The following is a 54,877-nucleotide window of genomic DNA, read 5'->3' on the forward strand; positions in this document are numbered from 1 at the left end:
GAGTAGGTTGTGATCTCAGATTACAAACCGGCCAAAATAATTGTCGCGAACCGGCCAGATTAATTGTCGTCAGATAAGTGCTGGAAGCCTTCGGCCCTAGTCGGAGCGTAGGACTCGCGTATGGCATTCTGAGCTACGGCTGTCGCGGCCTAATGCACCATCGGTGGGTATCTATCAAGGCCTGGTTGACCGATAAGGTGCCGCACCGGGCAAGCGCCGGCGGTGTTAGTCGAGCCGCTCATGATTTCAGCTGCTATTGGGGCGTTCTATGTGCGCCTGAGGCAGTATCTGATTACCGCAGCCTTATATGTTATTGGTGTTTCGGCTACGTCTGCAGGTACAGTGTTTGAACCTGTCGACGCTCCTGCTCGGCCGTTGTTGGCCCACCTGGTCGTTAGGCTGGTACGACAAGACTTAAAGCGTTTTAGAACAGGGCGCGGCTCCCGGTTCATCTATCATCAGTACGCCTACACCAATCTGACAGCGCGTGCTGTACTGCCCCTGGCTCATCTATCTGGTACCCAACGCCTCGATTGAAAGGCGCCGTTGCTATTGCGACAGTCATGTGCTCTGCCGCCAGGGACGGTGGTATACATCGCCGCTGGCTTCAAAAAAAACGCCGCAGAATGAGGCCGGTTATTTTTATAAATCAATGTGATGCAATCCATTTCACTCCTTAGTCAGGGTGAGATGCACCTTTTGGGACATTCTTTAATACCCAGTAGATAAAGTCCTGCTTCTTTCTCAGGTCCATCTTCTTCATCATGGACTGCTTGTGAGCATTTATGGTCTTCACGCTGAGGTGCATTTTCTTGGCCGTTTCGCTCTGGCTTGCCCCGGTGCGCAGGTATGACAGTACTTCTTTTTCTCGGCGCGTCAGGTGGCCCCCCAAACAAGCACTGCACTTCACTCGCTTGCTTGCCAAGGGTTGTTGCATCGTCTTCTCCAGCAATTGGGCGATGGCAGTGTTTGGCGCCTGGCGATACAAGGTACCGTATTCCAGGCCACACCGCGGAAGATTATTGTGGCTATGGTGCCACCGCTCTCTGACGGTAAAAAACCGGGTGCCGTGATGGACGGCCAACGGCATCATATGACAATAGCAGGCTCTTTTCGTCAGCGGTGTCGATATGAAGGCCAAGTCTATTTGCGAATACTCAACCCCGGCATGGATGAATAGAGTTGAGATCCCCTGTTGAGAGAAATAACTTTCAAGCAGAGATTTCATCCCCTTGGTAAAAAAAGCGTCGTTGTCTTGAATAAAAATACTCACCGTCCTGTTCATATTTTTTCCTCTTTATTCTATTGATTCTTGCGGTCATTTTCATTTTTATAACGACGGTGTTTTCGTAGTAAAAATAGCGACCACCCATGGCCATAGGCTCCCCTCAGAATGCTCAATCAGAAATGCTCCATGAGAGCAAATTTGCTTCGTGAGAGTGCCCTTCATTACTGATTCCCCAGCACTTCGCAACGCCGAGTTAATTTCCACAAGATGCTCACCGGTAGCGCTGGGAGCGCACATTCCCGTAACGCATCTTCACCGCCTACCTTTAATTGAGAGGACAGGCCACCAGCCAGGCGTAGCCTAGCTTCGTTGTTGTTTGATATTGCATAAAATGCCTGGGCGCAAATTGCTCTGATCGCACACTCAGTGTGTTCTTTCCGTATCTTTAATTAATAGTACTCAATATAAACAACACTAGAACCAGAAAATTGGCCGGTTTTGGCATTTTTAGGGACGTTAATGGTGCTGGTTATCTCAGTTTTATTTGTTCCTGCCAGCATGCTTACAAATCCATTTACAGCAGCCGGCACCGCCAATTTCGACCGAAGGCCATTGCTTAAAAGAACAACATCTTGACCAAATGAGATCCGTATTTTCATAGGGGCGGTGCAAATTAAGCTCATATCGTAACTCGCAGTCGAGTCTCCCATCCCCAATGTCAATATGCCATGTTCTAAACTGACCGAAGGACTTGATATATTGCAGAACTGTTCAGCCGGGGGGACAAAAACACAGCTTCCTACTGGCATGATAACGCTATCCCATGGGCTTATCGGCTGAGGGCCGTTCATATATCCAATGCACTCTCTGGTATCTTGTTCTCCGATATGCCACATTATGTTCACGCCTTGCGCTCCTGAATTGTAGGCCCGAACAGCCGCCTGACCGATAGTTTCACCCGTAATAACTTTCACATGGCCAACCTGGGCAGTGACTTGCGCTTGTGCTGCTGCCCCGCGGTAATTTATATGTTTGTGAGTGAGGCCGGTCCATGAGCCTGGTGGTGCTGGCATATCTGCTAGTGCACCAATATCGACCAGCTGCTGCTTGAATCTATACTCGGATGTATTGAAGTTAATGCGAGTTGTCGTAACGTCAGTGATTATTGGATATAGCCCAGCAAAGGCCGGTCTGACCATCTCAAAAAAAGCCAACAGAAGTAAAACAGAGAAACACCGCCCGAACATAAAGATATTTAACCTCTAATTAATAAAATAAAGACTTAGTCATAACTAAATTCAAAAGATGCGAGGGCAATGAAGGCTCCCGGTTGAATTTCTTTTCTTTCGATTGCAGAGGGCTCCCCCTTTATATAGGCCTTAAACGAAATTGCATTGTCTCCATCCACCAATCCAATTTTCTTCCCCTTAGTGTTAATGGGCAGAGCTTCTCCTGACAGTGTTTCTAATCCGATGGCAATGCCCTTTGCCTGGCTACCTGCGGACAAAGCCAGAAGCTCAGGAAGCTGCTGGTTTGGCAAGCCACTAAAGCTAATTTTTACTCCGTTACTAATCGTTGAGTCACACATTTCAAAATTCAATGTAAAAACATCCCCATCAGTACGTTGGTTCTGATATATGTTCTTGTTTACCACATTCCCAAAGTCCAGCTCTATATTCTCATCTCCGGGCTTTAAGGTGCATGCATGATTCATTATCGTTCCTGAAATAGTCACTGGTGTAATTGCCTTGGCTTGGCTAACAAATGCCGCAAGACATACGGCTAATAGCCATAACATTTGAATAGTTGCGCCGCGTAAAATAGTCGAATATCGCATCCCGCCCCCTCTAGGCAACAGTCATAATTAAAGTTTCTAGTATTAAATTTCCTTGCCGAGGTCCACTCAGAATATGCTCTTGCTCGGCTATTGCGGGTCATACTATATCGACGTAAACCACGGTACTTCCTCTGAAGTCACCAGGAACAACGGCACCAGCGCTGCCGAGTGTTGATTGAATAGTGAACGTCTCTTCTCTCCCTTCCCTGAAGCTCTGCGTCAAACCCGAACTCAGCTCTTTGGCATTGATCGTCAGATCTGCATAGAGACTTTGGTCGCCTCTCAGGTAAAGACGGCCGTTGGTGAGACCCTTGACATATATCTTCGCCGTAACATCTCGGTTGCACCAGACGATGTAGGGGGAGGACTTTGTCTTGCCGTCTAGTTCTTCGCTATTAATAGGGCCATAGTTCAAGCTAACTGCACCAGAACGGGGCTCGCACCAAACCGGTTTGTCCTTCGGACCCTCGCCGCTGAATCCGCAAAGATCCGCATATTTCTGCGATACGCCGCCACTACGGTAGACCAGACATACTGCAACAAGCTCCGGTAACGTGTTGCTGGTGGTTTGCATCAACAACCGCTCTATGGGCAATATGCCGCGAATTCCCTTGCCAACCTCGCCGAGGCTTGACGCGCTCGACAGCCATGGGGGATTGGAAACGAAATAGGAGGCAGATCCTATGGGGCCGCCTACGGCACCGGTGATTGGGTTGAACGAATGGAGTTGCATGCCAAGGTCGCAGCTCTTTCGATAACATGGATTCGACGTTGGATCATCACCGAACCAGTCGAATAAAAACCCATGAGCACGGTAGTAGATGCCGTCATAGGTAATAGTTCTCTGTATATCTACCTGATAGGCCGCCCAACTTGAGTTCATGTAGAACATCGCCAACAGGAGGCCGGTTTTCTTGTATATGCTCATCTTGGTTATCCATCAGTCGCTAATCATTCGTGGCGCAGGTTGCACGTTCACGGAACACTACTCGTACTGCAGGGAAAAGGTAGCGATGGCATAAAAGGTGCCGAGCAGAATGTTCCTGTTGGCTATCGCATCCGGTTCGGCCTGAATATAGGCCTGCAATGCAACCGTATTGTCGCCATTTATCAGCGCCTCTCGTGGGCTCCACGCATTGAGCCCAAGCGTTTGCCCCGCTGAAGTTTCGAATCCGACTGCTATCCCCTTCGCCAGACTGCCATCAGTCAACGCCAACAAACCTGGCAAGGCCAGACTCTCCACCCCGCCAAAACTAATTTTCACCGTTTTCCCCAGGCTGGTATCGCAGTCAGCCAAACGCAACGAGAATGCCTTGCTGTTCGTGCGCTGATGTTGGTAAAGGTACTTGTCTACCACGCTGCCGAAATCCAGCTCGATGCTCTCATCCCCCGCTTCCAGGGAACAAGGCTCTGCCACCAACGCCCCATGCAGTTTGAAGTTCTCGGCCGCTCCGACCCAGGAAGATGCCACCAGCAACGTCATGAGCAGACCGCCCAGTGAAATCATGTTCTGGCCCACGGTGTTTCTCCTATTGATAATCTGCCAGTAACGTTGCCAGAACCTCGAAGGCCCCTGCGCTCAGTTCAACCCCCGGTTTCTTTACCGGTACCGCCTGCAGTAGCGGCGGGTTAGCGGCGTCAATGGCAATACGCTTGTTCAGTGTGAACGGCTGTCCTGCCTGCAATAATCGGATCCCCAGGTCTGACTTGTTCGTTTTTAATGCCGCCTCATCAAACGCCGAGGGGATTCCGGTCACAGTCAATCCCAGGACGAGCCCGCCGGTGCCGGGCTCGCAGGTGATCTGATAGTCGACCGTTTGCAAATAGTTTTTTCCATCCACCTTTTTCACACCGACACGCTGCCCGAAGTCCACATCCACCATCTGGTTGTTATTAATGGTGCATGGTGGAGGGGCTATCAGCGTGCCGGAAAAATGCATGTTCTCGGCTGCGCCGGCGGTTGAAATCGCACCGCTGACAAGAAGAGATATCATTAATAGAGAACGTGGTACGACCATGTTTATCCCCTGCGGCATTTGCATTTAAGGAAAACTCAAGACCATTGTGGCGCCGGCGTTGAATTCGCCCGCGCTCAGCAGTCCCCCCAATCGCTTGACCGGCAGCGCCACCAATTGAGGCGAGTTCGGATAGTCGAATTGATATACGGTGCTGTTGACGGCCATCAGGCTGTCGCCGATACGCAGCGCTACTCCCAAGTCATTTTGTTCGGTCTTCAGTATCTTGTTATTGAAGGGAGCCGTATTCCCCTCGACCTTCATCCTGACTTTACTGGCATTTTTGCACTGCAGTGTGTACACCACCGATTTCAAGTAGCTACTTCCGTATACATCGGTGTCGACGCGGGTGGTGATGACGTCGTTTCCGAATTCCACATTGATTGTTTGGTTGTCATTGATCACACAGGAGGCGGGATTGATGACCGAACCCGAAACGGTGATCGTGGTATTGGCCTGAGCAGCCGCGCTGAGCGCCAGTATCGTCAGTGCGGACGCCGACAGGAAGATCCCCCGCAAGCCGGCCTTACTCGCATAAGCTATCCAGCGCATGTATTCTTCCTTATCAGTCATAGCTCAACCGAAAATCGACCGTAGCGGTGTAGGCGCCGGGATTGAGCATCGCCGCAGTCCGCTCCGGTCTTACCGTGTAGATCAGACTGTTTTGACCGGGCGTCAGCAGCAAGGGCTGCCCGCGGCTACCGAGACGAATATCCTGACCAGCGTCATCCAGCAGGCGCAGGGCCAGACCTGAGGCCCCTCGGACCTGTACTAACTGGGGATTCTCAACATCCGCCGGCGCGCTGAAGCTCACCGTGACCGCGGGCTGATTCGCTGCCCAACTCAGGGCGCCGGTACGACTATCTCGCCCACCAACCGGGCTACGCAGGCAATCCTGCAGCCGTAGCTCGAACCCGACCGCCACACCCTGATCGCCCGTTTGCTGCAGGCGACCGGTGCCAGTTTCACCCAACGATATATCCTGTCTGACGCTGCCCATCTCCAGCCGGCAGGCGCTTTCTGTCAGCGCGCCACGCACATGCAGCACGCCACTGGCGCTATCGGAGTATTGGCCATCCAACGACTGTCCACGGGCCTCTGGCAACAACCACAGCGCGGCCGCAATACTGACCGGCATCATCAACGCCAATGTCGCTAGCGCCAGGTAGTACTGCCAATCAAGTCTGCCCAGTTTGTTGTTCGTGTCTCGCATGCTCTTGTCTCCGTGCGTCCATTGCAGTAGGCCGGCTACGACTTGCTCTTCTCCGGCGCGACCTGGCAGGCGTTGCCGCTGCAGTTAAACGTCAGTTGCGGTCGGCCGCCGTAGTCATTGATGTAGGTCAACACAGGATTGCTGCCGAGCGCGGATGCGTTCACATTCAATGATGCATTGCCTTTGGGCGGCACCATCAACGGCTCAAACCCTTTCAGTCCTACCCCCCCTTTTCTGCTGCCCGCATCCACCAGGGTGACGTAATACGGCGTCGGGTTGTTCACCTGGTATTTATCGCCCTGCTTGCTCAGAGTCAGTTGCTCCTGCCATGGAGTGGCCATCTGCGCCTGGGTCGGCATAACCGCCGCTGGGCGATAGAACAGTTTGATGCGCGTCTGCAGCGCGATTTGCAGGGTGTTCGGCTTATCGCTCTTCGGTGGTATCTCGCGCAGGTTGAAGTAATACAGCGTCTCCCTGTCCTGGGGCAGCTGTTTGGCTGCGGGTAGTGCCTGGATCTTCACCTGGCTCGGCTTGCCCGGTTCCACCCGCTGCACCGGCGGCAGCACAACCAGTGGGCTTTGGATCTTGTTGCCTTGTTCGTCTTCCAGCCAACCCTGTGCCAGGTACGGCAACTGTTTGTTCTGGTTACTGATGTTCAGACTGACCGAATTCTGCCCACCGTCGAACACCACGCGGGTGCGGTCCAGCGCAATTGCGGCCTGCACCTGCGGTGCCAGCAGGGCGCCCAGCAACGGGGCGAAGGTCAGGGTGTACGTATTCATTGCGTGCTTCATATTCATCAAACTCACTCTTACTGATACTGATTCAAATGGCGTTTTCGCTTTCCCGCAGCGTGCGGCATGGCAGCAGCAGGTTGCTCAACTCGTCTTGCGGCAATGTTCTCGGCAGGCTGATGGCGCACTGCGCCGCGCCGTTCCAGTGCACCGTCATGCTCTCACCCGGCTGGATACCGCTCAGGTAGACACTGCCACCGTCGTTCACTATTCCGGTGTCCTGCTTTTTAGCGTTCATTACCGTGGCGCCGAACGGCGGTGTGCTGCCGTCCGCCAGCCTGATGACCGCCATCGCTTTCTCACCGGCGATGACATCGAATTTGCGGTAACCGATGGCGCCTTCCGTCAGGGTCGCCTGTACCACCGACTTGGTGGCTTCGGCGTTGCTCCGCAACTTATTCACATCGATGCTGGCGCTGCTGCGGTAGTAGCTGCTGATGTCACTCACCACCGCCTTGCCGAAGTAGTTGGTCTCCACGGTGCTGCCGTAGCCACGTACCGGCACCCCCGCCACACCGCCGGTGTCCAGTAACAGGCGGGTACTACCCGGCATGCCGATGCGATGTAGTGCGCCGCCTTCCGGCGTTACCGTTGCCCCCCCCTGGGCGGTAAATCCCAGCGAGCTATAGCTGCCTTCCTGGTAGCTGCCGTTAGCGCTGACTTGGGCCATATCCCCCTCATGGGTAAAATAGCCGTTCATATTGGCGCCCTGGCGTGCACTGCCTACGCTCAGCTGGTAGTTGTTGTGTTCGTCAAGCCGGTCGTAATAGCCGACCCGGTGACTGTTATCACGCCGGTTCGCCGTCGCGCTGTAGCTGACGTTGGCGCCGTTGCCCCACGGCATCGACAGCGAGAGCGACATTCCGTCGTCGTTCGCACCGTAGTACTTGTTGCGATATCCTGTCAGCGACAGACTCAGATTCCTGAACTGTGCGATATCGAAGTAACGTGACAGCGTCAGGCTGTAGCGATCGTTCACCGGCCGGTCCCAATAAGTCTGGTGGTCGTAGTTCAGATACAGGCTCAGGCCGATGTCCCGGAACTGCTGATTGAACGTTACGGTGTACATCTCCTTGTTGTTACCGACCCGATAGTCCTGCCGGCGGGCGTCCAGGTACTCGCTCATGCTCATAAAGTCCCGTTCCGAGAAGCGATAGCCAGCGAATGTCACCTGGCTGTCGTAGTCGTCGAAGCGTTTCGAGTAACTCAGGCGGTACGAACCGCCGCTCAGCGTGCCATCCCTCTGGGGCAGGCGGGCCCGCGATTGGGTCGCGTCGAACGACAGCGCCCCCAGCATCATCAGGTCACGGCCTATACCCAGGGACGCTGCGTTATAGTCGCCGCCGAGTAGTGCCCCACCGTACAGCGACCAGCCGTTACTCACCCCCCAGGAAAACTCGCCGGAGCCGAACATAGGACCGTTACTGTGGTGCTGCCAGTCCGATGGTTTGCCGGTCGCCAGCTTGTAGCGCAGCGAGCCGGGGCGCGTCAGGTAAGGAATGCTGGCGGTGTTCATCTTGAACTCCTGCACGCTGCCGTCCTGCTCTTCTACCCGCACATCCAGTTCGCCAGATACCGCTTCGCTGATGTCCTGGATGCGAAATGGCCCCATCGCCACCTGGGTTTCATAGATAACCCGGCCTTGCTGGCTGATAACAACTCTGGCGTTGGTCTTGGCAATCCCGACTACCTCAGGCGCATAGCCGTGCAGGTTGGGCGGCAGCATGTTGTCGTCCGAGACCAGACTGGCGCCGGTGAAGCGGAAACTGTCGAAAATGCCCGAGTTGAGGTAGTCCTCGCCCAACGTCAGCCGCGAACGCAACGCCGGCAACGCGCGATAGGCGTAGTAGCGGCTCCAGTCCAGACGTTGCTCTGTTCCTTGTCCGGACCCGGTCTGATGGTTGAGTTGCCCCTGCCAGTCTGCTCTCAGTCGCCAGGCACCCAGGTTGGCACCGCCGGTGCCGTTGCCGCTCAGGCTGTAGCGCCGAGAGCCGTCACGCTGCTGGCGCTGAGCCTGACCGTTAATGTTGTAGTCGAACAGCAATCCGGGAATACCTTCATCCCAACGTGATGGCGGATCCCAGTTCTCCGCGGTGTATTCCAGATACGCCTGCGGGATGCTCAGATACAGCGCGGAGGTCGCCAGATCGCCACGCATTTCCATGCCCTTTAGGCTGCCGGGATCCAGACACTCGCCATCGCGCCACCACGTTAGTTGCCCCATCAAACCCGACTTCAGCCCCAGTTGTTCCACCAGCGGTAAAGTCAAACAGGCTTGGCTGCCGTTGGTATCGCCGTCGGGCGGATAGAAATTGACACTCTGCTCCGGCAACTCGTTCTTATTCAAATGGATCGCCATGGTATAGGCGCCCGGCATGATGTAACCGCTGCGGGTGAACTGGCTCAGGTCGATATTTTTCCGGTCGTTCACATCCAGCACGTCGGTATTGAACTGGATGCCATCTTCGGCATAAGCCAACGGCATCGCGTAACCACAGGCCGAATAGATACACGCCGTCAATAATTGGATGCGGAACCGCTTCCCTGCAAGTGATAACGCCATAGCCATCAACCTTGTTTGTTATCTAGTTATTCCCTTCCGCGTCAGTAATAATTCAATTTAAAACGCACAGCAGAAGAATAGGCTCCCGCTTGTAGTGGCCTATTGTTGCTCACCACCCGCAGGCTATAGTTCAATTGCATCGCACTCGCTAAAATATCTCCGTAAGGTAATGGGGCCCCTGGTGTGGCGATATTTCCCTTGTGATCGTAGATTTGCAGTGCAATTCCTCTGGCTTCGCCCTGGACTCTGAAGAGTTGCCCATCCGCGTCGCCATCAAAAATCATTTGAAAGTTCTTTAGTCCCGTCTGTGAATTATCAGTTTTGGTAATTACGCAATTAATCAATTCGATCGAAAAAGGTCTTGCGGATCCTTCGCCGCCGCGAATAATCTCTGCGGTAGGCACAATATCGATATCAATAATTTGTTCACGGCTCTGCGTAGCGATAGCGCAAGCGGCGTCAAAAATGGCTCCCTGCATATTGACTCTTCCCCGTATTTGGGGATCTATGGCTGCATTGGCCGCTGTGCCTAGTAATGAACTCGCCAACATGCAGAAGATCATCAATTTTCCGGAAAGATGACGCATCTAACACTCTCCGTCCGTGGGCTTTCCCGCCGTTGAAAAAAGCATGCAGAAAGCTCTGCATGCTGTACCAGGGAACTACCGGTCAGACTTACTGGTAGGCCAGGGTGAAGTCTGCGACGGACTGGAACTCACCCGGAGTGATGACGGCACCGGATGCCTTGCTGCCCTGCAGGTAGGCGGAGAAGTTCAGGGTGTTGTTACCGTTACCCAACGTCTGCGCGCTGGAGGCTTTGCCCAGTTCGATCAGCTTGTTGGAACCGTCGGTCAAGGCAATGCCAGCGCCTTTGGCAGTACCGGTCATGCCTAGCAGCTTGTCGTCGTCCACGGATGCTGCACCAGTGAAGGCGATAGTCACTGCGTTGTTTTTGCCCGGAGCGGTTGTGGTCAGATCACAGTTCTCCAGCTGGATCTGGAAGGTTTTTGGCGAAGATTGGCCGCCATCTTTGAGTGCCACGTTGGAAACCTGACCCAGGTTAACGGTCTGGTCCACGGTATCTGGAGTGATGGAGCAAGGAGCGTCAATGATTGCGCCTTTGAAAGTCACGGTGCCATGGCCCTGATCTTTAGGTGCGGCCTGCGCCATCATTGACGTTGCGCCGAAAGCCAGAACTGCTGCAATCATGATTTTGTTCAGTTTCATATTATTCCCTTATTTTCCTTATAAGAAAGGACGCGTTTTAAAATGGATTTCAGTTTGGCGATAAATAGGCGTAGTGCATCCCGAAAAAGAAGAGCTTCTCTTTTACGTTTTGCCCGATGACATATTTACCCACCACTGCTTGGTCACTACCTAGTTTGCCAACAGAGCGACATTTCTTCTGCCCTGCCAGTGATTCTAATGTATCCAAGAAAAATCACCTCCGAAACGTTAAGCGATAAAGTTACAAAATTACAAAGTAAAAACAAAGTTAATTGGAAAAAATTAGATTTTTATTCTGAAAATTAAATCACGATCCGAACACCAGCCCCTCACCTAAGCTGAACATTAGATTTAATTAAGCCTTATTTAATAATTATTGGGATTCATCTGATTGAATACTTGGCTGATGGATTGAAAAGACACTTTTCAAAATGCAAAATGAGAATCTGACAGGTAAGTTGGATGGAATAAGAGATGAAATTCATAATAAATGAGGCCATTGTCTACAATGAATTGGAGGGCACCCTTGAATTGCTAGGGGCTGATGACAGCAAGACTTTGCTGAAGAATCAGAATCGTAGGATGCTCTCCATTTTCGTTAGAAATAATGGTGTTGTTATTAACCGGGAGAAGCTGCTCAACGATGTTTGGGAGGTGTATGGGCTTAAGGCATCAAACAATAATCTCAATACCTACGCGTCAAGTTTGAGGCGATCCTTCGCCGACCTTGGAGAAGATGAGATTTTTATCACCTACCCGAAGCAGGGATTTAAATTCGCGGCAAATAGTATTGTGGAAGAGAGTATCGCGGGGGGCGACGCGGTGGACAGCGATAGTGTGTCTTTCATTCCCGAACCAACTCGGAGTGAAATAGAAACCCCTCCCGGCCATTCATCGAAATGGAAAGGGAAGCGTTTCATTCTCTACGCCCTGATGGCTTTCATTCTGTGTGCCATTCTGTTCGTCGAGGTGATCCATTTGCTGGAAAGAACGGATAAAAAACCGCTGACGACGGTCAATATCGCAAGAAAGGGCGAGTATAAAAACTGCGATATATATATCATCAAGAACGAAAGCGCAGACCTTGGGGAGATTAAGAATGCCATTTCCAGCGCAGGCTTCGATTGCTCCGTTAACGCCAATATCTACTATTATGGAAGAATTGAGGAGCAGAGAATGATGTTGGCGTACTGTCCGTTGGACGTGCTCTCGCCATGCAGGCATACGGGGCCGGAGCAACGCACGCTCATGCAGGCCGGAATAAAGTAATACCGTAAGGGGGGAGTGGTAAGAGGAGCAGCATTGCTCCTCTCAATCCCGTGTCAGCGCGTGGTGCAGATGAAAATGGGGGAGTAGTTGTCGGTAAACGCATAGGTATTCTCGTCGATCCGACTGATTTTCATATGCAGGTACTGACCTTCCTGCGGGAACACCTTATCCAGCTTCGTTTTTGAAACCGAATCCCTCACCCTATCGATACTCTTCTCCACTGTCATCGGATAGTGCGTGCCCTTATAGGCATATCGCATGATCAACTCCTTCGAGACGGTATAGGAGACATCCCCGTCTTCAATCTTTCCACTCAGGAGAACTTTCATGGCTCCCAGAGCAGAGGGCGTTGTGTTGACCAGAATGACCCCATGCGTCGGCCTTGCGTCGAGCGTGATGAAGGTCTTGATCACCGTAGCACAGGACGGTGGTGTACGTTCCTGACGGACCTGGATGAAGAACAAAAGGATGGCTGTCCCCAATACGCCAACGACACCCAAATAGGCTCTCAAAGGGATCGACCTATAGCTTTTCATTTTCATAGTAGTTCTCGCAGCGATAGATCTTTGTCGAGTCCGGAGTAAGCGGACAGTAGGCGATAAAGCTTGTCTGGGCCTTGTTATTGTTGCCCCTACTCAACAAGCCGACATCGTAGTAAAAAAGCTTCGCCGGCGTTTGGCAGCCCAAGTCAAACTGTTCGGCCTTGGCTTTCACTTTCTCCAGTTCCAGTTGGCTATGAGAAAGACGATGATGCGAGGACATGATGAACACCTGACATTTGCCGATATCGCCCAATGCATACGAGTCATCGGGCAAGAAGGCCACACTACCCCTGTAACTCAACAGCAATAACACCAGCCAGCCCGAGAGGGCTAGAACCAGGAGCGCTAATACTGCTTTGAGTGGGCCATGCACGCTGCGCGAAGGAGACACCGGTGGGGTTGAAAGCAAGCTCTGTCCATTGATGACGGCCTGATCATCGATGGTATTAATTTCCTTTGCATTCAGCGAGAAGCCTTGTTTGGGCAAGGTGATAAATATGTCGTCTTCGCCAAACGAAGCCAATATCTTTCGCAGTACGGACATAGAGTTGTTCAGATTGTTGTCCGAAGCAACTTGCCCATGCTCTCCCCAGACCTTTTCTAGAAGGTACTCTCTTGAGAGTATCTGGTGGTTATTTTTGACGAATAGAAGGAGCAGGCGGTTGAGTGTCGCCGTCAGGATGATAGGTTCTGCAGAACCGTCCTGCGTATCTATTCTCGAACTGTCTTCATGGTATCTGATTGTTTTATTTATTATGAACTTCATTAGTCCATTCTCTCGCCTGGTGATCAGAATCATATAAGAATTTTCTTACCATTCTAATACCCAAGCGTAGGTATGGGAATATTCCTAGAGAGTTATTATAGGAAAAAACTCGGAGTAAATGCCTTCGCCATATCTTCTTTGCAGTAGAGCCTCAAACTTCTCGCATCCTCGTCCCAGCAACGTTGATAGCACTGGCACAACCAAAATTCCCGTATCAGAAGATTTTGAATATAAAACGATCTGCATACTGCGGTCCCGCATTATCTGTCGCACCGTAAATCTCTTCGAATGAGCCTTTAGTAGTTCTCATTAACGGAGCCGCATACATGTCTCTCCCCCGCCAGCGTCTTTAAATCATTACGCCTTGCCTTGTAGCCATTGACGATATGGTGTTCCAAATTGAGTAGTCGATGCAGGTACACCAACGCGATGAGCTTGAGCGTTAGGCAGTTGTCCGCTACGCGTCAACCGACAGCTGCGATTACACTGACTACGTCCGGCTGTGGGAGGATAAAATAATTTCTGAGTGTGTGACTGCGACCGGCATGGGTGGCACGCGTACCCGTCAGATTTTTAGCTAAAAATACTCTGCCAACTAAAATCAATAAGCACTCCTGCACATTCACGAATGTCTCTCCTCCTCGACATATTTCAAAGAAAGGAGAAGGAGCACCTTGAGCAGATATCGCTTTAATTTCACTTGAGACTAATAAGATGGTGGGTAAATGACGCTAAAGAAACCGCTGGCCACCTTGAAAAATGCAATCGGCATAGCAGAGGTTAGATCCGAAGTTCTTTTGGCCACCGCTGGTAGTTGGGATGGCACAACCTATCCTGAATACCCCAGGAGTGCGCCGATGATCAGCGTATTGCGTATCAGCATGCCGCCGAAACCACTCCGCCTCGCTCATAGATCCGCGCAGCAATCGAGGCGAGCGCCGCATTGTCGGAGAAGTCCCACATAGTCGCATGACCGCCGGCATAGAAGATCGCGGCGTATTCTTCTGGATCGACCTGCGACAGGCGTTTAGTTGTTTCGGCCGCACTCCGAAGTTCCGGAGTGCGACCGAAGGCCGCGTTTACCGGATCATCCAAATTGAGCCCGTCGGCGTGGCACTTGCCGCCTTTGGGGCTGACATAGTCAACGCTATAGCCAGCGTCAGTGAGAAATCTGCGCGGGTGCGTAACTTCGGACAGGTAGAAGCCGCTGGGAACAGCATTTGTGGCTGATTCAGGTCCTTTGCGATCGTGACTGGTTAGGACGAAGAAAACACGTTTTGACATTGTGATGAGTACCCTTGAGTTACATAGGCGCATCGACTACTGCAGCAACTCGATGCTATAGCTGCCTGATGTTCGCTTATCCAGGTCTGATGCAGAACACCTGGCCGTTGCGCAAAGACCAACGCGAGAAATCGATGGTGATCAATGGGACGTTTTGTAGCGACAACGGCTAGGTGTTGCGGGAGTGGTGTATTGCCGGACTGGGAATCTCATTGCGCGAGACTTGGGACGTGCACGACGAATTACGCAACGGTCGATTGCTGCGTGTCCTGCCTGAATGGGAAGGTGTTACGTCGAAGATCAGTCTGGTACGAGCCCGTCGAGAGCCAGCTCCACGCCGGCTGATTGCATTTAGCGATTTCCTTGCTGAACAATGGCAACAGGCCCCATGAGACGAATGACGAAGTTGCCCCAGGGGTTTAGATGCTCGCCTGGTGGCACCGTTGGGTGGCCACGGGGCCAATCGTGAACAAGCAAGCCAGCACTCGGCCCAAACCGAATGCCGAGTACTGTCGCTTAGTAAGTAAGTGGCAGGTCACCGCTGGCCTAGTTCGTCACACAGGATCTTACTGATTTTGCTAAGATTCCCCGAGGTAACTGCTTCAATCGGTGTGCGTCCTTTGAATCCCTCGTGGGGCTCCGAGAGCGCACGATAGACCGCCCATTCGTCCACCTCTGGGGCATGATCCAAGATCGCTTGGGTGAGTTTATGGCCCAGCGGGTCCAACTGCCAATCCGGAATGCGTTGGCCCCGATTTCCAAAACTGAGGGTAAGCAGCCGCTTGGCCTTGATGTCTCGATTGACCTGATCGCGAGATTTGCCTGCCAATTTGGCAAAGGTCACCACCGGCAGGTTGTGGGCAGCTTCGTAGACTTCGAGCTTTTCGGCATATTTTTTCTGAAATGGGGACGGTTCATACTCAGGTTTAGGGGCCTCTTGAACGGGCACGGCCGGCAACCTAATGGCTGTGGTGGCAATGGCTGGGCTGATTGGCGTCTCCGGGGGGGCCAAACGCCGTTGAGACCAACTCTGGCCGTGGTTATGGCCTTGCCGCGTTCGGCATCAATGGCATCGCATCAAACTGAACGGTCAGGTTCAAATGCATGCTGGCCGCCTCGGATAACCCGCGCTCCCAAAGGTCCAGGCGGTCAGCCCAGTCTTGCATCATGCGCCGTCTCTGCTCCACATATTCCGCATGGTTGTACGACGCGCTGACCTTGTCGGGATCGGTGTGCGAGAGCTGGGTATCTACCCAGACCTTGGGATAACCGATTTCATTCAAGGCCGTCGAAATAGTGCCACGAATGCCGTGGCCGGTGAGCAGCCTGACATACCCCATCCGCCGCAGCGCGGTGCTAAGCGTGTTTTCGCTGATGCGCTCCGCCAGTTCACTCCGATGAGACAGCAGGTGTGCTTCTGCGCCGGCTTACGCTGTTCCAGCAGGTAACGCACTATTTCTTGAGCCTGCGCGGAGAGCGGAACGATGTATGGGGGAATACTCGTTGGCTCTATGCGCTCCTTACGCATCTCGAGTTGAAGCTGCTTGACGACTTCCGGTGGGATGATCCAGAGCCCCTGATCCAAATGGAACTGGTCAGGGGTTGCAAGTCGAAGCTCACCTATCCGTCCCCCCGTCAGCAACAGCAAACGAAGCCCAAGCTGGGCCTGCAGCATCCCGCGGTACTGGCGGAGCTTCTGCATGAGTTCCGGCAGTTCCCCCATCCGGAGGAAGGGGTTGTGCTTGACCGGGGGCTTCGGGGCCGCCACGACATCCAGATCCGAGGCGTGACTCTGCTCAAGGTCGGGGGACTTTGATCAACGCATAGCGGAACATCTGGTGCAGCTAGGTGCGACATTTCTCGGCCGTTGTAAATGCGCCACGGCGCTCGATTCCTTCGATTACCTCTAGCTGGTCGGGGCGCTTGATGTCGTAGACGGACTGAGGCCCGAGCTTTGGCAGGAGGTCCTTCCGGAAGATGCGTTGAATCTGTGCCTGCGTGCTCTGACGGCCTTCCTTCAAACTCAGCTTACGGAACTCGAACCAATGCTCGAACACCTTCTGGAAGGTGTGATCCTCCGCCAGAAGGGCCAGTCGCCGCTCTTGGTTTCGATGTCTCTTGGGATTGATGCCCCGCGCAACCAATTCGCGAACATTGTCTCGCCGGTTGAGAGCTTCTTTGAGGGGGATTTCGGGGTAAGTGCCAAGCGAAAGCCGCTTCTGCACGAACGTAGCGGAAATGCCAGCTCTTGTTGCCGGTGGGGGGATACGGCCACCGTCAGTATCGCCGATTGTGTAGGCTTTGCCGGTGGTCTTGGCTTGCCGAACGGTGGTGTCGGAGAGCGCCATGCTCAACTCCTCTGTACCTGAGTTGAGATTCAGGAACAGATAGTCGACATATCACCCGCCGCCAACCAGCAACAATAGGTTCCAGCACACGTCCGTATAAATGGACTAAAAAATGCTGGCTGGTACTGGATTCCGGTGGAACTCACCGGATCGAAAAAAGGGGCCTAAGCCCCTTTTTCTGACCTGCTGAATCACCGGGATTCAACAGGTTAATGTTTGGAGCGGGAAACGAGGCTCGAACTCGCGACCTCAACCTTGGCAAGGTTGCGCTCTACCAACTGAGCTATTCCCGCATTACCAGAACTGACTGATTTCTTTGCTATCTTTCGGCAATTCATCGTTGTCGTCTGATGCGATGCATTCTACTTACCTGACGTGATGAGTCAATAAAATTGTTGGCTCATCACGATCGTTTGCCGATTTTTGCAGCGTATCGATCACGGTTCCAGCAGATCGTTGCGCGCGGCATTCAAATATTGGAACATCGACCAGAAAGTCAGCACCGCCGCGATATACAGCAAACCGATCGCCACATACTCTACGGAGCGGTCCGGCCGCCACAGCAAGCCCACCAGCGACATCATCTGCGCCATGGTTTTCACTTTGCCGATCCAGGACACCGCCACGCTGCTGCGTTTGCCAATTTCCGCCATCCACTCTCGCAGCGACGAAATGATGATTTCACGGGCGATCATAGTGGCCGCCGGCAGCGTGATCCACCAACTGTGGTAGTGCTCCGCCACCAGCACCAGCGCCACCGCCACCATCACTTTGTCCGCAACCGGATCCAAAAACGCCCCGAAGCGCGTCGTTTGTTTCCAGCGGCGTGCCAGGAAGCCGTCAAACCAGTCGGTGACGGCGGCAAACACAAAGATAACGGCGCAAACCATCGGAGCCCAGCTGAACGGCAGATAAAACGCCAGCACAAAGAATGGGATCAGAACTACGCGAAACAGGGTAAGCCAAGTCGGTATATTCAATTGCATAATGCTACGGTAACTATCTGGCTAGAGTGGAAATTAAGAGTATGTTGCTACATTGCCCTCAGTGTTTCAATGCATTGTAGATCTTTTCTGCCAATGCTTGTGAAATACCCGGCACTTTTGCAATTTCCTCCACGCTGGCGTTCAACAAAGGTTGCAGTCCGCCCATATACTTCAACAGCACCTGGCGCCGTTTCGGCCCTACGCCTTCAATCAGCTCCAGTGCGCTGGTATTTCTGACTTTCGCCCTTCTCTGCCGGTGGCCGGTAATCGCATGATTGTGCGAATCATCGCGGATGTGTTGGATCACATGCAGCGCCGGCGAATCCGGCGGCAGCGAAATCCCCTCGCCTTCCGGCACGAAGAACAGCGTTTCTAACCCGGCCTTGCGATCGGCGCCTTTGGCGATGCCAATCAGCAGCGGCTTGTTCTTGTCCCAGGTAACGTTCAGCGATTTGAACACGTCGATCGCCATGCCGAGCTGCCCTTTGCCGCCGTCGATGAAGATGACATCCGGGATCTTTTTCTCTTCCAGCGCCTTACCGTAACGGCGCTTCAGCACCTGCGTCATCGCCGCGTAGTCATCGCCGGGGGTGATGCCGCTGATATTGTAGCGCCGATACTCCGCGCGTACCGGGCCGTTACCGTCGAACACCACGCACGAAGCCACGGTTTGTTCGCCCATGGTGTGGCTGATATCGAAGCACTCCATACGGTTGATTTCCGTCAGGTTCAGCACCTTGGCCAGCTCCGCCAGCCGCTGATGGATCGTCGACTGTTGCGAAAGCTTGGTGGTCAACGCCGTTGCCGCGTTGGTACGCGCCAGCTTCAGATAACGGGCGCGGTCACCGCGCGGTTTGCTTTGAATTTGGATCTTGCGCCCCGCCAACTCGGAGAGCGACTCCGCAAGCAGGTCTTTTTCCGGCAGGCTGAAATCCAACAGGATCTCGCCGGGCAACGTACGCGCCTGGCTGCCTTGCAGGTAGAACTGGCCGACAAAGGTCTGCACCACTTCGCTCATATCCGTGCCGCCCGGCACTTTAGGGAAATAGCTGCGGCTCCCCAGCACCTTGCCCTGACGGATGAACAACACATGCAGGCACGCCATACCGGCGTCGAACGCCACGCCGATCACGTCCAGATCGTCGCTGTCGCCCGACACGAACTGCCGTTCGGTAACGCGGCGCACGGCCTGAATTTGATCGCGAATGCGCGCCGCCTCTTCGAAATTGAGCAGTTTGCTGGCTTCTTCCATGCGCGCAATCAGCTGATGCAGCACCTGCTGATCTTTGCCCGAAAGGAACAGCCGCACGTAGTCCACCTGCTGCTGGTACTCTTCTTCACTCACCAGGCCGGCGACGCAAGGGCCCAGGCAGCGGCCTATCTGATACTGCAGGCACGGGCGCGAGCGATTACGATACACGCTGTTTTCACACTGGCGGATCGGGAACAGCTTCTGCAGCAGTGCCAGCGTTTCACGCACGGCGTAAGAGTTGGGAAAAGGCCCGAAATATTCGCCCTTGGCGTGTTTGGCGCCGCGGTGCACCGCCAAACGGGGATGGGTATCCGCGCTGAGAAAAATCAGCGGATAAGATTTATCGTCGCGCAAAAGAACATTATATCGCGGTTGGTACAATTTAATGTAGTTATGTTCCAACAACAGCGCTTCCGTTTCGGTGTGGGTAACCGTTACGTCTATTTGCGCGATATTTTTAACCAGCGTCTCGGTTTTACGGCTGCTGACCTGCTGCCGAAAATAGCTGGCGATACGTTTTTTCAGATCTTTGGCTTTACCGACGTAGATCACCGTGCCCGTGGCGTCGTACATACGGTAGACGCCGGGCTGGCTGGTGACGGTACTCAGGAAGGCTTTGGCATCAAAACGGTCATTCACTGCTTAACAACGTCTCCGCATTGAACAATCCATGTCGGATGGCCAGGTGAGTCAGTTCGACGTCGCCGCTGATATTCAGTTTGCTGAACATGCGGTAACGGTAACTGTTCACCGTTTTCGGGCTGAGACTCAACTGCTCCGAGATCTCATTCACTTTTTTGCCTTTGGTGATCATCAGCATGATCTGCAACTCGCGTTCAGACAGGCAGCTGAACGGCGTTTCGGCCTGGGGCTCCAGCTGACTCAGGGCCATCTGCTGGGCGATATCAGACGCGATATAGCGCTGCCCCGCATGCACGGAGCGCAAGGCGTTAATCACTTCCTGCGGCGCGGCGCCCTTGCTCAGGTAACCGGCGGCCCCCGCCTGCATCACCTTCGCGGGCAGCGGGTTTTCAGTATGGATAGTCAACATGATGACTTTGACGTCGGGTGCATAACGCACAATCTTGCGCGTGGCTTCCAGCCCGCCAATGCCCGGCATATTCATGTCCATCAGCACGATATCGACAGCGTTGCCACGGCACCATTTTACGGCGTCTTCACCGCACTGGGCCTCACCGACAACTTTTATACCTTTGATATCTTCAAGAATGCGTCGTATCCCTGCGCGCACCAGTTCGTGGTCATCAACAAGAAGAACGCTAATCAAGGAAAAATCTCCAAAAAAAGGGAGTAACGCAATCAGCCTCTGTTTTCGCCAGAGATATTACTTGTTTTTCAGACAAGAATGAACACAGATTAATACATACTTCCGAATAACTTTGCGGAGCAGAGCTGATTTTTCAATTTTAGCCATCTATGCCGCCAATAAATCGTCACGTCGGAAAAGATCGGGCGACGAAAATAATTTCGTTGCGCCGCGTCAGACACAGGATAGCGCGATAATCATGCAGCGAGGGGGAAATCTGTGTAAGCAATCACGACATGAATAATATTAGCACGGCGGTTGGCCGTTTGTAATCATTTGATATTTAAAGACGTAGCAAAAACCACCGCCATCACCGGCCGAACACCCGGCGTGCAGAACTATTATTCCCGGCGAACATCGGCAAAATCGGTGCCAGCCGCCTCAAATAATTATAATAACCCCAATGGTTCAACAATAACGTGCCGGACAAATACTTGTTAACCGCCCCGAAATAACTTACCGATAATGGATGATTCAGGCTGGCGGTGAACGGGCGCTGCCCACCGGCGTGAGCGGAGCAAGCCCGGTGCAGATGATGGACGCATGCTATGCTATACTCCGCGCCCAGTTAAATTCGCCGCCGCGCATGGGGCAACGTTTAGCCCGCGCGCGGTGCGCCAAAGCAGCTTGTATCAGGCTACGGCCTCAAAAAATCAGGAGAGAAAATGAGCAACGTTGATTTCACTACGTCTGCAAACCCGGAGATCTTGGCGACCGAGGTTGCCTGCCTCAAAGCCACGCTGACGCTGATCCTGAAGTCGATCGGCCAGGCCGACGCCGGGAAAGTTATCATCAACATGGAACGTTTTATCGCCCAGATTGAAGATCCCACCCAGGCGGAAATCTTCAAGAACAGCATTCAGCAAATCAAGTACGCTTACCGTCAGTAAGCGTTGCGTCTCAGACCCGCGCTTCATGCGGGTCTGCTTTTCCCCGCGTTACGCCACACCCCATTGATCTTGCACGTGCTTTCGGGCAGTGTGTTGGCTTTCCCCCACACCCGAGACCATTATGGGCATCCTTGTCAAAGCGCTGATCGGCGCACTAGTTGTGGTTCTGATCGGCCTGCTGGCCAAAACGCGCAACTATTATATCGCCGGTTTAGTTCCGCTTTTCCCCACTTTCGCCCTGATTGCGCACTACATTGTCGGCAACGAGCGTTCCATTGCGGCGCTGAAAACGACGCTAATTTTCGGCATGTGGGCAGTGCTGCCCTATCTGGTGTATTTGATTTCTCTGTATTTCCTGATTAACAGCCTGCGCCTGTCGTTGGCCCTGGGGGCGGCTGTGCTGTGCTGGATTGCGGCGGCGTGGCTAGTAATTACCCTATGGGGATGGTGGCAAGGACGTTAACGCCCTTGCCCGGCCGGGGTTACGGTCGCCCCGCCTGCAAAACGAAACCGCGCTGCCGGTCACCGGCGATGCGCAGATAGCGGCTTTCACCGGCGCGCAGCGTCATCGGTATACTGCCTCCGGTATCACGCCAAATGCACAGGTGATTCTCGATCATATCTTGCCCGATACTGACCGAGATATTGCCTGGTGGCACGCGAAACTCTGCTTTTTCTTTCGCCTCCAGCGAAGCGGCAAACTCCCCATTCACATAGACGCCGGTGCGGCAGCTGCCTGCCAGCATTCCGCTGTCGCGAACCACCACCACCGTGGCGTAAGGCGTATCCGGGATATTCTGATAGAGCATCAGACGGCTCGGGGGCGGTAACTGAGCCTGTTGCGGCGGTATGGCTTGAGTCGCACATCCCGTTAACAGTGCAGAGGCAAATAACAACGCTGCGTAATGCTTCATCCTTGGCTCCTGAAGAAAATAATGCTTATCGTAACAAGAGAATAGCTGCCTCCAGTAGCATTCATGTCGCAGAGGCGAAAAAATCGGACAACTTCCCACGCCCCCACCACCCCGCAGGAATAAGAAGATTCTGCATTAAAGCTCTTGAAATAAAGGCGATTCTTGCAAATTTAAAACTTGACCATGCCACGTTGGATATCTGCCGCAAACGCACCGCTGACGTAACTGAAACCATCCGGCGTGACGTAAACCCGTGTATGGCCGGTCTCTGATAACACCGCCACCATATATCCCAGGCTGATCATTTCATGTGAAGGCACATTCATCGGGGTTAGAAATCCACGCCCGCGGCACCACTGATAAAAGCGAGTTCGCCCATATCCCAACACGGTGCCAACATCAGAGAGGTGCTTAAACGTATCATAATCCTCTGATGATGAAGGTAAACCGTCATGACTTTCAGGCGTTTTCTTTATCCCAGACAAAATAAACTCCTTTTTTGACTCTGTCGCTAACGGTTATCCTTCATCTGAGCTGAATTTAAAAAATCCAAATTTAAAATGCAAATGAATTCCCTGTAACTAAAAAGCCTTTCATGGATGAAATCTGAAAATAAAACCACAATAAAAAAACAGAAATAAAAAAATAAGGTATTAATACCGGGAATTAAATCTTAGGTATGGGTAAATATCCTAAATAAAAATGACATTAAAACAGGATAAGAAAATACTTAGCCTGCATATTGTTTTCCTTCTCAAAATGATGCAATGGTGCTCGGTATATTGCGGCAAAAAAGAGAATGGATAAAACCAGCGTCACGTCGCCCCCTCGTCGTAAGATCGCGATCCCTGCCGGCCTCCCTCAATTCGCCACATCCTCTCTCGACGCGGCGCTACCTCAATCACACCTAAACAATAACCATTATCATTTCCAATTGTTCCGTCAGTTTATTACACTTTCTCACCTCGCCAGTTAGGAACATTCCTAGGCGGCGAGCCCCAGGATAGAGAAAGAATTAGGGACACCATGAAGAATTGCCGTTGTTTGATTGTTTTGCCGTTATTGATGTTGACCGCCTGCACACAATGGGAAAGGCCCGGCGCGGTTGAGAGTACCCGGAATGCCGAATATGCCGAATGCCGTAGCCGCGGCTATGATCGCTTCCCCCCGGACGTGGTGCGGGACGTGGAGTTCAGCTACGAAAACAAATACATTCCTTGCGAGAAGAACAAGAAAGACTGCCCATCGGGATACCGCTATGACAAGGAACCGTCGATTAAAACAGTGCAGACCGATCGCAATCAGTCCGCCCGAGACGCCACCATCGAAGCCTGTATGTACGGCAAAGGCTGGCGTGAGAAAACCTACTATTGGCCGCAATGGTGATGCAGCGACGTAGGATTGGACTGAAACGTCACCGCAGCGATGCGCCATCAATTGGCGTCGTCGCTGCAATGCCCTCCCAGAGCAACCAGCGTTTCCGCTCTGACCGGCGTTAAAGGCACACGCGGTGGCGGTAAAGGCCAGCCCAAAAGCTGCCTCGCCGCCGTCGCACAGACTTTGCCCTGGCAAGCCCCCATGCCACAACGGCTGCTCAGCTTGGCCGTGTTCCAATCTGGCTGATGGCTCACCTGTTCCAGCGTGACGTCTTCGCAGCGACACAGTATCGTTTGCGGTTTGGCCAGCGAATTCAAGCGATCATCAAGTGCAAAGGTGCTTGCCACCGCCGTGGCGAAACGTCGCCACTGCCGCCGCTGCGCCGCCAGGCGCTCTGCCTTTTCCCGCTGCCCAGTGGCAGCATAACCGGCGATAGCGCCTTCAGCGAGTGCCAATTCACTGCCGCCGATGCCGCTACACTCCCCGGCAGCAAAAATATGCGCCAGGCTGGTTTGCTGCCAATGATCCACCGCTACGGCGTCGTGTTCTATCCGACACCCCAGCAGCATCGCCAACTCAATATTCGCCACCAGGCCAAAACCGCAGGCCAACCTGTCGCAGGCGATCGTTCTCTCCCGCCCGCCGTTATTGACGTGCACCGAGGTTAAACGTTCCTGCCCCAACGCCGCCAGTACCCGGCTGCCGGCAAGGTAACGACGCGGCATCAGGGAAAACGCCTGACGCAGTTTGGCCGGCCAGCGCCACAGCCCGCCGGCGAACGCCGCCAACCGCCAAAGCGGCGCCTGTTCCGCCACCAGCACTACCTCGCCGCCGGCCTGTTTCACGCTGTTCGCTACCGCCAGCAACAGCGGACCACTGCCAGCGATCGCCACTCGCTCACCACGGATCGCCAGCCCCTGCTTGATTTGCGCCTGTAGACCACCGGCGCCGGTCACCCCCGGCAGCGTCCAACCGGGAAACGGCAACAACAGTTCACGCGCGCCATTGCATAAAATCAGCTTCTGATAGCGAATCACGCCGCAGCCTTCGGCATCTTCATAGGCCAATCGGTTAGCGCCACACTGCGCCACCAGCTTGCAGCCGGACTGCAGCGCAATATTTTCCTTCGTCGCCACCGCCTGCCGATAGCGGTTCGCCGTTTCAGGCAAAGCCACCTGCGGCCCATCACGCCAGATTTGCCCGCCGGGATGCGGATTATCATCAATCATTCGCACCTGGCCACCACTTTCCGCTGCGGCCAGCGCCGCCGCCATGCCGGCCGGCCCGGCACCGACGATCAGCACCTCACAGTCGAAGCTACTCATCATCGCTCCTCTCAATGCGCATACCGGCTTGGCACAGCGTCTGGCACGCCAGACGACGCAGACCATTAATGGTCACCCGGCACTCCTGGCAAACGCCCATGCCGCAAAAGGGGGGGCGCGGTTGGTGAGAAATAGACAACCGACAACGATCGTCGCCACACAGGCTGAGTGCCGCAGCAACGCTAATGCCAACCGGCACCCGGCAGGGATCGCCATCGATGCTCAACGTAAGCGTGTTTTGTCCTTCATTCATACCGGCAGCTCCTCGGCAGCAAACGCCCGTGCCGCCAAATACGGGGTATCGTCAATCTCCGGCGTTTGCCGGCCGATCTGAGCAGTAATCAGCGCGGCGCTGCCGAGGGCAGTCGTGACGCCCAATCCCTCGTGCCCCAACGCCAGCCACAGCCAGGAATGCCGCGGATGCACGCCCAGCAGCGGCAGCCCGTCGACAGAGGCGGCGCGCAGCCCGGTCCAGCAGCGAATGATGTTCATCTGCGCCAGCGCGGGCAAGAAATGCTGCGCACGCGTGAGCATCGCCGCCAGCACTGGCATGTCCAACGCCGAATCGACGGCATCGAACTGGCGGGAAGAACCGATCAGCCATTGCCCGGTGGGCCGTGCCTGCACATTGAATGCCACCGATGTGCCGCCGCTGGCATGCGCGCTGGCACCGTATCCCAACTCCACCAACTGATGCCGCACCCGCGGCGGATAGCGATCGGTGATCGCCAGATGGCCCTTCTTGGCGTGCAGCAAAGTCTGCGGCAATAGGCTATTGGCCCTAAGGCCGCAGGCCAGGACCACCGTCGGCGCAGCCAGGCGCCTGCCGTCCGCCAGCCGCACAGCCCCCTCTTCCAGCGCTGCTGCTTCGCCATGCACCACGTCGATCGCCGCGCCACCGTCGGCCAACAGCCAGCGAGCCGCGAGCGGCGCATACAGAATGCCGTCGCCCGGCACCCGCAGCCCACCGGCCAGGCCGTGCCGCAGCATCGGCTCCATGGCGGCGATCTGCTCCGCCGTCAGCAATTCAGCGCCTACGCCCTGCTCCGCCAGCCGCGCCCGCTTTTGCTCGGCGATGGCCATTTCATCCGCTTTATCCGCCAGCCATAGCGTTCCGCAGCCGCGCCAGGCACACGCTTGCGGCATGCGCCCCGTCACTTCACGCCATAACCGCAGCGAATAAGCGCTCAACGCCAGCTCGGCCGGGTTGTCGTCCATGCACACCAGATGCCCCATGCCGGCGGCCGTAGCGCCGGCGCGGCGATCGTCCACCACCGAGACGCGATACCCTTCCCGCGCCAGCCACCAGGCGCAGGCGGCACCGATGATGCCGGCGCCGATCACGATGACATCGGCTTTCCGCCCGACGCCCATCAGCGTATTCCCCAGACAAAGGGATCGCGTTCGTCGAGCAGCAGTTGGCTATCGGCGCACACATAGGCCTGCCCACGAATAAAGGGGGTAATGCGATCGCCATTCCGGCGATAGTAGGCCTGAAATTCGCTGCCGATCACGCTGGCCTGCCGCCACTGCGTGTCCGGCGGCAGCTTGCCGTCTGCCGCCAGACACGCCAGTTTGGCACTGGTGCCGGTGCCGCATGGGGAGCGATCGTAGGCTTTTCCGGGGCACAGCACGAAGCTGCGGCTGTCGGCCTGCGGATCGTCACCGAACAGTTCGATATGGTCTATCGCTCCGCCGTCTTCACCGCAGATACCCGCCTGCTCCAACGTCTGCCGCACCGCCCAGGTGAACGCGGTCAACGCCTCCAGATTTTGTTTATCGATGGGCAACGGCGACTCGCCGATCAGGAAGAACCAGTTGCCGCCCCAGGCGATGTCACCCGTCACCGGCCCGTAACCCGCCACCTCAAGCCGCACCTGGCGGCGGTAACGATAAGCCGCCACGTTCTCCACCGTGACGCTGCCGTCCTCGTGCAGCGTGGCGTTTACCGGGCCGACCGGGGTCTCTATCAGGTGACGCCCGGCGTGGATGCGCCCCAGGTGCGCCAGCGAAGCGATCAGCCCGATGGTGCCGTGCCCGCACATGCCCAGGTAGCCGCTGTTGTTAAAGAAGATCACGCCGGCGGTGGCCTGTGGCGAACAGGGGCGGCACAGCAACGCCCCCACCAACACGTCGTTACCGCGCGGCTCGAGCATCACCGCACAGCGCCAATCGTCATAATGTTGCGCGAAACGCGCCCGCCGTTCCGCCATGCTGCCCTCGCCAAGATCGGGAAAGCCTTCCATGATCAGGCGGGTCGGCTCTCCGCCGGTATGAGAATCGATCGCCCGCAAAGCAGTGATATGCGCAGAAAGTGCCATCGGCGTCTCCTGGGTTAATGAGATGTTACCAATGGCGTTAGCCTGAACGAATGTGGCCATTACGGCTTGATGCGTTTCGGCGCGGCAAATGAAGAAATCAGCACAGTGACAAAAGTCAGGCCTGACGCGTCACGGGCACGCCCTTAACGAAAACCATAACAATAACTTATTTATCATAACTTTACTTTCATGCTAAACCTCCCCGTGGCGAGAAGCGCCGCAGTTTTCAAGCAACCGCCACGCACCGCGCGGCAAAAGTATGCGGCAATCCGCATATTTGGCAGGCGGCCGGAAATAGCGCTTGATTCGTTAAAGAAAAGTTAATATTGATGCGAAGACATCAACCCGAGCCGCCTGTTTTTCCGGCTAACGACCGAAAAGGGACAGCTATGCGATTCACTTCAGACTATCAGCCTCCGGTTTCTCTCTCTCCGCCTTCGCTCGTGGGGCTGCCGGAGCAAGAGGACGTTTTCGCCGTCGAACATCTGTCGCGCCTGTGCGACGGCCTGGCGCAGCAGCGCCCGAACAACCTGCGCGATCTGCTGAATACGCTGGCGCTGATCGCGCCGCTGCTGAACGCGATCCCTAACGTGGTGTTCTTTATCAAAGACGCCCAGGCCCGCTACCTGCTGGCCAACCTGACGCTGGCCAGGCGCTGCGGTTTCAAAACCGTCACGCCGTTGCTGGGCAAGACCTCCGCCGACGTTTTTCCCGCCCAGCTCGGATCCGGCTACACCGAGCAGGATCTGCGGGTATTGCGCCACGGCGTGCTGATCCAGGATCAGCTGGAAATGCACCTGTACAACGGCCGCGAAACCGGCTGGTGCCTGACGCAAAAGCTGGCGTTGTACGACGCGCAGGGAAAAATCATCGGTATGGCGGGTATTTCTCACGATCTGCAGGAGGCCAGGGCCCATCACCCGGCCTACCAACGGCTGGCGGCTATCGATGTACACATCCGCCGCCACTACGCACGGCCGATCGCGCTTGAGGAGCTGACGGCGCTGACCGGCTTGTCGGTGGCGCAGATCGAACGCTACTGCAAACGTATCTTCCACCTCACCCCGCGCCAGATGATCCACAAAGTACGGTTAGAAAAGGCCACGGAACTGCTGGCCGGCGATCTGCCGATCACCGACATCGCGCTGCTCTGCGGCTACACCGATCACAGCGCCTTCAGCCGTCAATTCAAAGCGATGACCGGCTCTACGCCGCGCGATTTCCGCCTGACGCTTTCCGCTTAATGCGCTGATTTATCTGGTTAACCCCCCTCTTTTCACGGTGCACCGGCGCCCGGTTTTTTCACGCCCGCTATTCGGCGCCATTGTGCCAATTTCGTCGCGGCAATCGGCGAAAAGCGTCAAGCCTCTCCGCGCAATACCGGTCAATCTGTCGGTGAGCCTTACCAAAGATTCACTTTTCATTAACACTTTCGGACGACAGGACAAACACGATGAGCCATAAAGCCATAAGCTGGAGCGGCGTATTCCCGGCGGTGACGACCCAGTTCCGCAACGATTTCTCTCTGGACCTCGATGCCACTCATACGGTGATTAAAAACCTGGTGCGCGACGGCGTCTCCGGCCTGGTGGTGTGCGGCACCGTCGGTGAAAACACCTCGATGACGGTGCAAGAGAAGCTGGCGGTGATCGAAGTGGCAAGAGACGCCGCCGACGGTAAAGTTCCGGTGATCGCCGGCATCGCCGAGTTCACCACCGCCTTCGCGCAGAACATGGCGCGTGAAGCGCAAAAGGCCGGCGTCGACGGGATTATGGTGATGCCGGCGCTGGTCTACTCCGCCAAGCCGCACGAAACTGCCGCGCACTTCCGCAGCGTCGCCGGCGCGACCGATCTGCCGATCATGGTCTACAACAATCCTCCCATTTACAAAAATGACGTCACGCCCGACATCCTGACCTCGCTGGTCGACTGCGAAAATATCGTGTGCTTCAAAGACTCTTCGGGCGACACCCGCCGCTTTATCGATCTGCGCAACGAAGTCGGCGATCGCTTCGTGCTGTTTGCCGGGTTGGACGATGTGGTGCTGGAAAGCCTCGCCGTTGGTGCGCAAGGTTGGATCTCCGGCATGTCCAATGCCTTCCCGCGCGAAGGAGAAACGCTGTTCCGGCTGGCGAAGGAAAAACGCTATGAGGAAGCCTTGGCGCTGTACAGCTGGTTTATGCCACTGCTGCACCTCGATGCCCGCCCCGATCTGGTGCAGTGCATCAAACTCTGCGAACAGCGGGTCGGTCGCGGCAGCGCCGTCACTCGTCCGCCGCGCCTGCCGCTGCAGGGCGAGACACTCACCGAGATCAACGCCGTGATCGATAAAGCGCTGGCCACTCGCCCTGCGCTGCCGAACGTCGGCCTGTAACGCCTTCATCGCCCGGCCATGCCGGGCGTCATGCTTTCTCTACCGGGGGGAACCGATGCCCAACGATCGCTATGCCGCCATCAGCGGCCAACAATTTATCGGCGGCCAGCGCTGCGCCACAGGAGAAGCAACGCTGCTCAGCCTGCGCGCCGACGACGGTGAGCCGACCGGCTACCGCTTCCACCAGGCCACGGCGGCAGAAACCGCCGCCGCCGCAGAAGCTGCCGCCGCAGCCTTTGCACCCTATTCGCAGCTCAGCGCGGAACAACGCGCGAACTTTCTCGACGCCATTGCCGAGGAGTTAGACGCGTTGGATGAGGCTTTCTTCGCCTTCGCCATGCAGGAAACGGCCTTGCCGCCGGCACGGTTGAGCGGCGAACGCGCCAGAACCAGCGGCCAGATGCGGCTGTTCGCTACGCTGCTGCGGCGCGGCGACGTCGAGGGCGTGCGCATCGACTGCGCGCTGCCGCAGCGCTCCCCCCTGCCGCGCCCCGATCTACGTCAATACCGCACGGCGCTCGGCCCGGTAGCGGTATTCGGCGCCAGCAACTTCCCGCTGGCGTTCTCCACCGCGGGTGGCGATACCGCCGCCGCGCTCGCCGCCGGCTGCCCGGTCGTGTTCAAGGCGCACAGCGGCCATATGATCACCGCCGAGCTGACCGCTCAGGCGATCGAGCGCGCCCGGAAACGCACGGGGATGCCTGCCGGCGTCTTCAACATGATCTTCGGCAACCGCGTGGGAGCCGACCTGGTACAACATCCGGCGATTCAGGCCGTGGGATTCACCGGCTCACTGCAAGGCGGTCGAGCGCTCTTCGATCTGGCGACGCAACGCCCTCAACCCATCCCGGTCTTCGCCGAAATGTCGAGCATCAACCCGGTCGTGATCCTGCCACAGGCGCTGGCGCGGCGCGGGCAGCACATCGCGCAGGAACTGGTCTCTTCCTTTACGCTCGGTTGCGGTCAGTTCTGCACCAAGCCCGGCGTGATCGTCGCGCTGCGTGGCGCCGCCTTCGATCGGCTGGTCGAAACGATGAGCGCCTTGGTCAACACCGCCGAGCCGCAACCGATGCTGAATACCGGCACGCTGGAGCACTACCGTCAGGGGCTGGCGGCCCTCGATGCGCACCCGGGTATGCGCCGTCTGGCGGGCCGCAGCGAAACGCCCCCTCATCGGGCGACGGCACAGCTGTATCAAGCGGAGGAGACACTGCTGCTGCAGGCCGATCCGCTGCTGCAACAGGAGGTCTTCGGCCCGGCCAGCATCCTGGTCGCTGTAGATAGCGAAATACAGCTGCACGCAGCGCTGGCAGCATTGCAAGGTCAGTTGGCCGCCACGCTGCTGGCGGATGACGGCGATCTCGATATGGCCGCCGGGCTGACGACACTGTTGGCACGCAAAGCCGGCCGGGTGCTGTTCAACGGGTATCCGACTGGGGTAGAAGTGTGCGACGCCATGGTGCACGGCGGCCCCTATCCGGCGACCAGCGACGCACGCGGCACCTCGGTAGGCACGTTGGCCATCGAACGTTTCCTGCGGCCGGTCTGTTTGCAAAACACGCCAGCGGCGCTGTTGCCGCCACCGTTGCAGGACGCCAACCCGCTCAACCTGCTGCGGCTGGTGAACGGCGTTTTCACCCGAGATCCCCTGGTTTCACCTGCCCAAAATTAGCCCGGCCGCATCTGCCTGCCACTCAATAACAAAAGGGTAATACCATGACAACCCAAGGCAAATTCAAGAAGCAGCTTACGCTCACCGATCTGACGTTCATCGGTCTGGGCGCCATCTTCGGCTCCGGTTGGCTGTTCGCCGCCAGCCATGTCTCCTCCATCGCCGGCCCGGCCGGCATCTATTCCTGGCTGATCGGCGGCCTGGCGGTGCTGCTGCTCGGCATCGTCTACTGCGAACTGGGCGCCGCCCTGCCGCGCGCCGGCGGCATCATTCGCTATCCGGTGTTCTCGCACGGCGAGCTGATGGGTTATCTGCTGGGGTTTATCACGCTGATCGCCTTCTCCAGCCTGATCGCCATCGAAGTCGTCGCCGCCCGGCAATACGCCGCCGCTTGGTTCCCGTTCCTCAGCCAGCCGGGTTCCGGCGACCCTACGCCGATCGGCTGGCTGGTGCAGCTGGCGCTGCTGTGCTTTTTCTTCGCGCTCAACTACTACAGCGTCAAAACCTTCGCCAAATCCAATAACCTGATCAGCGTGCTGAAATTTCTGGTGCCGCTGCTGGTGATCGTGGTGTTGTTCAGCTTTTTCAAACCGGAAAACCTGCACAGCCAGGGCTTTGCTCCCTTCGGTTCCGCCGGGGTTGAGGCCGCCATTTCCGCCGGCGGCATCATCTTCGCCTACCTCGGCCTGACGCCGATCATTTCGGTCGCCAGCGAGGTGCAAAGGCCGCAGCGCACCATTCCCATCGCGCTGATCCTGTCGGTGGTGCTGTCCACCATCATCTATGTGCTGCTGCAGATAGCGTTTCTCGGCAGTATCCCCAGCGAGATGCTGAGCGGCGGCTGGGCCGGTATCAGCCAACAGTTCTCCCTGCCGTTCCGCGATATCGCCATCACGCTGGGCATGGGATGGCTGGCATTTCTGGTGGTCAGCGACGCGATCGTTTCACCGAGCGGCACCGGCAACATCTATATGAACGCCACGCCTCGCGTGATCTACGGTTGGGCGCGCGCCGGCACCTTCTTCAAACTGTTCACCCGGGTAGATGGCGAGTCCGGCATTCCCCGCCCGGCGCTGTGGCTGACCTTCGCTCTCTCGGTATTCTGGACGCTGCCGTTCCCGTCGTGGGAAAAGCTGATCGGCGTGGTGTCCGCCGCGCTGGTGCTGAGCTACGCCATCGCCCCGGTCACCGCCGCCGGGCTGCGGCGCAATGCGCCCGATATGCCGCGTCCGTTCCGGGTGCGCGCTTTCTGCGTGCTCGGCCCGTTGTCGTTTATCATTTCGGCGCTGATCGTCTTCTGGTCCGGCTGGGATACCGTCTCCTGGCTGCTCGGTTTGCAGATCCTGATGTTCTTCATCTACATCCTGTTCAAAAATCAGGTGCCGACCCACGCCGTTAGCCTCCGGCAGCAAATTTGGTCCTCGCTGTGGCTGATCGTCTTCTATGCGCTGGTGATCGCACTCTCCTACCTCAGCAGCTTCGGCGGAATCGGCGCCATTGCCCACCCGTGGGACACCCTTACCATGGCGGTGATTGCGCTGGCGGTTTACTACTGGGGCGCCTATACCTGTTTACCCCAGGCCAATTTTATCGGCGATGAAGAAGAATGAACCCAGGGAGGACATCAAAATGACATCCATGCACGTTCTGTCGCTGGAACAGGCTTATCAACTGGCGTTGCGCGCACTGCGCAGCAACGGTTTCAATCAGGCGCATGCCGAGGCGGTAGCGCAAAATGTCACCCAGGGTGAACGCGACGGCTGCGCTTCGCACGGGTTGTACCGGCTCTTGGGCTGCGTGCGATCGCTGCAGGCAGGCAAGGTTTCTGCCGATGCGATACCCAGGCTGTTCGACCAGGCGCCGGCTATCTTGCGCGCCGATGCCGGCGGCGCGTTTTCTCTGCTGGCCTACCGCACCGCTCTGCCGGCCTTTATCGATAAGGTGCGCACCAACGGTATCGCCGCGTTGGCGATCAACCGCTGCGTGCACTTCTCCGCGCTGTGGGCCGACATCGAACCACTGACCGAGCAGGGGTTGGTGGCCTTGGCCTGCACGCCCAGCCACGCCTGGGTGACGCCGGCCGGCGGTTCGCGCCCGCTGTTCGGCACCAACCCCATCGCCTTCGGCTGGCCGCGCCCGGATCGGCCGCCGTTTTTGTTCGACATGGCCACCAGCGCGACGGCGCGCGGCGAAATCGAATTGCATCGCCGCGCAGGCACCCCGCTGCCTGAAGGCTGGGGCATTGATAAGGCAGGCAATCCGTCCACCGATGCCGCCAGCGTGTTGGAGGGCGCAATGCTGACCTTCGGCGGACATAAGGGCTCGGCGCTGGCGGCGATGGTTGAATTGTTGGCCGGGCCGCTGATCGGCGATATGACCAGCAAGGAATCGCTGGCCTACGACGACGGCACCGGTTCGTCGCCTTACGGCGGTGAGCTGATCATCGCGTTGGATCCTGAACGTTTTCTCGGTGCGGATAAGGCGAAATATTTCGCCAGCGCAGAGGCGATGTTTGCTGATATGCAGGCGCAAGGCGCACGCATCCCCAGCGAACGCCGTTATCGGCAGCGGAGGCAGAGCGAACAAGACGGCGTGGAGATCCCCAGGGCGCTATATGACGAAATCGTGGCGCTGTGCGATTAGCGCCGGATTGATTCCCTCGCGCCGGCAATCCGGCGCGGGGCGAGGTTTACCCTGCCTGAGCCAGGTCGCTGTGCAGGCGCTTGCGCCATACCGGTTTGGTATCCCAGCGGGCGAAGTGTTTCGCCTCTTTACCCGGCTGCACCTGATGCCACATGTCTTCTTGCCACCGGATCGGTTCCTTTCCTCGCAACGTTGGGCGGGTCTGTTTAATCGTCCGTTGCAAAATGCCCGCTTCCTCAGCGGTAATGGGCGGCGCCTGTCTGGCGGCGTCCAGCGCCCGGTTACCCAACGGCTCCATCACCCGGTACAACACGTTGACCTGCTGCTGCGTCGCCTGCTGGTTAGTGCTCATCCCCTTACCCGACCAACCGTCGAAATTTTCACCGGGATCGTCTCCCTGCGCACGATATTCATTACCCGGCCCCTCGACGATATTCCATCCTTGCCAGGTCACCAAAGTGTGTAATCCATCGCGATCCTGCAGGTTTTTATTCTTGATCTGTTTGAGCACCTCGGCGCGGTTTGGCACACCGATCAGGTTCATAAACTCGTCCAGCGCGTCCCAATGCTGCCCCGCGACCAGACCATTCCAGACATTACGCAAACAGTTCCAGGGAATGGTGTGATGCCAGGTCAGCGTGATAAGCGGTTTGGTTGACGCGTGTTGCCAACGGCTCGGTTCACTGCCCCGATCGCCTCTGATGATCCCATCGACTTCTAATGGCATAGCTGCCCCTCTTCTGGCTGAGATGAAGAATATGCGCAAGGCCGGTGGCCCGGTTGGCATAAAAACGTCAGCTAAAATCGTAGCAGCTCAGGCTGAGATGGCAATAAAACGCCAGGCACGCTCTGCAGCCGACCGGCAAACGCAGAACGCGCCCGAAAACGGTGGGCTTAAAACGGATTATCTGACGACCATCACCGAAATATTGGCATGGCGAACGATAGCGGCAGCGTTAGACCCCAGCAGATAGGTTTTCACGCTCGGGCGGCGCGAACCGATGATGATCAGATCGGCGTCGATCTCTTCCGCCAGCTCCAGCGCCTGATCGCGCGCAGAGCCGAAGCTGACGGTGTAATTAAGGCGATCCAACGGCAGATCGATTTCCGACATGATTTTCTTCAGCTTCTCGACCGCCTTCACTTCCGCCTGATTCTCAAATTCCTTGAGGCCGAACGAATAGGCAGTCACAAAAGCCGAGGCATCCGGCAGCGCATGGAAGAAATGCACTTTAGCGCCAGACATCTTCGCCAAGTATTCCACATGCTTCAGCGCATGTTCGGTCAACAGGTCCTCTTCAATATCGATCGGCACCAAAATAGTCTTGTACATATCACGTCCTTTCTATGTAAACCGGGTGCCTACAGAATACTGCCGCGCACGGGCGCGGTGAATCGCTTTATCACGCTTTTGTGATCGGGGGTAAATACTGATAAGGATAGTTCTTAATTTAACAAAATATAAACATCACACCGATAACGGATAGGCGCTTAATTATTTAGCACTCGAGATTAAATCAGCTGCAAATAAACCGCTTTGGCGGTGGCGGCGGTCTTATTAGCGACAGAAAGTTTTTTAATCGAGTTGCCGATATGGAAATTGACCGTGCGCTCGCTCACCCCCATCAACAGCGCGATCTCTTCCGCCGTTTTCCCTTCGCTGCACCAGCGTAAGATGTCTTTTTCGCGCAGCGTCAGCACATCTTTTATCGCGTCGTCGTTCACCGAGATCAAGGCTTCACGCAGCGTTTTATGGGCGGTTTGCGCCAGCCAAAGGAAAAAAGTTTCATTTACTGCGCGCGCTTGCGGCGTTTGCTCGGGTAGCGCTTTACCGGCAAACGTCAGGATCCCCAGCCGGCCATAACAATCCTTAACCGACTGCGACCAGCCGGCGCACAGGCCGAATTGCGCCATATGCCGCCAAAGCGTCGGCCGCTCGTGATAAAAGCTTTCGTCCCACTGGAACTGCAGCGTGGAATGGTGAGCGCGCTCAATAACCGGATCCTGCAAATACACCCGCTGCCGCCGATAATCCTCGAGATAGTTCGCTGAAAAATTCCCTTCGATCAGCATCTTGGGGCGGCTGGCCGGATAACAGGAAAACACGATGTAGGAGAAATAATCAAACCCCAGCGCCTCGGCGCAGGGCTCCAGCTGCGTAAGAAAGCATTCGCGATCGGCCAGGCTGCCAATCACCTCCGCCATGAGCCGTTGAGTGCGGGTATCCATAACGCAGGTTCTCCAGATAGCGATGCCGATTTATCGATAGGTCAGACTCACTATAGAATATCGTCGCCCGGCGCCAGTAGCCGTTTCATATAATAAAAAATACCAACGCTATAACGAAAACAGCTATTCCCTTTAAAATAAGCCTTTATTGCACCGAATTGGAAAACTGCGCGAATAGCATAATCTCCTCGGCACGTAAACCTGTCATTTCTACCGTTAGACAGCCGGGACACCGCCAATTACTTTCCAGACAGGCACCCAGTGCCGCCGTAAATCCAAAGAGATAATAAGCATTTGCGAATTTCGCATGGCATACAGTGACGGGGATTTTCTATGGCAGAAAGTAATGCGGCAATTCAGTCGGCTGCGATTATCGGCGCGGGAACGATGGGCAGAGGCATCGCTTATCTTTTCGCGCAAAAAGGCATTCGCACGGTGCTTTATAATCGCAACGGCAATACCCTCAGTCAGGCTCGCGACTATATCGAGCTAGACCTGAACAAGAAAGTCGAACAGGGCAAGATCGCGCTGCAGGATAAAGGCGCGGTGTTGGCCAATCTGGTGTTCACCTCGGTATTTGAGACCATTGCCGACAGCGAGCTGGTGATAGAAACCATCGCCGAGCAAGAGCAAACCAAACTTGAGGTGCTGGCGACCATCGCCGCTGCAGTCAAGCCCGACACGCTGATCGCCACCAATACCTCCTCACTGTCGCTTAACAAGCTGGCAACGGCGGTGACGCACAGCGAGCGGTTTATCGGTTTGCACTTTTTCAACCCTGCGCCGCTGATGAAGCTGATTGAAATCATCCCGGCCTACTGTACTGCATACGCCACCACGGAGCGTTGCCGCCAGCTGGTGGCCGCGTTGGGGAAACGTGACGTCGTCTGCCAGGCCACGCCGGGGTTTATCGTCAACCGCATGGCCCGCCCCTACTACCTGGAAGGGTTCCGCCTATTGGAAGAACACGTGGCGCGCGCGCCGCAGATCGACCGTGCCCTCAAGGCCGGTGGGCACTTTCGTATGGGGCCACTCGAACTGACCGATTTTATCGGCCAGGACATCAACTATCAGGTCAGTCGGCAAATCTGGCAGGACATGCAATACGACGCGCGCTATACCCCCGGCCACCTGCAGCGTTCGCTGGTCGATGCCGGTCTATTGGGAAAAAAGAACGGCCGCTCCTATTTTGCCGTCGAAGAAAACGCCCCGCCGGTGATGGCCGCCACCGATGCAGACATTGAGACGCTGCACGTTTACGGCGAACACCCTTTTTTTACCCTGTTACAACAGCGGGCCGCGCTTCAGTGGCCACGGCTGCGCGTGGAACAACGGCCGGCATTACCGGGCCTGGGGCCGGCCGTCCGGATCAATGACGCTTTCACCATCAGCATCACCGATGGCCGCACGGCAAACCAGCTGGCCGAGCAGACGGCGGCGGATGCCTTTGTGGTCGATGTTGCCCTGAATTACGCCGACACGGCGTATCTGGTGGCAGCGCACAGCCGCCACGCCTCTGGGGCCAATAAAGCGCTGTTCTTACGCCTGCTGCACACGGCAATCCCGCAGGTTGAATTTATCAAGGATTCCCCGGCCTTGATCGTCGCCCGCGTCCTCAGCAGCCTAATCAACGAGTCGGTGATCATGGTGGAAAGCGGCGTCTGCAGCCGGGAAGACATCGATGTCGCCGCCGTCGCCGGCGTTAACTACGCCGACGGCATTTTCGGCTGGCTCGATAGCCTGGGGGAGAAAAACGTCAGGACGACGCTGAGCAACCTGGCGCAGTTGCTGCACGCGGCGCGCTATGCGCCGCATTACACCCTTCTGCACGCCGCGCAACCGGCGCTGACGACCACGCCTTAAGGATTAATGATGAGCATTCAAGATGACGGCGTTTATCTGATCGACGGCACGCGCACGGCGATCGGCACCTATGGTGGCAGCCTGGCGCATACCCGCCCCGACGACATGGCGGCAACGATCATTCGCAGTCTGCTGCAGCGCCATCCGGCGGCGGAAACGAGCCTGGACGAAGTGGTTCTGGGCTGCGCCAACCAGGCCGGCGAGGACAACCGCAATGTCGCCCGCATGGCGGCGCTGCTTGCCGGACTGGATCCGTCGGTGCCGGCCATCACCCTCAACCGCCTTTGCGCCTCCGGGTTGGATGCCGTGATCTACGCCGCGGCAAAAATCCGCAGCGGCCTTAGCGAACTGATTCTGGCCGGCGGCGTGGAAAGCATGAGCCGCGCGCCCTATGTGCTGAGCAAGAGCGAAACGCCGTTCGATAAGGGGGTAAAGCTGTACGACACCACGCTGGGATGGCGCTTTGTTAATCCGCGGCTGGCGGAGCGCTACGGCAGCGATCCGCTCGGCATCACGGCAGAAAACGTGGCTCAACGGCAGCATATCTCACGCGAGGAACAGGATCTGTTCGCGCTGGCCTCGCAGCAAAAGGCTCGCCGGGCGATCGACAGCGGCCGGCTGGCACGGGAAATCACGCCCGTAGACGTGCCGGCGGATCGTAAAACGACCCGCATATTCGCGCAGGACGAGTTTCCCCGGCTCAGCACGCTGCAACAGTTGCAGACGCTGAAACCGGCGTTCTCCGCCGGCGGTACAGTCACGGCAGGCAACGCTTCCGGCATCAACGACGGCGCCGCCGTGCTGCTGCTGGCTTCCGGGCGCTACGTGAAGCGTCAGGGGTGGCAACCTCTGGCGGAGATCGGCGACAGCACGGCCGCCGGGGTTGAACCTGCTCTGATGGGGCTGGGGCCGATCGCCTCCACCGAGCGCTTACTGCAGCGCGGCGGGTTCACCTTGAACGACTTCGACATCATCGAGATTAACGAAGCGTTCGCCTCACAGGTCCTAGCGGCGCTGAAACACTGGCGTATCGACGCCAACGACGCGCGGGTTAACCCGAACGGCGGCGCCATCGCGCTCGGTCATCCGTTGGGGATGTCCGGTGCGCGCCTGGTGCTGTCGGCGGCGCTGGAATTACGCGACCGACAGGCGAGCAACGCATTGGTGACGATGTGCGTCGGCGTCGGCCAGGGTCTGTCACTAAACCTTAAAGCCGTTTAACACAAGGAATATGCTATGAGCGTACTGAACATTCTTGAAGAAAAGCTGGCGGAAACCAAAAAACAGGGGCGTTTTCGCGAGTTCCTCAACCTTGAACGCGGCGTACAGGACAAACCCTGGGCCACCAGCCACGGACACCAAGGTGAGCGCCGTCTCAACGTCTGGTGCTCGAACGACTATCTGGCGATGAGCCACCACCCCAAAGTGCTGCTGGCCACCACCGAAGCGGTTAACCGGGTCGGGTTGGGCACCTGCGGCGCCCGCAGCATTTCCGGCACCTCGGTCTACCACAGCGAGCTGGAAACGCTGCTGGCCAGCGCTTACGGCAAAGAATCGGCTCTGCTGTTCACTACCGGTTTCGGCGCCAACGACGCCACCTTGTCCACCCTGTGCGACGCCATTCCCGATCTGATCGTATTCTCCGACGAGCTGAATCACGCCTCGATGATTTACGGTATCCGCTACAGCAAGGCGGAGAAAAAGATCTTCCGCCACAACGATGTGGCACACCTCGCCGAGCTGCTGCAGGCCGCCGATCCGGCGCGGCCAAAGCTGATCGCCTTCGAGTCGCTGTATTCCATGGACGGTGACTTCGCTCCCTTGGCACAGATCGTGGCGCTGGCGGAACAGTATCAGGCGCTGACCTATCTCGACGAGATCCACTCCGCCGGCGTCTATGGCGAACGAGGGCTGGGCTACGCCGAACAGCTGGGCCTGCTGGATAAAATCACCATTATTCAGGGCGGTTTCGGCAAGTCTTACGGTGCGGCGGGCGGCTATATCGCCGCCCCCCGCTCGGTGGTGGAGGCGGTGCGCAGCTGGGCCCCGGCATTCGTCTTCAGCACCTCGTCACCGGCACCGGTGGTGGCCGCCGCGCTAGCCAGTTTTAAATACAACCTCGAGCATGACACCCAGCGCAAGCACCTGCTGGCGATCGTCGATCACCTGAAAACCGGCCTGCGCGCCGCCGGCATTCCGCTGGTGTCGGCCGACAGCCATATCCTGCCGCTGCGGGTCGGCGATCCGCACCGCAACAAACACATCAGCAAAGTACTGCTCGATGAGCATGATATTTACGTGCAGCCGGTCAATGCGCCGACGGTGCCCGCAGGCAGCGAGCGGCTGCGGGTAACACCAACCTCGGCGCACTCCCATGCCGACGTGGAGACGTTCCTGGCGGCGCTGGGACGGGTCTGGGCAGCGAACGATCTGCGGAGGGCAGGATGAAGTTAGCGGATTATAACGGCCATCTGGTCACGCTCTGTCTAATGGCGACCGGCACGTTCGCCATCGGCACCGACGCCTTTATCGTCGCCGGCGTGCTCAGTGACATTTCCGATACCTTTGCCGTCAGCCCCGCGCAAGCGGGGCAGTTGATATCGGTATTCGCGCTGGCTTATATGCTGTTCGCGCCACTGACCGCCTGGCTGCTCGGCAACGTCAACCGCAAGCATATCCTACAGTTGGCGCTGGTGCTGTTCATCGCCGGCAATTTGGCCTGCGCCTGGGCCACCAGCTACCTGCAGATCGCGTTCGGCAGAGTGCTGGCCGCATTGGGTGCAGCCTGTTACACGCCGCAGGCCGCCGCCGCCGCAGTGGGGCTGGTGGCGGAAAAACGCCGCGGCCTGGCCATTTCCATCGTCTATGGGGGCATGACGTTGGCTATTGCGCTCGGTATTCCATTCGGTACCTTTCTCGCCAAACTGATCGGCTGGCGTGAAATATTCCTGTTCATCGCCCTGTTGGGGGCAATTGCGCTGCTGGGCCTTTCGCTGGCGCTGTGCGCCATTGCGCCACCGGGCAAGCATTCGCTGAAAGAGCGGCTCGCCCCGCTGCGGCAAAAGGCGGTGCTGACTACGCTGCTGATCACCTTTTTTGCCGTTTGCTCGGAACACATCGTCTATAGCTACGTCAGCGTCTTGCTGAAAAACACCCAGTTCGGCCCGCAGGCGATTCTGCCCCTCGCGCTGCTGGTGTTCGGCATTGGCGCGGTGATCGGCAATTTTGCCTCCGGTGCGTTAACCGATGCCCTCGGCAGCAAGTTTGTGCTGCTGTTTTCCGTGGCGCTCCAGACGCTGTCCCTGTTTCTGCTGGCCTTTTATGTCACTTCCCCCTGGTGGGTACTGGCCATCTTCCTGGTCTGGGGCATTACCGGCTGGATGTATCTGGTGCCGATCCAACATCACCTGTTGTCGCTGTCGAAACGCTTTGGCGCACTGACCGTGTCGCTCAACAGCTCGGTGCTGTACGCCGGCATCGCGGCGGGCGGCATGCTGGGCGGCCTGACGCTCTACGCGCTGCCGGCCCATTACCTGCCGCTGTTTTCGCTACCGCTCGGCGCCATCGCCCTGCTGCTGACGCTGCTGTTTTTCCGGGGAGAGACCAACAATGAATGAAGCCCTCCCGGTGCTTTATGAGCGCCATGGCGAGCTGGTTGCGGTCATCACCCTCAATCGGCCGGAAAAAAAGAACGCCATCAACCTGCAGATGGCCGAGCTGATCCGCACCTACCTGCGGCAGGCAGATAACGATGACTCGGTGCGCGCGATCGTCCTGGCCGGTCAACCGGCGGTATTTTCCGCCGGCATGGATATCAACGCCTTTCATCAGGGTGAACTGCCCATTGTCACGCCGGAGGGGTTTGGCGGGCTGATCCATGCACAGATCGCCAAGGTGATCATCGCCGCCGTTGATGGCATCGCTTACGGAGGTGGCTTTGAGCTCGCCCTGGCCTGCGATCTGATCGTCGCCGGCCAGGGCGCACGCTTCAGCTTCCCCGAAACCGGGCTCGGGTTAGTCGCCGCACAAGGCGGGTGCGCGCGCTTGCCGGCGCGAGTTTCTCCCTATGTCGCACTCGACTGGCTGCTGACCGGCAGAATCGTCGATGCGCAGGAGGCGTTATCACACGGCGCCATTTCCCGTATCAGCGAGGGAACGGCCCGGGAAGAAGCACTGCGCATCGCCGAACAGATCGCCGGAAAAGATCTTGCCGCCAGCCAAACGGTTAAGGCCATCGTGCGCCAGGGGCTGGCACGGCAGGAAGCTCCCTCATTCGATTTTCAACAAGGCCCGGTCGAGCGCCTGCGTCAGGCTGCCGCCCGCCGATAATACCCCTGCCGGTTCGCCTGAACCGGCATTTCCGCTTTTCCGCCACAGCTCATTTTACGCAGCCCACCTCTCGGCGCTGGGCTACACTGCCGGTAGCCCTAATGCGCTGATAAGGAAAAACAATGCGCCCTTTGCCTCTGCTGACCCCCAGGCTGATCCTGCGCCCGTTCACGGCCGACGATCTGCCCCACTTTACCGCCTACCGCAGCCACCCGGACGTGGCGCGCTACCAAAGCTGGAGCGACTACGGCGCCGCCGACGCGCAGGCCTTTTTCGAACGGCAGCGGCGGCTCGAGTTCAATCGTGACGACAGCTGGTTTCAACTGGCGGTCGAGCGCCGCGATGACGGCGCGTTGCTTGGCGATGTCGCGGTGCATTTCTTCGATGCGGGGCGCCAGGCTGAACTGGGCGTGACCTTCGCGCCCAGCCATCAGCGGCAAGGGATGGCGCACGAGGCGCTGAACGCCGTCATCGCCCTGCTGTTCGGGCCGCTGGCGAAGCACCGCATTACCGCAGTGGTGGACGCGCGTAACCTTGGCGCCGCCGCGCTGTTCGGCAAGCTGGGTTTTCGGCGCGAGGCCCATTGGCGGCAAAACGTGTTTTTTAAAGGCGCGTGGGGCGACGAATTCGGTTTCGCTCTGCTGCAAAGTGAATGGCGGGAGAATGCAAAGCATGGCGCTGCTGAATAAATACCTTGGGCAATACCAGTTCTCGGAGCGGCATGCCATCACCATCGCCGCGCCGTCGGCCCGGATACTGGCGGCCGTGGCCGCTTACGATCCCAAGCACGATCGCTTTTTCCGCAGCATGATAGCGCTGCGCGAATTGCCCGCACGGCTGATGCCACGCGATAAACCCAGCCCACCGCCGTTTGGCCTGCATAACTTTTGCCTGCTTGAGCAAGATGACAACGCGTTGGTCTATGGCCTGATCGGCCGATTTTGGCAGGCTGAATACGGTCTGGAGCATGTCGCTGACGGGGCGGGCTTTCTGGCCTTCGCTCAGCCCGGCGTCGCCAAACTCGCGCTGGGCTATGTTGTGAGTCCTCTCGAGGGCGGGCGCTGTCGTCTGGTGACGGAAACGCGCATCTTTTGCCCCGACGACGCCAGCCGGCGGCGGTTTATTCCCTATTGGTATACTATTCGCCTGGTGAGCGGGTTGATACGGCGCCGTATGTTGCACGCCATCAAAACCGCCAGCGAAGCCCCCACCTAATACATTCATTTAGTGAATGCGTTTAGGAGCATTCTCAGAGCATGCCTCAAGTAATAAGGTTATTTTTTAACCACTACAAAATGCATTGAGAAGCCATTAGCCCCGCCCCCCTGCGGGGCTTTTTTCATCTAGTCATCGTTCACCTCGGGAAATGCCTGCATAAACAGGAAGGTACAAGGCTTGCGCTGATAGTGGTTGATCTGCGGTACCAGCCGGGTGAAATGCTCAGTCTGGCAATGCACATCCAGGGCGGCGCGATCCGGCCAGCTTTCGATAAAAATAAAATGCCCGGGGTCCTGCTGGTCGATGCACAGTTCATAACTGATGCACAGCGGTTCTTGACGGGTTTTCTCCACCAGCTCGCGATACCATGGCATAACGGTTTCAATGTGTTCCGGCTGGATAAAGTCTTCAGCGATGACCTTCAGCATGTTGCGCTCCTGCATTCTGTTTTGCCGTGCCTCACCTTATCGTCCTCACTCCCGAGATGAAAGCCCCCTACTCCAGGCCTATCGCGGGGTTGCCAATTCGGTGATAGCGCACACAGATCTCGATCAAAGCGCTTGAACCTACCCTGGCCCTGTGTGAACTTCCGGTTAACAAAAAAGCAACACACCATTCACCATGGTGATGTCTGCACCACCCTGCCGATCCGATACGCGGCGTTTTTTTCGCCCTTAAAGGCCTGACCATTAGTCCTTTAGACCTTTAAGGATCGCGAAAAGAAACCGTGGTTACCGTCGTGTTGAGGGCAACGGCATCAGGACGGTCCTGTGACCGACGCTTGTAATTCTCAGAAGAGAGGTTAACGCCAGTGAATCACACCACCTATGCCGCTCCTGCGCTCAACGTCGCCATTCGCAAAACCTGGCGCAGGCTGGTGCCATTGATGTTCGCCATGTACTTTGTCGCCTTTATCGACAGGGTTAACGTCGGCTTTGCCAAGGACGCGATGGCTATCGATATCGCGCTGTCGCAATCCGCCTTTGCGCTCGGCGCGGGGATATTTTTTGCCGCCTATGCGCTGTTCGGCATCCCGGCCAACCTGCTGATGAACCGCTGGGGCGCCAAACGCTGGCTCAGCGCCACCACTGCGCTGTGGGGGGCGCTGTCGGCCTGCACCGGGCTGGTGACCAACGAACAACAGTTTATCGTCCTGCGGTTTCTGCTGGGGATCGCCGAGGCCGGGTTTTACCCCGGCATCCTGCTGCTCGCGTCGATCTATTTTCCCAATAAGGTGCGCGCCTCGGTCATTGGCATTTTCGTGCTCGGCGTGCCGGCGGCCCTGACGCTCGGCTCCCCGCTGTCGGGGGCATTGCTGGAGATGCACGGCGTACTGGGTAAGCCCGGCTGGTTCTGGATGTTCGTGCTGGAAGGGTTGCCGGCCGTCGCCCTCGGCGTCTTCGCCTTTTTCTATCTCGACGATAGCCCGCAGCAGGCCCGCTTTCTGACTGAGGAAGAACGCACGGCGCTGGTCGCACAGTTGGCCGCCGAACAGCAGCAGACCGAAACCAGCAGCGTCAAAGCAGCGATGAGAAGCGGCAAAGTTTGGCATCTGGCGTTGATCTACGGCACCCTGCAGATCGGCGTGTACGGCCTGATGTTTTTCCTGCCATCTCAGGTCGCCTCGCTGATGGGCACCCATCTCGGCTTCAAGGCCTCGCTGGTGGCCGCCATTCCCTGGGCGTTCTCTGCGCTGGGCGTCTATTTCCTGCCGCGCTTTGCCGACAGAAACCCCGCAAGAAGACTACCGATCGCCGTCGCCTGCATGGTCGCGGCGGCGTTGGGGCTGGTGGTCTCTTCCTATGCCGGTCCTTTGCTCGCTATCACCGCCCTGAGCTGTTGTGCAGTCAGTTTCCTGGCGGTACAGCCGATTTTCTGGACGTTTCCCGCTCAGGTGCTTACCGGCCCGGCGCTGGCGGCCGGCATCGGCTTTTGCACCACGCTCGGCGCGGCGTTCAGCTTTTTAGCCCCGCTTATCCGCACCGAGGCGGAACAGCGTTTTCACAGCCCGCATGCCGGGCCGCTGGTGCTGGCCGCCTTTGCACTGCTGTGCGCCGCGCTGTTGTGGGCGCTCAAAAACCGGCGCGCCGACGTGAGCAAGCAAGACGCAAAGATTGCCGGATAGCGGCGCGTTATTTAGCCATTATTGAACCTGCGGATGGGACACTGGCATTCAGCCCCCTCGCCCACAGGTGTTAAATGGATGAATTGACGCACATTATCGCCAAATACAGCCCGGAGCCGGAGATGTTGCTGCTGCTGATTTTCCTGTTTGCGCTGGGTAAATCCGTGATCTTCGTTTCCTCCGTCCTGCCGCCCGCCTCAGTCACGCTGCTGATGGGCATCGTTGCGGGCAAGCACGCGCTGCCTGTCGGCGCCGTTTGGGCGGCCATCACCCTCGGGGCCGCGCTGGGATCGATCTTGTCGTTCCACTGCGGCGCGCTGCTATGCCGCCGCGATCTTGGCAGCCGGCTACCGGCGCGTTTTCATGCGCCGCTGCACAAAGCCCAGCGTGCCCTGCAAAAGCGCGGGTTGCCATTGCTGTTCGCCTCGCGTTTTCTGGCGGTAATGCGCTATACCGTACCGCTGATGGCCGGCATGCTGAAGCTGCCGCTGGGGCGCGTCTATGCCACCGCCGCGCTATCGGCCGCCGCCTGGGCGCTGATCTTGATGTCGGCTGCGCATTTATTCCCCGCATCTTGACCTGAAAGATTCTTGGGCAAATGACCGCACCATGCGCCGACGTTGCGCCAGCGCACAGCCTCTCTTGCCGCATAAACTGCCGTGCAACACCGCAGTTTGCGCCAGATCACCTTTCTGAACATCAGTCGAAAAATGCGAATTTTTTTGCAAAAAGCGCGCTTAAAACGGCGCAATGCGGGAAGAAACGGAGAAAAGCCTGGGCGTAACACGCTGATTTGGTTGGTGGGTCGTACAGGGTTCGAACCTGTGACCAATTGATTAAGAGTCAACTGCTCTACCGACTGAGCTAACGACCCAACGAGATAAATTGTCCTCCTCGCCAATGCCGCTGTCAAACGCTTACACTCATTACTTTTTCTCATGCGAATTTTACAACCCTTTGTTTAATCAACGAGATAAGCCGCATAAGGTCTATTAATCCCACCTTTTGAAGAGTAATCTTCCGCTCCCTGAACGTCCGATTTGCCTCCTCCGTGTAAAGATTGATCGACTTTTATCCCGCGTATAAATGTTGTAAACATGTTGCACAAAGGTGGCGTTATTGCACTACCTTACTAAAGCCGGGCCAACCGGATAAATGTATAAAAAAGAGCCACTTCAGAGCTCGCGACTTCACTAATGACAGGTAAAACAGGACATCATCAGATGGTAGATCACTCTAAAATAGCGACTGACGCGACGCCCGCTTCAGAAGATCATCTACGGCGAAACCTCACTAACCGACATATTCAACTGATCGCCATCGGCGGCGCCATCGGCACCGGCCTGTTTATGGGCTCCGGGAAAACCATCAGCCTGGCCGGCCCTTCGATCATTTTCGTGTACATGATCATCGGCTTTATGCTGTTCTTCGTGATGCGCGCCATGGGCGAGCTGCTGCTGTCCAATCTGGAATACAAATCGTTCAGCGATTTCGCTGCGGATCTGCTCGGCCCGTGGGCCGGTTTCTTCACCGGCTGGACCTACTGGTTCTGCTGGGTGGTCACCGGCATCGCCGACGTCGTGGCGATTACCGCCTACGCCCAGTTCTGGTTCCCCGGGCTGTCGCAATGGATCGCTTCGCTGCTGTGCGTGCTGTTGCTGCTCGGCCTTAACCTGGCGACCGTGAAGATGTTCGGCGAAATGGAATTCTGGTTTGCGATGATCAAAATCGTCGCCATCGTCGGGCTGATCGTCGCCGGGCTGGTGATGATCGCCATGCAGTTCCAGTCGCCGACCGGCACCGTGGCCTCATTCACCCATCTGTGGAATGACGGCGGCATGTTCCCGAAAGGCATCAGCGGCTTCTTCGCCGGCTTCCAGATTGCGGTATTCGCCTTCGTCGGCATTGAGCTGGTGGGCACCACCGCCGCAGAAACCAAGGATCCGGAGAAATCGCTGCCGCGCGCCATCAACTCGATTCCGATCCGCATCATCATGTTCTATGTGTTCGCCCTGATCGTCATCATGTCGGTCACTCCGTGGAGCTCCGTGGTGCCGGACAAGAGCCCGTTCGTTGAACTGTTCGTGCTGATCGGCCTGCCTGCCGCGGCCAGCGTGATCAACTTCGTGGTGCTGACCTCCGCCGCCTCCTCCGCCAACAGCGGCGTGTTCTCCACCAGCCGCATGCTGTTCGGGCTGGCGCAGGAAGGCGACGCGCCAAAATCGTTCGCCACTCTGTCCAAGCGCGCGGTGCCGGCCAACGGCCTCACCTTCTCCTGCATCTGCCTGCTGGGCGGCGTGGTGCTGATTTACCTGATCCCGAACGTGATGACGGTCTTCACCCTGGTGACCACCGTATCGGCGATTCTGTTCATGTTCGTCTGGACCATCATCCTGTGCTCGTACCTGGTCTACCGTAAACAGCGCCCGGCGCTGCACCAGAAATCGATCTACAAGATGCCGGCCGGCAAACTGATGTGCTGGGTGTGCATGGCGTTCTTCGTGTTCGTGCTGGTGCTGCTGTCGCTGCGCGAAGACACCCGCCAAGCGTTGATCGTCACCCCGCTGTGGTTCATCGTGCTCGGCCTGTCTTACGTGTTCCTGCGCAAGAAGAAAACCGCGTGATGCAAAAAGGGGCGGATATCTCCGCCCCTTTCTTCTTTCTAAGCCTCTGCGCTAATCCGCTTCCGTCGCCACCGCCGCTTTATCCTTGCGCCGCACGCGCAGCTCGCTGACCACCACCCCAATCACGATCAACGCGCCCCCCAATAACGCCACGCCCGGCAAACGCTCGCCGGCCAACCGCCCGACGATGCCCGCCCAGACCGGTTCGCCGGCGTAAATCACCGTGGCCCGCGTCGGCGAAACGCTGCGCTGCGCCCAGTTCATGGTCAGCTGAATCAAGGCGCTGGCCAGCCCCAGCCCAATGGCGCTGTACAGCAGATATTCCGAATACGGCGGCGGTGACTCGCCGGTCGGCGCCATCATTAAAAATGAGGTCAGCGAGGCGGTCGCCAGCTGCACGATGGTCACCCGGCGGATATTCACCTTACCGGCGAAGGCGCCGATCAGAATGATCTCTGCCGCCATACCCAGGGTACCGGCCAGCGTCAGAATTTCGCCGAGGCTCAGCGTCATGTCGGTGCTGCTCGGCGCCGCCAGCAGCATCAGGCCGGTAAAGGCCAGCAGAATGCCGATCCACGACATGATGCCGGGGAACCGCCCCAGCACCAGCCATTGCAACAGTGGCACGATCGGCACGTACATGGCGGTGATAAACGCCGATTGGCTGCTGGTGATGGTCTGCAGGCCGACGGTTTGCATACTGTAACCAAACATAATCGCCAGCCCAATAAGCCCGCCCGCCTTCAGTTCATACAGGGTCAGGCCGCGCAACACGCGCAGCGAAAACAGGGTCAGCGCCAGCGTCGCGGTGGCGAAACGCAGGCCGACGAAAAAGAACGGCCCGCTGACCTGCATCGCGTGATGCACCGCCAAAAAGGTGCCGCCCCAGATCATGGTGATGAAAATCAACACCGCTTCCGGCAGCCTGATTTGCGGAACCACGGCGGAAATAAAGGATTTTTTTGCTGCTGACACCGGCTTGCCCTTCCTGCTGAGTGCAATATAATGCACAGATCCTGCCAGTATGAGATAAAGTCCGGCGATGAGCAATACGGCGCATAACGCAAAAACCGATCCCCCCAAGGTGCTGCAGTACCTGAGCAGCAATCTGCGCGGCTACCGCCAACAGGCGGGCCTGAGCCAAATGGCGCTGGCCGAGCTTTCCGGCGTCAGCCGCCGCATGTTGGCGGGCATCGAGGCCGGCGATCGCAACGTCAGCCTGGCGGTGCTCGACAAGATCGCCGCCGCCCTGGCGATTTCCTTTACCGACCTGATCCAGGCACCGGAGGCGCGCGGCAGCCATATGGTCGGGGAATTGGCCTGGCAAGGCGCGCAGCCGGGCAGCCAGGCGCTGTTCGCCGCCAGCGTACCGGCGCGGCAGCGGGCCGAGCTGTGGGAATGGACGCTGATGCCGGGCGAGCGCTATGACTCTGCGCCGGACGCCGAAGGCTGGAGCGAAATGATCTACGTGATTGCCGGTACCCTGACGCTGGAGCTGGAACAAGATACGCTGACGCTCACCGCCGGCGCCGCGCAAACCTTCAACAGCGATCAACGCTACGCTTACGCCAACCACGGCGACCTGCCCCTGCGTTTTATCCGCAACGTCGCCTTCTGACCGCCCGCCGGCCCGCACCGGCGGCGGATGTCGTGTCGCTGTCGTGCCGCTGTCGTGGCGCCGCCACCGCGCTCGCCCTACACTGAATGACAGTGACAGCGAACTCAGGAGTGCACCATGCAAAAGTACCGCATCAGGCCATTACGTCTGGAAAAAGGCTGGTCGCAGGAGCAGCTGGCGACGATCGCCGGCCTCAGCACCCGCACCGTCCAGCGGATTGAAAACGGTGAACAGGCCAGCCTGGAAACCTTGACCGCGATCGCTGCCGCGCTGGGCGTGCAGGTCAGCGATCTCAATGCGCAGCCGCAACAGGCAATGGAGGAGGAGACGCCTGACGAACAGCGCATTCGTCGCCAGGTCGCGGCAGAAGGCAAACTGCTGAGCATGGCGGTGCGTTTCGCCGTGATTGGTGTGATGTTGTTCGCCATCAACTGGTTTACCCATCCGCAATATCTCTGGTCGCTGTGGGCGATCGGCGGCATGAGCCTCGCGCTGGTCATGCGGGCGGTGCGTACCCTGCTGCTGCGCAATGTCTTCAGCCGCTGGCAGGAACAGCGGCTGGCGCACAAGCTGCGGCGCTTGCCCTGAATCCGCCATTCGACAAAACCAAATTCGTCATTCGCTTCTATGCTTATCAAGGGTTTTTGTTAATCATCTGAGCGGGAGTACGGAACATGACGAAAGTGTTGGTGCTTTATTACTCAATGTACGGCCATATCGAACACCTGGCGCAGGCGGTGGCCGAAGGCGCGAATCGGGTTAACGGCGTGGACGTGACGATTAAACGCGTGCCGGAAACCATGACGCCGGAGGCCTTTGCCAAAGCAGGTGGCAAACAACATCAGCAGGCGCCGGTCGCCAGCCCGCAGGAGCTGGCGGACTATGACGGCATTATCTTCGGCACGCCGACCCGCTTCGGCAATATGGCCGGGCAGATGCGCACCTTCCTCGATCAGACCGGCGGCCTGTGGGCTTCCGGCGCGTTGTACGGCAAGGTAGGCAGCGTCTTCTCTTCCACCGGCACCGGCGGCGGCCAGGAACACACCATCAGTTCCACCTGGACCACGCTGGCGCACCACGGTTTCATCATCGTGCCGATCGGCTATGCCACGCCAGAGCTGTTTGACGTTTCGCAGGTACGCGGCGGCACCCCGTATGGCGCCACCACCATCGCCGGCGCCGACGGTTCGCGGCAACCGAGCAACGAAGAGTTGACCATTGCCCGCTATCAGGGCGAGCACGTGGCAAAAATCACCGCCAAGCTGAAAAGTTAAGCACCCTCCTGCGCCTGTGATTCAAAGGGCCGCGCATTCGCACGGCCCCATCTTGTTGCCGACCCGCCGCAAGGTTAGAATGCCCCTCCCCCGGCCATTCAGCGTCTGAAGGCCAGGCCCGAATTCGTTCTGCCCGTCGCTTGTCAGCCTTAGGCGCGAGGACGGGCGTTCTGTTTTTTGCGCACAGCGAAGGGAATAAGTCAGTGTCTAAAGATTTTGATGAACTAATAAGAGACATGGATCTTATTATTGAAAATGTAGACAGCTTCAAGGCTCTGGCTCCGCGCGCGCCCGAGCCGGCTCCGGCCCCGCCGCCGCCGGTTCATCACTACGATTCGTTCTGCGAGAACATCGCGCTGAAAGTGGTCTTGAAGGTGCTGCTGTCTTCGGTGGACAAGATAGTCAAAGTGCAAATCGCCAACAAAGTCGAGCAAGAGATCGCCCAGATTGAACAGCAGGTGGTGCGCGCCGGCGGCGGCCCGGTGTCGCCGGACGATCTGGCGCAAATGACGCACTATGTGCGCCGCACGGTCAACGACCTGCTGGAATAACCCCCTCTGAAACGGCGTCTGTTGAACGCCGTTTTTCTTTCTGCCGCCTTCAGATTAACAATGGCTGTATCAAGGCTGACACATTCACAACACGAATGTGTTGCATTGTTGTATTCGTTTCACTGCGATAAGTTTAACTCACTGTAAATATATACAGTGTTTTTTAACTTATTGAGGATATGAATATGCGCTTTAACAACAAGATGTTGGCCCTGGCCGCCCTGCTGTTCGCCGTACAGGCGTCGGCCGACACGCTCGAATCCATCGACAACTGCGCGGTCGGCTGCCCGACCGGCGGCAGCAGCAACGTGTCGATCGTGCGTCATGCTTATACGTTGAACAACAACAGCACCACCAAGTTCGCCAACTGGGTGGCCTATCACATCACCAAAGACACGCCGGCCAGCGGCAAGACGCGCAACTGGAAAACCGACCCGGCGCTCAATCCGGCGGATACCCTGGCGCCCGCCGATTACACCGGTGCCAATGCGGCGTTGAAGGTCGATCGCGGCCATCAGGCGCCGTTGGCCTCGCTGGCGGGCGTTTCCGACTGGGAATCGCTGAACTACCTGTCCAACATCACGCCGCAAAAGTCCGATCTTAACCAGGGCGCCTGGGCGCGGCTGGAAGATCAGGAACGCAAGCTGATCGATCGCGCCGATATCTCCTCGGTCTATACCGTGACCGGGCCACTGTATGAACGCGATATGGGCAAACTGCCGGGCACCCAGAAAGCGCACACCATCCCCAGCGCCTACTGGAAGGTGATTTTCATCAACAACAGCCCGGCGGTAAACCACTATGCCGCCTTCCTGTTCGATCAAAACACGCCGAAGGGCGCCGATTTCTGCCAATTCCGCGTGACGGTGGACGAGATCGAGAAGCGTACCGGCCTGATCATCTGGGCCGGTCTGCCGGACGACGTACAGGCCTCGCTGAAGAGCAAGCCCGGCGTCCTGCCGGAATTGATGGGCTGCAAAAACTGACGAAACAACCCGCCGAGGCGGGTTTATTTTTCATCCGGGCGCCGGCGGTTTATTCCGTCAGCGCCTTTTGCGCGGCGGCCAACTCACGCTGCCGGGGCGACGCCACCGCGTGATCGCGCGCCAACAGTGTGTACACCGTCGGCAGCACGAACAGGGTAAACAGCGTGCCCACCAGCATGCCGGACACGATCACCAGCCCCAGACCGAAGCGGCTGGCGGCACCGGCGCCGCTGGCGAACAGCAGCGGGATCAAGCCGAACACCATCGCCCCGGTGGTCATCAGCACCGGCCGCAGGCGAATTTGCGCCGCCTGCAAAATCGCGGCGCGCCGCGTCACCCCCTGATGCATCTGCAGTTCGTTGGCGAACTCCACCATCAGAATACCGTGCTTGCTAATCAGCCCGATCAGGGTCACCAGCCCGACCTGGGTATAAATATTCATCGTGGCGTAACCCAGCGCCAGCGGCAATAAGGCGCCGCAGATCGACAGCGGCACGGTGATGAGGATAATCAGCGGATCCTTCAGGCTCTCATACTGCGCCGCCAGCACCAGGTAGATGATCACCAACGCCGCCAAGAACGCGAACGCCAGCGCGCTGCCTTCCTGGGTATATTGACGCGAATCCCCCTGCCAATCGTGGCTAAATTCGGCCGGCAGCGCATTGGCCTGCCGCTCGAGGAAGGCGACCGCTTCGCCCATCGAAACGCCGGGGGCGGGGATGGCCTGCAGGGTGGCGGCGTTCTGCTGGTTAAACTGGGTCAGCTTGTTCGGCTCGACCTTAACGGCCACCGACACCACGGTGGAGAGCGGCACCAGCGTATTGTCCTGCGTGCGAACGTACTGCCGCGCCAGCGCCTGCGGCGTCAGCCGCTGTTCACGCAGGCTCTGCGGGATCACGTCATAGGCGCGCCCGTCCATGCCGAAGCGGTTGAGGTAGTTCTCCCCCACCAGCACCGCCAGCGATTCGCCGATGTCGCTCATGCGTATCCCGAGGCTGTTGGCCTTGGCGCGGTCGATATGCACCTCCGCCAGCGGGTTGTTGTAGTCCAGATCGCTGTCCACCACCATAAACAGGCCGCTGTTTCTGGCATTCTGCTTCACCTCTTCCAGGGTGCGATACAGCTGCGGGTAGTCCTGCGGCGTGCGCAGCACCATCTGCACCGGCAGCCCGCCGGTGGAGCCCGGCAGCGCGGGCAGTTGGAAGGCGAAAATGCTGGTGCCTTCGACGTCGTTCACCGCCCGTTGCAGATCGGCCTGCACCGTCGACGCCGAGCGCTGGCGCGCCTGCCACAGCGTCAGGTTGATGCCGCCGATGCCGGACGCGGTGCCGTCGCTGCCGTTGATGATCCAGCGGCTTTCGGTTTCCGGCATGCGGTTGTATACCTCGTCCAGCTTGTACGCAAAACGCTCGACATAGTTCAGGTTGGCGTGCTGTGGCGCCTTGATGGCGGTCAGTACGATGGCCTGATCCTCGGTCGGCGCCAGCTCGCGCTGCGGCATCAGGTACAGCAGCGGCAGGCTGATCATCACCAGCAGCGCCAGCGCGCCGGTCACCCAACGGTGGTGCAGCGAGAAATCCAGCGCGCGCGCATAGCGCCGCGTCAGGCCGCCGAAGAACCACTCGGCGGCGCGCGCCACGCGCCCTTCGCTCTGTTTGGCAGGCAGTAGAAGAGAACTCATTACCGGCGACAGCGTCAGCGCCACCACGCCGGACACCACCACCGCGCCGGCCAGCGTCAGCGCGAACTCGCGAAACAGCGCGCCGGTCAGCCCGCCCATCAGGCCGATCGGCGCGTAGACCGCCGCCAGCGTCAGGGTCATGGCAATCACTGGCCCCGCCACTTCGCGCGCGCCGATCATCGCCGCCGCCAGCGGCGTTTTCCCCTCTTCGA

Annotated in this window: 60 protein-coding genes and 2 tRNA genes (1 of these 62 cut by a window edge); 26 read left to right on the forward strand and 36 right to left on the reverse strand. The window is 57.5% G+C overall.

Annotated features, from left to right (window positions below; translation table 11 throughout):
- Positions 1-676: 676 nt before the first annotated feature.
- The 13 genes from AC4PR2_RS21105 to AC4PR2_RS21165 form a co-directional block, all read right to left on the reverse strand.
- Positions 677-1,285 carry a helix-turn-helix transcriptional regulator gene (locus tag AC4PR2_RS21105; protein WP_197801610.1) on the reverse strand — a complete coding sequence of 203 codons (609 nt, stop codon included), beginning with the start codon at positions 1,283-1,285 and terminating at the stop codon, positions 677-679.
- Between the two features lie 392 nt (positions 1,286-1,677).
- Positions 1,678-2,475 carry an MrpH family fimbial adhesin gene (locus AC4PR2_RS21110; protein ID WP_197801612.1) on the reverse strand — a complete coding sequence of 266 codons (798 nt, stop codon included), beginning with the start codon at positions 2,473-2,475 and terminating at the stop codon, positions 1,678-1,680.
- A gap of 35 nt (positions 2,476-2,510) precedes the next feature.
- On the reverse strand, positions 2,511-3,065 hold the full coding sequence (locus tag AC4PR2_RS21115; protein WP_197801615.1) for a fimbrial protein: 555 nt from the start codon (positions 3,063-3,065) through the stop codon (positions 2,511-2,513).
- 97 nt (positions 3,066-3,162) lie between these two features.
- Positions 3,163-3,993 carry an MrpH family fimbial adhesin gene (locus AC4PR2_RS21120; protein ID WP_492175431.1) on the reverse strand — a complete coding sequence of 277 codons (831 nt, stop codon included), beginning with the start codon at positions 3,991-3,993 and terminating at the stop codon, positions 3,163-3,165.
- A gap of 57 nt (positions 3,994-4,050) precedes the next feature.
- Entirely contained in the window at positions 4,051-4,572 is a 522-nt protein-coding gene (locus AC4PR2_RS21125; RefSeq protein WP_197802067.1) for a fimbrial protein, read from the reverse strand.
- 22 nt (positions 4,573-4,594) lie between these two features.
- The gene (locus AC4PR2_RS21130) at positions 4,595-5,083 is read right to left on the reverse strand and encodes a fimbrial protein (protein WP_197801620.1); all 489 of its coding nucleotides are present in this window, start codon (positions 5,081-5,083) and stop codon (positions 4,595-4,597) included.
- A 24-nt stretch (positions 5,084-5,107) separates the two neighbouring features.
- Positions 5,108-5,632 carry a fimbrial protein gene (locus AC4PR2_RS21135; RefSeq protein WP_197801624.1) on the reverse strand — a complete coding sequence of 175 codons (525 nt, stop codon included), beginning with the start codon at positions 5,630-5,632 and terminating at the stop codon, positions 5,108-5,110.
- 13 nt (positions 5,633-5,645) lie between these two features.
- Positions 5,646-6,293, reverse strand: a complete 648-nt coding sequence (locus AC4PR2_RS21140) for a fimbrial protein (protein WP_197801627.1) — start codon at positions 6,291-6,293, stop codon at positions 5,646-5,648.
- A 35-nt stretch (positions 6,294-6,328) separates the two neighbouring features.
- Positions 6,329-7,075: a fimbria/pilus periplasmic chaperone gene (locus AC4PR2_RS21145; protein WP_337046495.1), complete on the reverse strand. Its 747-nt coding sequence runs from the start codon at positions 7,073-7,075 to the stop codon at positions 6,329-6,331.
- A gap of 43 nt (positions 7,076-7,118) precedes the next feature.
- A complete protein-coding gene (locus AC4PR2_RS21150; protein WP_197801629.1) occupies positions 7,119-9,650 on the reverse strand; it encodes an outer membrane usher protein in 2,532 nt (843 codons plus the stop codon).
- A 41-nt stretch (positions 9,651-9,691) separates the two neighbouring features.
- Complete coding sequence (locus tag AC4PR2_RS21155) at positions 9,692-10,237, reverse strand: fimbrial protein (RefSeq protein ID WP_197801631.1); 546 nt, start codon at positions 10,235-10,237, stop codon at positions 9,692-9,694.
- Between the two features lie 88 nt (positions 10,238-10,325).
- Entirely contained in the window at positions 10,326-10,877 is a 552-nt protein-coding gene (locus AC4PR2_RS21160; protein ID WP_197801633.1) for a fimbrial protein, read from the reverse strand.
- 49 nt (positions 10,878-10,926) lie between these two features.
- A complete protein-coding gene (locus AC4PR2_RS21165; RefSeq protein ID WP_492175433.1) occupies positions 10,927-11,085 on the reverse strand; it encodes a hypothetical protein in 159 nt (52 codons plus the stop codon).
- Between the two features lie 266 nt (positions 11,086-11,351).
- On the opposite strand from AC4PR2_RS21165, the gene AC4PR2_RS21170 reads away from it, so the two are divergent.
- The gene (locus tag AC4PR2_RS21170) at positions 11,352-12,146 is read left to right on the forward strand and encodes a winged helix-turn-helix domain-containing protein (RefSeq protein WP_197801637.1); all 795 of its coding nucleotides are present in this window, start codon (positions 11,352-11,354) and stop codon (positions 12,144-12,146) included.
- 53 nt (positions 12,147-12,199) lie between these two features.
- Here AC4PR2_RS21170 and AC4PR2_RS21175 read toward each other — a convergent pair whose 3' ends face one another.
- The 3 genes from AC4PR2_RS21175 to AC4PR2_RS21185 form a co-directional block, all read right to left on the reverse strand.
- Positions 12,200-12,688 carry a hypothetical protein gene (locus AC4PR2_RS21175; protein WP_197801640.1) on the reverse strand — a complete coding sequence of 163 codons (489 nt, stop codon included), beginning with the start codon at positions 12,686-12,688 and terminating at the stop codon, positions 12,200-12,202.
- Complete coding sequence (locus AC4PR2_RS21180) at positions 12,669-13,487, reverse strand: winged helix-turn-helix domain-containing protein (protein WP_197801643.1); 819 nt, start codon at positions 13,485-13,487, stop codon at positions 12,669-12,671. Before AC4PR2_RS21180 ends, AC4PR2_RS21175 begins: the two co-directional genes overlap by 20 nt.
- A gap of 843 nt (positions 13,488-14,330) precedes the next feature.
- Complete coding sequence (locus AC4PR2_RS21185) at positions 14,331-14,738, reverse strand: DJ-1/PfpI family protein (RefSeq protein WP_197801646.1); 408 nt, start codon at positions 14,736-14,738, stop codon at positions 14,331-14,333.
- Positions 14,739-14,911: 173 nt separating this feature from the next.
- Here AC4PR2_RS21185 and AC4PR2_RS21190 point away from each other — a divergent pair, with 173 nt between their 5' ends.
- Positions 14,912-15,130 (forward strand): LysR substrate-binding domain-containing protein, encoded by a 219-nt coding sequence (locus AC4PR2_RS21190; protein ID WP_330113440.1) that lies wholly within the window; start codon positions 14,912-14,914, stop codon positions 15,128-15,130.
- Positions 15,131-15,273: 143 nt separating this feature from the next.
- On the opposite strand, the gene AC4PR2_RS21195 is transcribed toward AC4PR2_RS21190, so the two are convergent.
- Together AC4PR2_RS21195 and AC4PR2_RS21200 are read right to left on the reverse strand one after the other, a co-directional pair.
- Complete coding sequence (locus AC4PR2_RS21195) at positions 15,274-15,687, reverse strand: hypothetical protein (RefSeq protein ID WP_330113439.1); 414 nt, start codon at positions 15,685-15,687, stop codon at positions 15,274-15,276.
- A gap of 91 nt (positions 15,688-15,778) precedes the next feature.
- On the reverse strand, positions 15,779-16,078 hold the full coding sequence (locus AC4PR2_RS21200; RefSeq protein ID WP_330113438.1) for a tyrosine-type recombinase/integrase: 300 nt from the start codon (positions 16,076-16,078) through the stop codon (positions 15,779-15,781).
- A gap of 194 nt (positions 16,079-16,272) precedes the next feature.
- Between AC4PR2_RS21200 and AC4PR2_RS21205 the strand changes: the two genes are divergently transcribed.
- Positions 16,273-16,554, forward strand: a complete 282-nt coding sequence (locus AC4PR2_RS21205) for a hypothetical protein (protein WP_419723236.1) — start codon at positions 16,273-16,275, stop codon at positions 16,552-16,554.
- 28 nt (positions 16,555-16,582) lie between these two features.
- Here AC4PR2_RS21205 and AC4PR2_RS21210 read toward each other — a convergent pair whose 3' ends face one another.
- The 5 genes from AC4PR2_RS21210 to uvrY form a co-directional block, all read right to left on the reverse strand.
- Complete coding sequence (locus AC4PR2_RS21210; protein WP_337046493.1) at positions 16,583-17,086, reverse strand: tyrosine-type recombinase/integrase; 504 nt, start codon at positions 17,084-17,086, stop codon at positions 16,583-16,585.
- A gap of 217 nt (positions 17,087-17,303) precedes the next feature.
- Positions 17,304-17,379: transfer RNA gene (locus AC4PR2_RS21215), tRNA-Gly, on the reverse strand.
- Between the two features lie 144 nt (positions 17,380-17,523).
- Entirely contained in the window at positions 17,524-18,072 is a 549-nt protein-coding gene (gene pgsA, locus AC4PR2_RS21220; protein ID WP_033642639.1) for a CDP-diacylglycerol--glycerol-3-phosphate 3-phosphatidyltransferase, read from the reverse strand.
- A gap of 58 nt (positions 18,073-18,130) precedes the next feature.
- Positions 18,131-19,963 (reverse strand): excinuclease ABC subunit UvrC, encoded by a 1,833-nt coding sequence (uvrC, locus tag AC4PR2_RS21225; RefSeq protein ID WP_492175434.1) that lies wholly within the window; start codon positions 19,961-19,963, stop codon positions 18,131-18,133.
- A complete protein-coding gene (uvrY, locus tag AC4PR2_RS21230; RefSeq protein ID WP_004927947.1) occupies positions 19,956-20,612 on the reverse strand; it encodes a UvrY/SirA/GacA family response regulator transcription factor in 657 nt (218 codons plus the stop codon). The genes uvrC and uvrY overlap by 8 nt, the downstream gene beginning before the upstream one ends.
- 704 nt (positions 20,613-21,316) lie before the next feature.
- Here uvrY and AC4PR2_RS21235 point away from each other — a divergent pair.
- A complete protein-coding gene (locus AC4PR2_RS21235; protein ID WP_492175435.1) occupies positions 21,317-21,541 on the forward strand; it encodes a DUF2594 family protein in 225 nt (74 codons plus the stop codon).
- 121 nt (positions 21,542-21,662) lie between these two features.
- Entirely contained in the window at positions 21,663-22,004 is a 342-nt protein-coding gene (locus AC4PR2_RS21240) for a GlpM family protein (protein WP_492175436.1), read from the forward strand.
- A gap of 19 nt (positions 22,005-22,023) precedes the next feature.
- On the opposite strand, the gene AC4PR2_RS21245 is transcribed toward AC4PR2_RS21240, so the two are convergent.
- Positions 22,024-22,455 (reverse strand): hypothetical protein, encoded by a 432-nt coding sequence (locus AC4PR2_RS21245; RefSeq protein WP_038875373.1) that lies wholly within the window; start codon positions 22,453-22,455, stop codon positions 22,024-22,026.
- Positions 22,456-22,625: 170 nt separating this feature from the next.
- The gene (locus AC4PR2_RS21250) at positions 22,626-22,940 is read right to left on the reverse strand and encodes a hypothetical protein (RefSeq protein ID WP_060419594.1); all 315 of its coding nucleotides are present in this window, start codon (positions 22,938-22,940) and stop codon (positions 22,626-22,628) included.
- Between the two features lie 541 nt (positions 22,941-23,481).
- On the opposite strand from AC4PR2_RS21250, the gene AC4PR2_RS21255 reads away from it, so the two are divergent.
- Positions 23,482-23,841, forward strand: a complete 360-nt coding sequence (locus AC4PR2_RS21255) for a hypothetical protein (RefSeq protein WP_004927961.1) — start codon at positions 23,482-23,484, stop codon at positions 23,839-23,841.
- 47 nt (positions 23,842-23,888) lie between these two features.
- On the opposite strand, the gene AC4PR2_RS21260 is transcribed toward AC4PR2_RS21255, so the two are convergent.
- The 4 genes from AC4PR2_RS21260 to AC4PR2_RS21275 are packed head-to-tail and all read right to left on the reverse strand — an operon-like array spanning position 23,889 to position 27,478.
- Positions 23,889-25,157, reverse strand: a complete 1,269-nt coding sequence (locus tag AC4PR2_RS21260; protein ID WP_337046491.1) for an FAD-dependent oxidoreductase — start codon at positions 25,155-25,157, stop codon at positions 23,889-23,891.
- A complete protein-coding gene (locus tag AC4PR2_RS21265; RefSeq protein WP_084826452.1) occupies positions 25,150-25,410 on the reverse strand; it encodes a (2Fe-2S)-binding protein in 261 nt (86 codons plus the stop codon). Before AC4PR2_RS21265 ends, AC4PR2_RS21260 begins: the two co-directional genes overlap by 8 nt.
- On the reverse strand, positions 25,407-26,531 hold the full coding sequence (locus AC4PR2_RS21270) for an FAD-dependent oxidoreductase (protein ID WP_197801652.1): 1,125 nt from the start codon (positions 26,529-26,531) through the stop codon (positions 25,407-25,409). The genes AC4PR2_RS21265 and AC4PR2_RS21270 overlap by 4 nt, the downstream gene beginning before the upstream one ends.
- Entirely contained in the window at positions 26,531-27,478 is a 948-nt protein-coding gene (locus tag AC4PR2_RS21275; protein ID WP_197801654.1) for a 4-hydroxyproline epimerase, read from the reverse strand. Before AC4PR2_RS21275 ends, AC4PR2_RS21270 begins: the two co-directional genes overlap by 1 nt.
- Positions 27,479-27,867: 389 nt before the next feature.
- On the opposite strand from AC4PR2_RS21275, the gene AC4PR2_RS21280 reads away from it, so the two are divergent.
- From AC4PR2_RS21280 to AC4PR2_RS21300, 5 genes are all read left to right on the forward strand, one after another.
- Positions 27,868-28,722, forward strand: a complete 855-nt coding sequence (locus AC4PR2_RS21280) for an AraC family transcriptional regulator (RefSeq protein WP_060419604.1) — start codon at positions 27,868-27,870, stop codon at positions 28,720-28,722.
- Between the two features lie 209 nt (positions 28,723-28,931).
- The gene (locus tag AC4PR2_RS21285) at positions 28,932-29,852 is read left to right on the forward strand and encodes a dihydrodipicolinate synthase family protein (RefSeq protein ID WP_147839480.1); all 921 of its coding nucleotides are present in this window, start codon (positions 28,932-28,934) and stop codon (positions 29,850-29,852) included.
- A 55-nt stretch (positions 29,853-29,907) separates the two neighbouring features.
- The gene (locus AC4PR2_RS21290; RefSeq protein WP_197801658.1) at positions 29,908-31,524 is read left to right on the forward strand and encodes an aldehyde dehydrogenase family protein; all 1,617 of its coding nucleotides are present in this window, start codon (positions 29,908-29,910) and stop codon (positions 31,522-31,524) included.
- Between the two features lie 44 nt (positions 31,525-31,568).
- Complete coding sequence (locus tag AC4PR2_RS21295; RefSeq protein WP_063989483.1) at positions 31,569-33,134, forward strand: APC family permease; 1,566 nt, start codon at positions 31,569-31,571, stop codon at positions 33,132-33,134.
- Between the two features lie 19 nt (positions 33,135-33,153).
- Positions 33,154-34,167, forward strand: a complete 1,014-nt coding sequence (locus AC4PR2_RS21300) for an Ldh family oxidoreductase (protein ID WP_431056735.1) — start codon at positions 33,154-33,156, stop codon at positions 34,165-34,167.
- 46 nt (positions 34,168-34,213) lie between these two features.
- Here the strand turns inward: AC4PR2_RS21300 and AC4PR2_RS21305 are convergent, their stop codons facing one another.
- The 3 genes from AC4PR2_RS21305 to AC4PR2_RS21315 form a co-directional block, all read right to left on the reverse strand.
- Positions 34,214-34,894, reverse strand: coding sequence for a hypothetical protein (locus AC4PR2_RS21305; protein ID WP_149572210.1), 681 nt, complete (start codon positions 34,892-34,894; stop codon positions 34,214-34,216).
- 177 nt (positions 34,895-35,071) lie between these two features.
- Positions 35,072-35,500, reverse strand: coding sequence for a universal stress protein (locus tag AC4PR2_RS21310; protein WP_033642623.1), 429 nt, complete (start codon positions 35,498-35,500; stop codon positions 35,072-35,074).
- A gap of 179 nt (positions 35,501-35,679) precedes the next feature.
- The gene (locus AC4PR2_RS21315) at positions 35,680-36,396 is read right to left on the reverse strand and encodes an autoinducer binding domain-containing protein (protein WP_080490897.1); all 717 of its coding nucleotides are present in this window, start codon (positions 36,394-36,396) and stop codon (positions 35,680-35,682) included.
- Between the two features lie 333 nt (positions 36,397-36,729).
- Between AC4PR2_RS21315 and AC4PR2_RS21320 the strand changes: the two genes are divergently transcribed.
- From AC4PR2_RS21320 to AC4PR2_RS21350, 7 genes are all read left to right on the forward strand, one after another.
- Positions 36,730-38,259: a 3-hydroxyacyl-CoA dehydrogenase NAD-binding domain-containing protein gene (locus AC4PR2_RS21320; protein ID WP_141958759.1), complete on the forward strand. Its 1,530-nt coding sequence runs from the start codon at positions 36,730-36,732 to the stop codon at positions 38,257-38,259.
- Positions 38,260-38,268: 9 nt separating this feature from the next.
- Positions 38,269-39,480: an acetyl-CoA C-acyltransferase gene (locus AC4PR2_RS21325; RefSeq protein ID WP_060440241.1), complete on the forward strand. Its 1,212-nt coding sequence runs from the start codon at positions 38,269-38,271 to the stop codon at positions 39,478-39,480.
- A 15-nt stretch (positions 39,481-39,495) separates the two neighbouring features.
- Complete coding sequence (gene hemA, locus AC4PR2_RS21330) at positions 39,496-40,707, forward strand: 5-aminolevulinate synthase (protein WP_060440242.1); 1,212 nt, start codon at positions 39,496-39,498, stop codon at positions 40,705-40,707.
- Positions 40,704-41,876 carry an MFS transporter gene (locus tag AC4PR2_RS21335; RefSeq protein WP_197801692.1) on the forward strand — a complete coding sequence of 391 codons (1,173 nt, stop codon included), beginning with the start codon at positions 40,704-40,706 and terminating at the stop codon, positions 41,874-41,876. The genes hemA and AC4PR2_RS21335 overlap by 4 nt, the downstream gene beginning before the upstream one ends.
- Positions 41,869-42,588 (forward strand): enoyl-CoA hydratase/isomerase family protein, encoded by a 720-nt coding sequence (locus AC4PR2_RS21340; protein WP_060440243.1) that lies wholly within the window; start codon positions 41,869-41,871, stop codon positions 42,586-42,588. Before AC4PR2_RS21335 ends, AC4PR2_RS21340 begins: the two co-directional genes overlap by 8 nt.
- Before the next feature lie 122 nt (positions 42,589-42,710).
- Positions 42,711-43,277, forward strand: coding sequence for a GNAT family N-acetyltransferase (locus tag AC4PR2_RS21345; RefSeq protein ID WP_149572206.1), 567 nt, complete (start codon positions 42,711-42,713; stop codon positions 43,275-43,277).
- Positions 43,261-43,803, forward strand: coding sequence for a hypothetical protein (locus AC4PR2_RS21350; RefSeq protein WP_169318246.1), 543 nt, complete (start codon positions 43,261-43,263; stop codon positions 43,801-43,803). The genes AC4PR2_RS21345 and AC4PR2_RS21350 overlap by 17 nt, the downstream gene beginning before the upstream one ends.
- A gap of 128 nt (positions 43,804-43,931) precedes the next feature.
- Here AC4PR2_RS21350 and AC4PR2_RS21355 read toward each other — a convergent pair whose 3' ends face one another.
- A complete protein-coding gene (locus tag AC4PR2_RS21355) occupies positions 43,932-44,234 on the reverse strand; it encodes a putative quinol monooxygenase (protein ID WP_087762370.1) in 303 nt (100 codons plus the stop codon).
- Between the two features lie 383 nt (positions 44,235-44,617).
- On the opposite strand from AC4PR2_RS21355, the gene AC4PR2_RS21360 reads away from it, so the two are divergent.
- Both AC4PR2_RS21360 and AC4PR2_RS21365 read left to right on the forward strand, forming a co-directional pair.
- The gene (locus tag AC4PR2_RS21360) at positions 44,618-45,931 is read left to right on the forward strand and encodes an MFS transporter (protein WP_197801696.1); all 1,314 of its coding nucleotides are present in this window, start codon (positions 44,618-44,620) and stop codon (positions 45,929-45,931) included.
- 74 nt (positions 45,932-46,005) lie between these two features.
- Positions 46,006-46,509 carry a DedA family protein gene (locus AC4PR2_RS21365; protein WP_197801698.1) on the forward strand — a complete coding sequence of 168 codons (504 nt, stop codon included), beginning with the start codon at positions 46,006-46,008 and terminating at the stop codon, positions 46,507-46,509.
- A gap of 220 nt (positions 46,510-46,729) precedes the next feature.
- Here the strand turns inward: AC4PR2_RS21365 and AC4PR2_RS21370 are convergent.
- Positions 46,730-46,805, reverse strand: a tRNA-Lys gene (locus AC4PR2_RS21370).
- A gap of 349 nt (positions 46,806-47,154) precedes the next feature.
- Here AC4PR2_RS21370 and cycA point away from each other — a divergent pair.
- Complete coding sequence (cycA, locus tag AC4PR2_RS21375) at positions 47,155-48,555, forward strand: D-serine/D-alanine/glycine transporter (protein WP_060440246.1); 1,401 nt, start codon at positions 47,155-47,157, stop codon at positions 48,553-48,555.
- Between the two features lie 51 nt (positions 48,556-48,606).
- Here the strand turns inward: cycA and AC4PR2_RS21380 are convergent, their stop codons facing one another.
- Entirely contained in the window at positions 48,607-49,530 is a 924-nt protein-coding gene (locus AC4PR2_RS21380) for a DMT family transporter (protein ID WP_492175437.1), read from the reverse strand.
- Between the two features lie 67 nt (positions 49,531-49,597).
- Here AC4PR2_RS21380 and AC4PR2_RS21385 point away from each other — a divergent pair, with 67 nt between their 5' ends.
- The 5 genes from AC4PR2_RS21385 (at position 49,598) to AC4PR2_RS21405 (ending at position 52,984) form a co-directional block, all read left to right on the forward strand.
- Positions 49,598-50,173: a helix-turn-helix domain-containing protein gene (locus AC4PR2_RS21385; protein ID WP_060440248.1), complete on the forward strand. Its 576-nt coding sequence runs from the start codon at positions 49,598-49,600 to the stop codon at positions 50,171-50,173.
- A gap of 117 nt (positions 50,174-50,290) precedes the next feature.
- Positions 50,291-50,761: a helix-turn-helix domain-containing protein gene (locus AC4PR2_RS21390; RefSeq protein ID WP_049272896.1), complete on the forward strand. Its 471-nt coding sequence runs from the start codon at positions 50,291-50,293 to the stop codon at positions 50,759-50,761.
- 86 nt (positions 50,762-50,847) lie between these two features.
- The gene (wrbA, locus tag AC4PR2_RS21395; protein WP_049201633.1) at positions 50,848-51,447 is read left to right on the forward strand and encodes an NAD(P)H:quinone oxidoreductase; all 600 of its coding nucleotides are present in this window, start codon (positions 50,848-50,850) and stop codon (positions 51,445-51,447) included.
- Positions 51,448-51,683: 236 nt separating this feature from the next.
- A complete protein-coding gene (locus AC4PR2_RS21400) occupies positions 51,684-51,998 on the forward strand; it encodes a hypothetical protein (protein WP_016928271.1) in 315 nt (104 codons plus the stop codon).
- Between the two features lie 185 nt (positions 51,999-52,183).
- The gene (locus tag AC4PR2_RS21405) at positions 52,184-52,984 is read left to right on the forward strand and encodes a DNA/RNA non-specific endonuclease (RefSeq protein WP_038875289.1); all 801 of its coding nucleotides are present in this window, start codon (positions 52,184-52,186) and stop codon (positions 52,982-52,984) included.
- Positions 52,985-53,033: 49 nt separating this feature from the next.
- On the opposite strand, the gene AC4PR2_RS21410 is transcribed toward AC4PR2_RS21405, so the two are convergent.
- Positions 53,034-54,877 carry the 3' portion of a MexW/MexI family multidrug efflux RND transporter permease subunit gene (locus AC4PR2_RS21410; RefSeq protein WP_337046487.1) on the reverse strand. The gene runs 1,237 nt beyond the window's last position, so the window shows 1,844 of its 3,081 coding nt (coding positions 1,238-3,081); the start codon falls outside the window, past its right edge — the gene reads right to left on this strand; it ends in the stop codon at positions 53,034-53,036.

It is taken from the genome of Serratia sp. A07 (genome assembly GCF_058725505.1).

Excerpts from the sequence above, each read along its gene's own strand:
- AC4PR2_RS21105 (WP_197801610.1), bottom strand. The coding sequence starts at position 1,285 with ATGAACAGGACGGTGAGTATTTTTATTCAAGACAACGACGCTTTTTTT.
- AC4PR2_RS21110 (WP_197801612.1), bottom strand. The coding sequence starts at position 2,475 with ATGTTCGGGCGGTGTTTCTCTGTTTTACTTCTGTTGGCTTTTTTTGAG.
- AC4PR2_RS21115 (WP_197801615.1), bottom strand. The coding sequence starts at position 3,065 with ATGCGATATTCGACTATTTTACGCGGCGCAACTATTCAAATGTTATGG.
- AC4PR2_RS21120 (WP_492175431.1), bottom strand. The coding sequence starts at position 3,993 with ATGAGCATATACAAGAAAACCGGCCTCCTGTTGGCGATGTTCTACATG.
- AC4PR2_RS21125 (WP_197802067.1), bottom strand. The coding sequence starts at position 4,572 with ATGATTTCACTGGGCGGTCTGCTCATGACGTTGCTGGTGGCATCTTCC.
- AC4PR2_RS21130 (WP_197801620.1), bottom strand. The coding sequence starts at position 5,083 with ATGGTCGTACCACGTTCTCTATTAATGATATCTCTTCTTGTCAGCGGT.
- AC4PR2_RS21135 (WP_197801624.1), bottom strand. The coding sequence starts at position 5,632 with ATGCGCTGGATAGCTTATGCGAGTAAGGCCGGCTTGCGGGGGATCTTC.
- AC4PR2_RS21140 (WP_197801627.1), bottom strand. The coding sequence starts at position 6,293 with ATGCGAGACACGAACAACAAACTGGGCAGACTTGATTGGCAGTACTAC.
- AC4PR2_RS21145 (WP_337046495.1), bottom strand. The coding sequence starts at position 7,075 with ATGAATACGTACACCCTGACCTTCGCCCCGTTGCTGGGCGCCCTGCTG.
- AC4PR2_RS21150 (WP_197801629.1), bottom strand. The coding sequence starts at position 9,650 with ATGGCGTTATCACTTGCAGGGAAGCGGTTCCGCATCCAATTATTGACG.
- AC4PR2_RS21155 (WP_197801631.1), bottom strand. The coding sequence starts at position 10,237 with ATGCGTCATCTTTCCGGAAAATTGATGATCTTCTGCATGTTGGCGAGT.
- AC4PR2_RS21160 (WP_197801633.1), bottom strand. The coding sequence starts at position 10,877 with ATGAAACTGAACAAAATCATGATTGCAGCAGTTCTGGCTTTCGGCGCA.
- AC4PR2_RS21170 (WP_197801637.1), top strand. The coding sequence starts at position 11,352 with ATGAAATTCATAATAAATGAGGCCATTGTCTACAATGAATTGGAGGGC.
- AC4PR2_RS21175 (WP_197801640.1), bottom strand. The coding sequence starts at position 12,688 with ATGAAAATGAAAAGCTATAGGTCGATCCCTTTGAGAGCCTATTTGGGT.
- AC4PR2_RS21180 (WP_197801643.1), bottom strand. The coding sequence starts at position 13,487 with ATGATTCTGATCACCAGGCGAGAGAATGGACTAATGAAGTTCATAATA.
- AC4PR2_RS21185 (WP_197801646.1), bottom strand. The coding sequence starts at position 14,738 with ATGTCAAAACGTGTTTTCTTCGTCCTAACCAGTCACGATCGCAAAGGA.
- AC4PR2_RS21200 (WP_330113438.1), bottom strand. The coding sequence starts at position 16,078 with ATGGGGTATGTCAGGCTGCTCACCGGCCACGGCATTCGTGGCACTATT.
- AC4PR2_RS21210 (WP_337046493.1), bottom strand. The coding sequence starts at position 17,086 with ATGGCGCTCTCCGACACCACCGTTCGGCAAGCCAAGACCACCGGCAAA.
- pgsA (WP_033642639.1), bottom strand. The coding sequence starts at position 18,072 with ATGCAATTGAATATACCGACTTGGCTTACCCTGTTTCGCGTAGTTCTG.
- AC4PR2_RS21235 (WP_492175435.1), top strand. The coding sequence starts at position 21,317 with ATGAGCAACGTTGATTTCACTACGTCTGCAAACCCGGAGATCTTGGCG.
- AC4PR2_RS21240 (WP_492175436.1), top strand. The coding sequence starts at position 21,663 with ATGGGCATCCTTGTCAAAGCGCTGATCGGCGCACTAGTTGTGGTTCTG.
- AC4PR2_RS21245 (WP_038875373.1), bottom strand. The coding sequence starts at position 22,455 with ATGAAGCATTACGCAGCGTTGTTATTTGCCTCTGCACTGTTAACGGGA.
- AC4PR2_RS21255 (WP_004927961.1), top strand. The coding sequence starts at position 23,482 with ATGAAGAATTGCCGTTGTTTGATTGTTTTGCCGTTATTGATGTTGACC.
- AC4PR2_RS21260 (WP_337046491.1), bottom strand. The coding sequence starts at position 25,157 with ATGAGTAGCTTCGACTGTGAGGTGCTGATCGTCGGTGCCGGGCCGGCC.
- AC4PR2_RS21265 (WP_084826452.1), bottom strand. The coding sequence starts at position 25,410 with ATGAATGAAGGACAAAACACGCTTACGTTGAGCATCGATGGCGATCCC.
- AC4PR2_RS21270 (WP_197801652.1), bottom strand. The coding sequence starts at position 26,531 with ATGGGCGTCGGGCGGAAAGCCGATGTCATCGTGATCGGCGCCGGCATC.
- AC4PR2_RS21275 (WP_197801654.1), bottom strand. The coding sequence starts at position 27,478 with ATGGCACTTTCTGCGCATATCACTGCTTTGCGGGCGATCGATTCTCAT.
- AC4PR2_RS21280 (WP_060419604.1), top strand. The coding sequence starts at position 27,868 with ATGCGATTCACTTCAGACTATCAGCCTCCGGTTTCTCTCTCTCCGCCT.
- AC4PR2_RS21285 (WP_147839480.1), top strand. The coding sequence starts at position 28,932 with ATGAGCCATAAAGCCATAAGCTGGAGCGGCGTATTCCCGGCGGTGACG.
- AC4PR2_RS21290 (WP_197801658.1), top strand. The coding sequence starts at position 29,908 with ATGCCCAACGATCGCTATGCCGCCATCAGCGGCCAACAATTTATCGGC.
- AC4PR2_RS21295 (WP_063989483.1), top strand. The coding sequence starts at position 31,569 with ATGACAACCCAAGGCAAATTCAAGAAGCAGCTTACGCTCACCGATCTG.
- AC4PR2_RS21300 (WP_431056735.1), top strand. The coding sequence starts at position 33,154 with ATGACATCCATGCACGTTCTGTCGCTGGAACAGGCTTATCAACTGGCG.
- AC4PR2_RS21305 (WP_149572210.1), bottom strand. The coding sequence starts at position 34,894 with ATGCCATTAGAAGTCGATGGGATCATCAGAGGCGATCGGGGCAGTGAA.
- AC4PR2_RS21310 (WP_033642623.1), bottom strand. The coding sequence starts at position 35,500 with ATGTACAAGACTATTTTGGTGCCGATCGATATTGAAGAGGACCTGTTG.
- AC4PR2_RS21315 (WP_080490897.1), bottom strand. The coding sequence starts at position 36,396 with ATGGATACCCGCACTCAACGGCTCATGGCGGAGGTGATTGGCAGCCTG.
- AC4PR2_RS21320 (WP_141958759.1), top strand. The coding sequence starts at position 36,730 with ATGGCAGAAAGTAATGCGGCAATTCAGTCGGCTGCGATTATCGGCGCG.
- AC4PR2_RS21325 (WP_060440241.1), top strand. The coding sequence starts at position 38,269 with ATGAGCATTCAAGATGACGGCGTTTATCTGATCGACGGCACGCGCACG.
- hemA (WP_060440242.1), top strand. The coding sequence starts at position 39,496 with ATGAGCGTACTGAACATTCTTGAAGAAAAGCTGGCGGAAACCAAAAAA.
- AC4PR2_RS21335 (WP_197801692.1), top strand. The coding sequence starts at position 40,704 with ATGAAGTTAGCGGATTATAACGGCCATCTGGTCACGCTCTGTCTAATG.
- AC4PR2_RS21340 (WP_060440243.1), top strand. The coding sequence starts at position 41,869 with ATGAATGAAGCCCTCCCGGTGCTTTATGAGCGCCATGGCGAGCTGGTT.
- AC4PR2_RS21345 (WP_149572206.1), top strand. The coding sequence starts at position 42,711 with ATGCGCCCTTTGCCTCTGCTGACCCCCAGGCTGATCCTGCGCCCGTTC.
- AC4PR2_RS21350 (WP_169318246.1), top strand. The coding sequence starts at position 43,261 with ATGGCGCTGCTGAATAAATACCTTGGGCAATACCAGTTCTCGGAGCGG.
- AC4PR2_RS21355 (WP_087762370.1), bottom strand. The coding sequence starts at position 44,234 with ATGCTGAAGGTCATCGCTGAAGACTTTATCCAGCCGGAACACATTGAA.
- AC4PR2_RS21365 (WP_197801698.1), top strand. The coding sequence starts at position 46,006 with ATGGATGAATTGACGCACATTATCGCCAAATACAGCCCGGAGCCGGAG.
- cycA (WP_060440246.1), top strand. The coding sequence starts at position 47,155 with ATGGTAGATCACTCTAAAATAGCGACTGACGCGACGCCCGCTTCAGAA.
- AC4PR2_RS21385 (WP_060440248.1), top strand. The coding sequence starts at position 49,598 with ATGAGCAATACGGCGCATAACGCAAAAACCGATCCCCCCAAGGTGCTG.
- AC4PR2_RS21390 (WP_049272896.1), top strand. The coding sequence starts at position 50,291 with ATGCAAAAGTACCGCATCAGGCCATTACGTCTGGAAAAAGGCTGGTCG.
- wrbA (WP_049201633.1), top strand. The coding sequence starts at position 50,848 with ATGACGAAAGTGTTGGTGCTTTATTACTCAATGTACGGCCATATCGAA.
- AC4PR2_RS21400 (WP_016928271.1), top strand. The coding sequence starts at position 51,684 with ATGGATCTTATTATTGAAAATGTAGACAGCTTCAAGGCTCTGGCTCCG.
- AC4PR2_RS21405 (WP_038875289.1), top strand. The coding sequence starts at position 52,184 with ATGCGCTTTAACAACAAGATGTTGGCCCTGGCCGCCCTGCTGTTCGCC.